At 55.5% G+C, this 40,892-nt stretch carries 32 protein-coding genes; 22 read left to right on the top strand and 10 right to left on the bottom strand.

What is annotated here, in order from left to right; translation table 11 throughout:
• From HY788_17400 to HY788_17310, 19 genes are all read left to right on the top strand, one after another.
• On the top strand, nucleotides 1-256 hold a 256-nt coding region (locus tag HY788_17400), incomplete at its 5' end, for an ATP-binding cassette domain-containing protein (protein ID MBI4775922.1).
• Between the two features lie 2 nt (nucleotides 257-258).
• Nucleotides 259-2,916, top strand: coding sequence for an outer membrane protein assembly factor BamA (bamA, locus tag HY788_17395; protein MBI4775921.1), 2,658 nt, complete (start codon nucleotides 259-261; stop codon nucleotides 2,914-2,916).
• A gap of 97 nt (nucleotides 2,917-3,013) precedes the next feature.
• A complete protein-coding gene (locus tag HY788_17390; protein ID MBI4775920.1) occupies nucleotides 3,014-3,556 on the top strand; it encodes an OmpH family outer membrane protein in 543 nt (180 codons plus the stop codon).
• Between the two features lie 13 nt (nucleotides 3,557-3,569).
• Complete coding sequence (lpxD, locus tag HY788_17385; GenBank protein ID MBI4775919.1) at nucleotides 3,570-4,607, top strand: UDP-3-O-(3-hydroxymyristoyl)glucosamine N-acyltransferase; 1,038 nt, start codon at nucleotides 3,570-3,572, stop codon at nucleotides 4,605-4,607.
• Nucleotides 4,608-4,609: 2 nt separating this feature from the next.
• Entirely contained in the window at nucleotides 4,610-5,062 is a 453-nt protein-coding gene (gene fabZ / locus HY788_17380; protein MBI4775918.1) for a 3-hydroxyacyl-ACP dehydratase FabZ, read from the top strand.
• A gap of 4 nt (nucleotides 5,063-5,066) precedes the next feature.
• Nucleotides 5,067-5,840, top strand: a complete 774-nt coding sequence (gene lpxA, locus HY788_17375; GenBank protein ID MBI4775917.1) for an acyl-ACP--UDP-N-acetylglucosamine O-acyltransferase — start codon at nucleotides 5,067-5,069, stop codon at nucleotides 5,838-5,840.
• Nucleotides 5,840-6,676, top strand: coding sequence for a UDP-2,3-diacylglucosamine diphosphatase LpxI (lpxI, locus tag HY788_17370; protein MBI4775916.1), 837 nt, complete (start codon nucleotides 5,840-5,842; stop codon nucleotides 6,674-6,676). Before lpxA ends, lpxI begins: the two co-directional genes overlap by 1 nt.
• On the top strand, nucleotides 6,646-7,677 hold the full coding sequence (locus HY788_17365) for a Gfo/Idh/MocA family oxidoreductase (GenBank protein ID MBI4775915.1): 1,032 nt from the start codon (nucleotides 6,646-6,648) through the stop codon (nucleotides 7,675-7,677). Before lpxI ends, HY788_17365 begins: the two co-directional genes overlap by 31 nt.
• Before the next feature lie 19 nt (nucleotides 7,678-7,696).
• On the top strand, nucleotides 7,697-8,845 hold the full coding sequence (gene lpxB, locus HY788_17360) for a lipid-A-disaccharide synthase (protein ID MBI4775914.1): 1,149 nt from the start codon (nucleotides 7,697-7,699) through the stop codon (nucleotides 8,843-8,845).
• A complete protein-coding gene (gene msbA, locus HY788_17355) occupies nucleotides 8,842-10,614 on the top strand; it encodes a lipid A export permease/ATP-binding protein MsbA (protein MBI4775913.1) in 1,773 nt (590 codons plus the stop codon). The genes lpxB and msbA overlap by 4 nt, the downstream gene beginning before the upstream one ends.
• Before the next feature lie 26 nt (nucleotides 10,615-10,640).
• Entirely contained in the window at nucleotides 10,641-11,924 is a 1,284-nt protein-coding gene (locus HY788_17350) for a 3-deoxy-D-manno-octulosonic acid transferase (GenBank protein MBI4775912.1), read from the top strand.
• A complete protein-coding gene (lpxK, locus tag HY788_17345) occupies nucleotides 11,921-13,009 on the top strand; it encodes a tetraacyldisaccharide 4'-kinase (protein MBI4775911.1) in 1,089 nt (362 codons plus the stop codon). The genes HY788_17350 and lpxK overlap by 4 nt, the downstream gene beginning before the upstream one ends.
• Entirely contained in the window at nucleotides 13,000-13,944 is a 945-nt protein-coding gene (locus HY788_17340; protein MBI4775910.1) for a lysophospholipid acyltransferase family protein, read from the top strand. The genes lpxK and HY788_17340 overlap by 10 nt, the downstream gene beginning before the upstream one ends.
• Nucleotides 13,884-14,993, top strand: a complete 1,110-nt coding sequence (gene waaF, locus HY788_17335; protein ID MBI4775909.1) for a lipopolysaccharide heptosyltransferase II — start codon at nucleotides 13,884-13,886, stop codon at nucleotides 14,991-14,993. The genes HY788_17340 and waaF (HY788_17335) overlap by 61 nt, the downstream gene beginning before the upstream one ends.
• A 23-nt stretch (nucleotides 14,994-15,016) precedes the next feature.
• Entirely contained in the window at nucleotides 15,017-16,039 is a 1,023-nt protein-coding gene (waaF, locus tag HY788_17330) for a lipopolysaccharide heptosyltransferase II (protein MBI4775908.1), read from the top strand.
• Entirely contained in the window at nucleotides 16,036-17,145 is a 1,110-nt protein-coding gene (locus HY788_17325) for a glycosyltransferase family 4 protein (protein ID MBI4775907.1), read from the top strand. The genes waaF (HY788_17330) and HY788_17325 overlap by 4 nt, the downstream gene beginning before the upstream one ends.
• Nucleotides 17,146-17,360: 215 nt before the next feature.
• Complete coding sequence (locus tag HY788_17320) at nucleotides 17,361-17,531, top strand: Trm112 family protein (protein ID MBI4775906.1); 171 nt, start codon at nucleotides 17,361-17,363, stop codon at nucleotides 17,529-17,531.
• Nucleotides 17,532-17,586: 55 nt separating this feature from the next.
• Nucleotides 17,587-20,010 carry a glycosyltransferase gene (locus tag HY788_17315; GenBank protein ID MBI4775905.1) on the top strand — a complete coding sequence of 808 codons (2,424 nt, stop codon included), beginning with the start codon at nucleotides 17,587-17,589 and terminating at the stop codon, nucleotides 20,008-20,010.
• A gap of 20 nt (nucleotides 20,011-20,030) precedes the next feature.
• Complete coding sequence (locus HY788_17310; protein MBI4775904.1) at nucleotides 20,031-21,287, top strand: glycosyltransferase family 4 protein; 1,257 nt, start codon at nucleotides 20,031-20,033, stop codon at nucleotides 21,285-21,287.
• Between the two features lie 6 nt (nucleotides 21,288-21,293).
• Here the strand turns inward: HY788_17310 and HY788_17305 are convergent, their stop codons facing one another.
• From HY788_17305 to HY788_17285, 5 genes are all read right to left on the bottom strand, one after another.
• Nucleotides 21,294-22,610, bottom strand: a complete 1,317-nt coding sequence (locus HY788_17305; GenBank protein ID MBI4775903.1) for a 2-oxoacid:acceptor oxidoreductase family protein — start codon at nucleotides 22,608-22,610, stop codon at nucleotides 21,294-21,296.
• The gene (locus tag HY788_17300) at nucleotides 22,603-23,724 is read right to left on the bottom strand and encodes a pyruvate flavodoxin/ferredoxin oxidoreductase (protein ID MBI4775902.1); all 1,122 of its coding nucleotides are present in this window, start codon (nucleotides 23,722-23,724) and stop codon (nucleotides 22,603-22,605) included. The genes HY788_17305 and HY788_17300 overlap by 8 nt, the downstream gene beginning before the upstream one ends.
• A gap of 4 nt (nucleotides 23,725-23,728) precedes the next feature.
• Nucleotides 23,729-25,258, bottom strand: coding sequence for an aldehyde dehydrogenase family protein (locus HY788_17295; GenBank protein MBI4775901.1), 1,530 nt, complete (start codon nucleotides 25,256-25,258; stop codon nucleotides 23,729-23,731).
• Nucleotides 25,259-25,287: 29 nt separating this feature from the next.
• The gene (locus HY788_17290) at nucleotides 25,288-26,616 is read right to left on the bottom strand and encodes an acetyl ornithine aminotransferase family protein (GenBank protein MBI4775900.1); all 1,329 of its coding nucleotides are present in this window, start codon (nucleotides 26,614-26,616) and stop codon (nucleotides 25,288-25,290) included.
• 213 nt (nucleotides 26,617-26,829) lie between these two features.
• Nucleotides 26,830-28,578, bottom strand: coding sequence for a hypothetical protein (locus tag HY788_17285; GenBank protein MBI4775899.1), 1,749 nt, complete (start codon nucleotides 28,576-28,578; stop codon nucleotides 26,830-26,832).
• Nucleotides 28,579-29,243: 665 nt separating this feature from the next.
• Between HY788_17285 and HY788_17280 the strand changes: the two genes are divergently transcribed.
• Nucleotides 29,244-29,537, top strand: coding sequence for a DUF1232 domain-containing protein (locus tag HY788_17280; protein ID MBI4775898.1), 294 nt, complete (start codon nucleotides 29,244-29,246; stop codon nucleotides 29,535-29,537).
• Between the two features lie 95 nt (nucleotides 29,538-29,632).
• Here HY788_17280 and HY788_17275 read toward each other — a convergent pair whose 3' ends face one another.
• Nucleotides 29,633-30,433 carry a hypothetical protein gene (locus tag HY788_17275; GenBank protein ID MBI4775897.1) on the bottom strand — a complete coding sequence of 267 codons (801 nt, stop codon included), beginning with the start codon at nucleotides 30,431-30,433 and terminating at the stop codon, nucleotides 29,633-29,635.
• Nucleotides 30,405-31,022 (bottom strand): hypothetical protein, encoded by a 618-nt coding sequence (locus tag HY788_17270; protein ID MBI4775896.1) that lies wholly within the window; start codon nucleotides 31,020-31,022, stop codon nucleotides 30,405-30,407. Before HY788_17270 ends, HY788_17275 begins: the two co-directional genes overlap by 29 nt.
• Nucleotides 31,023-31,327: 305 nt before the next feature.
• Here HY788_17270 and HY788_17265 point away from each other — a divergent pair, with 305 nt between their 5' ends.
• Both HY788_17265 and HY788_17260 read left to right on the top strand, forming a co-directional pair.
• Nucleotides 31,328-33,097, top strand: coding sequence for a chloride channel protein (locus tag HY788_17265; GenBank protein ID MBI4775895.1), 1,770 nt, complete (start codon nucleotides 31,328-31,330; stop codon nucleotides 33,095-33,097).
• A 78-nt stretch (nucleotides 33,098-33,175) separates the two neighbouring features.
• Nucleotides 33,176-33,745 carry a phosphoribosyltransferase gene (locus HY788_17260; GenBank protein MBI4775894.1) on the top strand — a complete coding sequence of 190 codons (570 nt, stop codon included), beginning with the start codon at nucleotides 33,176-33,178 and terminating at the stop codon, nucleotides 33,743-33,745.
• 158 nt (nucleotides 33,746-33,903) lie between these two features.
• Here the strand turns inward: HY788_17260 and HY788_17255 are convergent, their stop codons facing one another.
• From HY788_17255 to HY788_17245, 3 genes are all read right to left on the bottom strand, one after another.
• Nucleotides 33,904-37,704, bottom strand: a complete 3,801-nt coding sequence (locus tag HY788_17255; protein MBI4775893.1) for a hypothetical protein — start codon at nucleotides 37,702-37,704, stop codon at nucleotides 33,904-33,906.
• A 1,084-nt stretch (nucleotides 37,705-38,788) separates the two neighbouring features.
• A complete protein-coding gene (locus HY788_17250) occupies nucleotides 38,789-39,655 on the bottom strand; it encodes a FecR domain-containing protein (protein ID MBI4775892.1) in 867 nt (288 codons plus the stop codon).
• 192 nt (nucleotides 39,656-39,847) lie between these two features.
• The coding region (locus tag HY788_17245; protein MBI4775891.1) for a hypothetical protein at nucleotides 39,848-40,892 on the bottom strand (1,045 nt) is incomplete at its 5' end.

Raw genomic sequence — 40,892 nt, 5'->3', positions numbered from 1 at the left:
ACCCGGAGAACTCTCGGGAGGAGAACAACAGCGGGTCGCTCTGGCGCGAGCTTTAATGATGAAGCCGGAAATCCTTCTGGCGGACGAACCTACAGGAAACCTAGATGCTCGGACAGGAGAGCAGATGATCGATCTCCTGATCGCTTTGAATTCTGAAACGAACCTGACTACGGTGATTGTGACCCACAACGCTGCCATCGCCGAGAAGATGTTCCGTAAGGTGATGGTTGAAAACGGATTGGTAGAGGAAATATAGCGATGCCAGGCAGAATCTCGATCAGGATGGTGATGGCTGTGTCTCTTGTTTTGGTTCCCTTGTTATCCTTTGCCGCGGATGAGAATGTCCTGCTCATCCTGCCCTTCGATGTTCACAGCGAGGAGGACATGAGCCAATTCAAGCAGGGAATACCGGGCCAGTTTCAGGAACAGCTGCAGCGGGAAGGCATCAATGTGCTCGATTTGGCCTTAACTCAACGGGTGCTATCCTATTTATCCATAGAAACCATTGGAGAGGAGGAAGCGAAGCAAGCCGCGGAGTTTCTCGAAGCGCCGTATGGCATGTACGGTAGTCTTTCCTTCGTAGGAAACGTGGCCAGTCTCGATGCGACATTGGTTTCAACGAAGGAATCACGGCCTTCGATCCGGTTGTTCGCACAAGGTAAGGGCGTGGAGGACGTGCCGAAACTCGTCCGGGAGCTTTCTCCCAAGATCGTTATGTACGTATTCGGGAACAGGCGTGTGACCGAACTCGACGTCGAGGGCAACAAACGCATTGAAAAGGAGGCGATTCTCGCTGTTGTTGTAACGAAAAAGGGTTCCCTCTTTTCGCTGGAAAATACCAATAATGACATAAAAGCCATATATGAGATGGGCTATTTCGAAGACGTGCGGGTTCGAAAGGAACAGCTCGACGAAGGCCTCAAGCTCATCTTCGAGGTCAAGGAGAATCCCACCATCGTTGAAGTCAAATACGTAGGTTTGGATGAAATCAAGGAGTCCGATGCGGAAGACGCATTCAATGTGAAAGCCTACTCGATTCTGAACGAAAATAAGCTGAAGGCAGGCATGGAAAGTCTGAAGGAATTGTACCGAAAGGACGGTTACCTCAAGGCTGAGATCAGTTACAAAGTCGAGCCTGTCAAAGAGGGCGAAGTACTGGTTGTCGTTGATGTCAAGGAAGGGGAAAAGATCTACATTCGGAAAATTTCGTTCACCGGGAACAATGCTTTCGCCGCCGACGATCTGAAAGAGGTAATGGACACCTCCGAAAAAGGGATCCTCTACTGGCTGTTCAAAACCGGAAAGCTGGAAATGCCCAAGCTGGAAAACGATCTCGAAAACCTCTCGTCTTTTTACCAGAACCACGGTTATATCCGAGTCAAAGTGGGCCGTCCCGACATCAAGATTGAAGATGACGGGATTTATATCACCATACCCATTGAAGAAGGACCCCAGTACCGCTTCGGCCAAGTCAAGTTAGAGGGAGACTTCATAAAACCCGAGGAAGAATTGCGCGCCCTCCTGACCAGCAAGGAAGGGGAGGTTTACAGTCGAGAACAGGTCCGCGCCGACGTACTCGCACTTCGTGAAACATACAACAACGAAGGATATGCGTTTCCGGACGTAGATCCGATTCAGGACACGAATGACGAAAAGCTGCTGGTGAACATCAATTACCATATTAAGAAGAACAACATTATCCGGTTCGAGCGCATCAATGTGGGCGGCAACATCAAGACCAGGGACAAAGTCGTCCGTCGAGAGCTGGTCGTGTTTGAACAAGGTCTTTTCAGCGCAAAGGGATTGAGAAAGAGCTCTCAAAATCTTCAACGGCTGGATTTCTTTGAAAACGTGGATATCAACACATCCCAGGGCTCATCCGAGGACACGCTGATTCTCCAAGTGGACGTGACGGAAAAGAAGACAGGAAATCTGGCTGTTGGCGCGGGGTTCAGCTCCAATGAAGGCATAGTCACCAATTTCGAGATCCAGGAGAGGAACTTCATGGGATACGGGCAGCGTCTCGGACTGTCAGGTCAGATCGGTGGGAAATCCAGCCAGTTCTCTATAAAATTGACGGAGCCCTGGCTGTTCGACATCCCTCTGGAAACCACGGTGGGATTGTTTAAGCTTGAGCGGGAATACGACGATTTTACAAAAGACAGCTGGGGAGGCTCGCTCAGCGCAAAATACCCTTTGTACAGAGCTTGGGACGTGGACGTCTGGGGTACCTACCAGTTTGAGAGCGCCGACGTTACGGATGTGGATGAAGATGCATCCATCCTGATCCGGGACCAGGTAGGGCACCATACCACCAGCGCCGTAACCACGGGGCTGAGGCGAGACACTCGGAACCAGGTCTTTCTCACCACGGAAGGATCGGATAACTGGATTTCGGTAGAGTACGCAGGCGGTCCTCTGGGCGGAAGTTCGGGATTTGTCAAATACATCCTGAATTCGGGTTGGTACTTCCCGTTCGTGTGGGATACTTCTTTTTTCACCCGGGGCCGCATAGGATATATTCAAAGAAGCGAAGGAGAAGAACTGCTGTTGTATGAAAAGTTTTACCTCGGCGGACTTAACAATCTCCGGGGTTTTCAGGTTCGTAAGGTGAGTCCCCGGGACCCCATTACCGGAGACCGGATTGGCGGAGACAAGTTTGTCTTTTTCAACCTTGAATTCCGGTTTCCCATTATCAAGGAAGCGGCTATTTATGGCATAGGCTTTTTCGACGTGGGAAACGTCTACCCGGACGACGAGACTTACGATTTTACCAACCTCAGGCGTTCGGTGGGGGGAGGCATCCGCTGGTATTCACCGTTGGGTCCGCTCCGCTTGGAATGGGGATACAATCTCGCTCCCGAATCCGATGAAAGTACGAGCGTCTGGGACTTCACCATCGGGTACGGTTTCTGAACCGATTCCCCACACGGGTCCCGGCCATTTCGAACGCCGGGCCGATCGGAAGACAGCTAACGGCCGTCATGCTCACCATTGTAAGGGGGTTTTACGAATGAAAGCACACATGCACATCCCGATCATTATCTTATCTTTGATCTTTGGAACCGTCTTCTTGGCCGATATAGCCAAAGCCGCTGATTCGACAAAGATCGCCATAATCGATCTTCAGCAATGCCTGAACGAATCGATGGAAGGCAAGAGGGCTAAGAAGGTATTGGAAGCCAAGAACGCGAAACTCAAACTCCGCTTGGATGCGGCCCAGGGCGAATTGGACAAGCTGCAGAGCGAGATCGAGAAGCAGGGGATGGTGTTGAGCGCCGAGGTACTTCAGGAGAAAGAACGCGACCTTCGCAAGAAGCAGAGGGAGTTGAAGGACATGGTGCGAGACTTTAACGACGAAATGAAGGAAGAAGAGAACACCATGAAGCTGGAGATCTTCAAGGATCTCGATGCAGTCCTGCAAAAGGTGGCGAAAGACGGGGGCTGGGACATCATCCTCGAGAAGAGAACAGTGCTCTACTCCGTTCCGGGTAATGACATAACCGGCAAAGTGATCGAAGCCTATGACGCCCAAACCGCCAAAAAAGGCCAGTGATACGGAACCGAACATGGAAATAAGCTTGCAGCAGTTGGCTTCCATGGTGAACGGCCGGCTGGAAGGTCCTCCCGAGGCCATTGTGGTCGGCATCGCCGGAATCAAAGAGGCCAAAAGCGACCAGATAACGTTTCTGGCAAATCCGAAGTACGAAGCATTTATGGCCGATACCCAGGCGGGCGGCATTATCGTGGAAAGGCATTGGGCGGGAACCTGTTCCAGGCCATTGATCCGGGTCGATAATCCGTACCTGGCGTTTGCTCGCGCCTCCCAGTTTTTCCATAAGAAGACCTTGGCTCCTTTGGGAGTCAGCCCTCAGGCATGGGTGGACGACTCGGCGCGAATCGGGAATGATGTGTCCATCTACCCTTTTGCATACGTGGGGTCCGGGGCTCGGATCGGAGACCGAGCAGTCTTGCATCCTTTTTCATACGTCGGCTCGGAGGGGATCGTTGGGGAAGATACCCTATTGCATGCCAATGTGTCGGTTCTCGAACGGTGCTCGGTGGGATGTCGGGTGACGATCCACAGTGGGACGGTAGTGGGAAGCGACGGTTTTGGATACGCCAGGGACGGCGACGAGTATGTTAAAATACCGCAGGCGGGAATCGTTCAAATCGACGATGACGTTGAAATCGGGGCCAATTGCGCTATCGATCGGGCCACTACGGGCAAAACGTGGATACAAAAAGGAGTCAAGATCGACAATCTGGTTCAGGTGGCGCACAATGTGGTTGTGGGAATGAATACGATTCTGGTGGCACAATCGGGGATATCGGGCTCCACGGAGATCGGGAACAACGTTCAGATTGGCGGGCAGGTCGGCATAGTAGGACACGTTCGAATAGGTGACCGCGTAGGTATAGCCGCCCAGAGCGGCGTCACCCGATCGATCGAGGATGGTTCCATTGTCAGCGGAACACCCGCCCTTCCGCATCATAACTCCCTTCGTGCGGTGGCGCTGATCCCAAAACTGCCAAACCTTTTCAAGAGAATTCAGAATCTGGAAGCCCGGCTTAAGCAACTTGAAGATGGACCTTCGGGAGGTTGACCATGCAGTTACCGATGGGCATGAAGGAAATCTGGGAGGTGCTGCCCCATCGCCCCCCTTTTTTGTTGGTGGACAGAATCGTGGAATTGGAACCGAACAAGCGCGTGGTGGGAATTAAGAGCGTTACCATCAACGAGCCGTTTTTTGCGGGTCATTTTCCCGGCAACCCGATCATGCCCGGGGTACTGATCATCGAGGCCATGGCCCAGGTAGGCGGAGTTCTTGGGGCTGTTTCCATGGGCGAGGAGATGTACGGCCATGAAATGTTTTTTATGGGAATGGACAGGGTCCGTTTTCGAAAAGTCGTTATACCCGGCGATCAACTCCTATTTGAACTGACCATGCTCAGGGGTGGGCCCAAGCACCGGGCGTGGAAATTAGGAGGAAAGGCTTTCGTCAGCCAGGAATTGGTGGCGGAAGCCGAGCTGACGGCACTCATCGGAGGGAGTAAATAGATCTATGAGCATACATGCGACGGCCATCGTCCATCGAGACGCGGAACTCGCCTCCGATGTCAGTGTCGGACCTTACTCCATCATCGAGTCCGGAGTTCAAATCGGATCCGGAACGGAAATTGGTCCTCATGTTGTGATCAAGCCGTACACAACCATCGGGAGAGGCTGCAGAATCTACCAGTTTGCCTCCATCGGAGAGATCCCTCAAGACCTGAAGTTCAAAGGCGAAAAGTCCTATCTGGTGATCGGCGACAACAACCAGATTCGTGAGTACGTCACCATGAACCGTGGAACCGAGGGCGGAGGGGGCATCACCAGGATCGGCAACAACAATCTGTTCATGGCGTACGCTCATGTGGCGCACGATTGCAGCATAGGAAATCATGCCATCCTGGCCAATGCAGCAACTCTGGCCGGACATATCCAAGTGGCGGACTACGCGAGCATCGGCGGGCTCGTGGCCATCCATCAGTTCGTGCGTGTCGGAGAGCATGCGTTCATTGGGGGTAAGTCCGCCGTTACTTTGGACATTCCCCCGTTCATGCTCGCCTCCGGCGACCGCGCCACTTTGCATGGAGTGAACACAACAGGATTGAGCAGGAGAGGATTTTCGGACGAAATCGTTCAGGCGCTCAAGAAAGCGTATCGCATCCTCTTTCGGTCCGGGTTGAAGCTTGCGGAAGCCATGGACAAGGTGAGAGAAGAGCTGGGAGGCATACCGGAGATTGAACGTTTGCTGGACTTCCTGAATACTTCCGAGAGAGGAATAACGAGGTAGTGGCCGGGAAACCCATCGGATTGATCGCCGGAAATGGTCAGTTTCCCATCATGTTCGCCCAATCGGCTCAACAGCAGGGACGGTGCGTGGTGGCCGTGGCGCATGAAGGCGAAACGCTGCCGGAAATCGAGGAGGTCGCCGATCGCGTCACATGGGTTAAGCTGGGTCAGTTGGGTAAAACCATAAGGACGTTCAAGAACGCCGGGGTCGCGGAAGCGGTCATGTGCGGTGGAGTCACGAAAAGCAAGATGTTTACCCGCGTATGGCCGGATTTTCGTGGGGCCGCGTTTTGGTTCAAGTTGAAGCACCGGCACGACGACAGCATGTTGAGGGCCCTGGCCAGAGAATTTGAGGAAGAGGGAATTCAGATTCGGGAATCCACCTTGTACGTGCCGCACCTGTTTGCCAATCCCGGATGCTATACCCGCAGAAAACCGTCCAAACAGGAACAATTAGACGTGGATGCCGGCCTGCGCATCGCCAAACGGATCGGGGAACTGGACATTGGACAGGCCATCGTGGTGCGAGACGGAGCGGTGGTCGCTGTGGAAGCTATGGAAGGAACGGATGCCATGATCCAGAGAGCGGGCGTACTCGCGCGACGCAACGCGGTTGTGATCAAAGTCGCAAAGCCCGGACAGGATCTCCGCTTCGACGTCCCTTCCGTGGGTGTTGGAACCATAACGGCCATGGCCGACGCGGGCTGTTCCGTTCTCGCCGTGGAAGCAGGAAAAACGCTCATCTTCGAGCGAGAACGTATGGTGCGAGAAGCCGACAGTCGAAACATCTGTATATTGGGCTGCGAATGTCCGCCGGACATATTGAGCGACATATAGAGGACGATTTGGAGCGAAACAAAAACGGGAAAAAGCATGGCGACCACCCTCTCAAAGTGGGCGTGGTGGGTGTCGGCTATCTGGGCAAATATCATGCTGAAAAATACGCGGCCATGCCGGATGTGGAACTGGTGGGCCTGTCCGACATATCCGAAGAGAGGTGCGGCCCCCCCTCCCAAAAGTATGGCGCCGTCGCGTGCACCGATTACAGGGACCTCCTGGACAGGGTCGATGCAGTGAGCATTGCCGTTCCCACGATAGAGCACCACAGGGTGGCCCGTGATTTTCTCTTGCGCGGCAAAGACGTACTCATCGAAAAGCCCATTACTCGAACGCTCGAAGAAGCGGACGAACTCATTGCGCTTGCGAAAGAAACGGGAGCATTTATCCAAGTCGGCCATCTCGAGCAGTTCAATCCGGCCGTGGTGGCATTGCGGCAGGAACTCACCACTCCGATGTTCGTGGAGTCCCACAGGATAGGCCCGTTCAAGGAGCGTGGAACCGACGTGGACGTGGTGCTGGATCTTATGATCCACGATCTGGATATCATCCTGTGTTGTGTGAATTCCGAACTTACGGCCATGGACGCAGTGGGGGTGCCCGTCATCTCTCCTCAGGTGGACATTGCCAACGTTCGACTTAATTTTGCCAATGGATGTGTGGCCAATGTAACCGCAAGCCGCATCTCGTTCAAAATGCTTCGAAAAATCCGAATCTTCCAACCTAACGCGTACCTGACCGTTGATTATGCCCAACGCGAGCTTACGGTAATCCAAAAGAAGCCGGGCGGTAAGGAGTTCGACCTGTCGCAGATCTCCGGGAAGACGCTTCGGTTCGACGATGTGGACCCCCTGGAAGAAGAGCTGAAGGCCTTCGTGCAGTGCGTCAAGACGCGGACCATCCCTTTGGTCGACGGAACTAGAGCCCGTGAGGCGCTTCGTTTGAGCCTGGACATTACCCGCCTGATCTCCTCTAAACTTGAATCTCTGTCCTCGGTCTGAAAGGTTCCGGAGAATCCGTTTGAAAAATAGGATCTTGATTGTGGCCGGCGAAGCTTCCGGGGATAAGCACGGCGCCAAGCTTGTCCGAGAGATCAAGCTGTCGGCTCCCGAGACCCATCTCTACGGCATAGGTGGAACCGCCATGCGCGCGGAAGGTGTAGACACCTTTATCGACAGCGGAAATCTCGCAGTAATCGGGCTTTGGGAGGTCGTTCATAAGATAGGGATGGTCTGGAAAGCCTTCCAGCGAATTCGCCATGAGTTCCTGACTCATCCTCCCGATTTGGTGATTCTTATCGATTTCCCTGATTTCAATCTCAGAGTCGCCCACATGGCGAGTAAGCGCGGAATTCCAGTGGCGTATTATATAAGCCCTCAGGTTTGGGCCTGGCGAAAAGGCAGGGTAAAGCAAATCGCACGTTGGGTGCGTAAGATGTTGGTCATTTTCCCGTTTGAAGCGACGTTTTACAAGCGGCACGGGATCCGGGCCGAATACGTGGGGCATCCTCTGTTGGACGAACCAATGGAGCGCATGGAACGGGAAGAGGCTTTGCGTTTCCTGAACCTCGATCCGAATCACAGATACGTCGGATTGTTGCCCGGTAGCCGGCGCAGCGAGATCCGCCTTATGTTTCCGAATATCCTTCGAGCGGGAGCTCTGATTCACAGGAAGTTTCCGGACACCCGATTCATCGTACCGGTAGCCAGCACTCTGAAAGAGACGGACCTGGCCCCGTACCTGAAGCGATTCCCTATCCCGGTTTCCTTGGTCACCGGCCGATTTCAGGCAGCCATGCGCTCCATGGACGCAGCCATTGTCGCTTCAGGGTCGGCTACTCTCGAGACAGCCATGCTGGACGTCCCCATGTGTATTGTGTATCGTGTATCTCCCATAACGGCCCTGGTGGGAAGATTCGTTATTAACGTGGACTACATCGGCATTATCAACCTGATCGCAGGGAGACAGGTGGCTGTGGAACTGATCCAGAATAAAGCCACTCCCCAAAGAATGGCCCGGGAAATCGAGTTTCTCTTGAACGACCCCGAACGCTGCAATCGCATGAGAGCAGACTACCGCGAGATCCGTGTCAAACTCGGAGACAGCGGAGCTTCCCCCAAGGCGGCCCGACACATTTTGGAAATCCTGCAAGCAGGAGCAGCCGCGTGAGCAACCTTAGACGAATCTTCGCGTACATCAGGCCATATTGGGTTCGACTGCTATGGGCCATGCTTTGCATGTTGATGGTGGCAGGCCTCACTTCCCTGATGGCGTTTATGGTCAAGCCCGTTATGGACGAGATTTTCGTGAACAAACGGCTGGACATGTTGAAATGGCTTCCACCGGCCATTTTCTTAATATTCCTTGTTAAAGGCGCTTTTACGTTTGGAAGCACCTATTTGATGAACCATGTTGGTCAAAAAATCGTGGCCGACTTGAGGGAGTCTCTTTACGCGCATCTCCAAACGCTCTCTCTCGGCTTTTTTGATCGGAACCAATCGGGTGTGTTGATCAGCCGTATTACCAATGACGTCAATCTGATCCAGGGAGCCGTTTCCCAAGCGGTCACCGGAATGCTTAAGGAGGTTTTCACAATCATTTCGCTGGTCGGAGTCATCTTCTACCGCGATTGGAAATTGGCCAGCATCGCTATCATTGTCTTCCCCGTGGCCATCTATCCTCTGAGTAAGTTTGGGATACTTATCCGTCGCATCAGCCGTCTAACCCAAGCCACCATGGGCGCGATCACCTCACACCTCCAAGAGACCATATCCGGAAATCGAGTCGTCAAGGCATTCGCAACGGAAGGATATGAAACAAAGCGTTTCAACGCCAACAACCAGGAGCTGTTCAAGCTCATCGTCAGGGAAATCCGGGTTCGCGCCATCTCTTCGCCCATTATGGAGTCCTTGGGAGGACTTGGAATCGCATTTATCGTGGGTTGGGGTGGATATAACGTAATCAAAGGCTACTCGACGCCGGGCACTTTCTTTTCCTTTATCACGGCTCTCTTGATTCTTTACGATCCGATCAGAAGACTCAACGGCGTCAATGCAACCGTCCAGACCGGTCTGGCCGCCGCCGCCCGGGTCTTCGAAATACTGGATACGGTACCGGAGATACAAGATCGTGAAGGAGCCCGACATCTGGCCCCGTTCAGCCGCTCCATCGTGTTCGATAACGTATACTTCGGCTACGATGGAAATCCGGTGCTGAAAGGCATCGATCTCCAAGTGCACGCGGGAGAGGTGCTGGCTGTGGTTGGATCCAGCGGAGGAGGCAAAACTACTCTGGTCAACTTGATTCCCAGATTCTATGATGTGGTGAAAGGCCGTATCGAAATCGACGGAGTCGACATCCGGGATGTCACCGTATCGTCCCTGAGAAGTCAGATCGGCATTGTCAGTCAGCAGACCATCCTGTTTAACGATACGGTTTACAACAACATCATATACGGGAGCCCCGAAAAGAACGAAGCGGAAGTCATAAGGGCCGCAAAACAGGCTTACGCCTATGATTTCATTAAGCAACTTCCGAAGAAGTTTGACACGGTCATCGGCGATCAAGGCGTCCGGCTTTCGGGGGGAGAACGTCAGCGGCTTTCCATCGCGCGCGCTTTATTAAAAGACGCACCCATCCTTATTCTGGACGAAGCCACCTCCTCCCTGGACTCCGAAAGCGAGTCGGAGGTTCAGGAGGCTCTGGAAAACCTGATGAAAAGCCGTACGACACTCGTCATCGCGCATCGGCTTTCCACCGTTCGAAACGCGGATCGCATTATCGTGCTGGCCGGAGGGCGTATTGCGGAAGAAGGGCGGCATGATAAACTGATGGTCAACAAGGGGGAGTATTTTCGACTGTACCAACTTCAATTCCAGGGGAAAGTAACTCCGCTTCAAAATGGGGAACAGCGGACCTCGAAAAAGGCGGTGGTATAGCCGGGGAGCGAACCTGTCTGAATGTCATGTACCTGCTCTATGATGTCATTTTCACACTGTGCCTGCTCGTAAGTGGTCCCGTGCTCCTGGCGCGAATGGCCTTTAGACGAAAGTATCGGGAATCCTTCTTCGCCAAACTGGGCATCTGGCCGGGAAGGTTGCGAAGGCGGATTCGGCGCTTGGACAGACCGGTTTGGATCCACGCCCTCAGCGTCGGGGAACTGATTTCCGCTCTGCCGCTTGTTCGTCTTTTCCATTCTGAACATCCTGATATTCCTTTGGTGGTTTCCACCAGTACGGAGACCGGTCAAGCCCTGGCTCGATCGAGACTCGAGGGAGTGGCCGGCGGTGTTTTTTACGCCCCTCTGGACGTACGCCCCGTAGTTAGAAGTGTCGTTTGCAGAATACGACCAAGAATGTTCTTATTGGTTGAGACCGACCTCTGGCCATGCCTGCTGGACATACTGGAGAAGGAAAACGTACCTTCGGCTTTTGTAAACGTCCGGATATCGTCAAGATCCGCAAATCGGTATCAGCATATCCGCCCCTTGATGCGGAGGATCTTCCGTTGCTTTTCTTTCATTGGAGCGCAAACGGAAGGGGATGCGAGACGACTGGGACGCATCGGAGCTCCTCTGACCCGCGTTCAGGTGACCGGTAATCTGAAGTTCGATATCCGGCCGGAGCCGCTTTCGGATGGCGAACGACGCGCGTTCGCCAAAGATCTTGGGTGGGTTTACGGTAAGCAACCGATCATTGTGGCGGGTAGCACCCACGCCGGTGAAGAACGCCTGCTTTTTCGGGCCCTCGCCAGGCTCCGGAAATCATCCCCGAACCTGGTCATGCTCGTGGCGCCACGTGACCGAGAACGGTTCGATGCGGTACACGAATTGGCCGCTGGAATGGGTTTCGACCCTGTGGTGAGTTCTTCCAAGCCTAAAGACGCGCATGCGGTCGTGGTTTTGGACGTTTTCGGACAGTTGTCCCGCGCATATGCCATTGCCTCGGCGGCCTTTGTGGGAGGCAGTCTCGTTCCCCAGGGCGGCCATAATTTGCTCGAGCCCGCGGTCCACGGCATTCCGGTTCTTTTCGGTCCCCACACAGAGGATTTTCGAGATATGGCGGAAGAAATGGAGAACGAAAAAGCCGGATTAAGAGTCAGGGACGAAAACCATCTCGTAGATGTTCTCGAAAAACTGCTGAGAGATTCGACTCTGAGGAGCGAACTGGGGGAACGAGGAAGACGATTTTGCGTCCGCAATCGGGGCGCCGTCAAGAAGACTTTGGATCATATTGGAGCGTTGTCTTGATGCTCGAACGCGCCTGGTCGAATCAGAAACCGGCTTGGCATCTTGCTATTGTGCGTGCGATACTGTATTCCCTCAGTTGGCCGTACCGGTTGGGAACCCGGATCGACCGTTTTTTGTACGACTCCGGTTTTCGCAAAATCAGAAAACTACCGGTTCGAGTAGCCTGCGTAGGCAACATCAGTGTGGGCGGATCCGGCAAAACACCCTTCTGCGCTTTCCTGGCTCGAGGCCTGTCGGCGAGAGGCGAGAGAGTCGTGCTCATCAGCAGGGGTTACCGACGGCAAAACAGAGACAAGGTGCTCATCGTATGCCACGGAAGTGATGCCGGAGGCGATGTATGCCGAGCCGGCGACGAGCCCGCTCTTTTGGCGAGGAGGTCCGGCAGTCCCGTTGTGGTCGGGGCGGACCGGGTGGCTGCCGGCGAGCTGGCCCTCCAAAAATTTGATCCCGACTGGCTCGTTTTGGACGACGGATTCCAACATAGGCGGCTGGGCAGAGACGTGGATATCGTCCTTTTGGACGCCGGTCGCTGCATAGAAGAGGAGCATCTGCTTCCCCGGGGGCCTCTGCGAGAGTCGATCTCCGGATTGAAGAGGGCCCACATGATTGTCCTCACGCATTGGAGAGAAGACCGGGTCTGCCGGAGGAATTGGGATTTCTTGAAAAGCACGATGAACAAACCCATGTTCCGGGCTGTACATAAGCCCGCCGCGCTCCTGAACGGCAATGAGATCATGGACCCCTCAGTCCTTTCCGGAAAGAGAGTCCTGGCTTTTTGCGGTCTGGCCAATAACGAGTCCTTCCTGGAAACGATCGAGCACCTGGGAGCCCGGCCCGTCTGCTTTTTGGGATTCCGTGATCATCCCAGGTATTCTTCGAGGGACGTTCGACGAATTACGAGTCTCGCGGCAACGCATGGAGCCGAAGCCATAGTAACCACGGAAAAAGATCTTATGAATCTGCAACACCTTGTCCGGCCTGATTTCAGACCTCTTGTGCTTTGTATAGAAATGCGATTGATAGAAGATGAAGATGCGTTCTGGCTATCCTGGAATCAGATTGCAGAGGATGTGGTTTGGAAGTGAAATCGAAGGGCGTTCCCAGGGGACGTCAATCGCCTATTAAACGCGTCGACCATCCCATCAGGGCCGTGCTCAATGCACTGGGCAGGCTGGATGCTTCAAAATCGCGGACTCTCGGCAAGTGGTTCGGCCGGCTCTGGTTCGCGACCGCACCCCGCAGGTATGCCTTGGCCGTTCGAAACATACGATGTTCTTTTCCCGAAATGGGCAATAGCGGATTTGCTCGGCATATGGCGCGCCAGGCGTTTGAAAACATCGGCCAGACCATATTCGAGGTCTTCAGGCTGGGCGCCCTGGAACCGGAACGCCTCCTTGAATGGGTGAAGTTCGAGGGCATTGAACACTACGAGAAAGCCCTCGCCAGAGGTAAGGGAGTACTTTTACTCACCGCCCACCTCGGCAATTGGGAGCTTTTGGCCTTGACATTCCCCCTGGTGAAGGAACCGGGAATTGCCATCGCACGACCCTTGGACTTCAAGCCGGTAGATCGTTACATGGAAGCCTTGCGCAGCTCCACCGGCAATCAGGTGCTTTCCAAGGACGGCTCGATCAGATCCGTTCTCAACGCCCTGAAAGAAGGAAAAAACGTCGGCGTACTCCTGGATCAGAACACGTCGCACCGCGAAGGCGTATTCGTTCCCTTTTTCGGCCGACGAGCCTGCACCAATCGAAGCATTGCTTTTCTGGCCTTAGCCACCGATTGCGCGGTCGTTCCGGCATACGACAACCGACTACCGTCGGGCAGGCACGTGATCTCTATTTGGCCGGAGCTGGAATTACGCCGATCCGGAGACAAAACCAGAGACATCGAGGACAATACGGCGCTATTCACCCGAATCATCGAACAAATGATTCGAAAGAATCCCGGACAATGGTTATGGATGCACAATCGATGGGCTCAGAAGCCCTGGAGTCCATGGCCTCGACGATCGATATAGATGTGTTGAATCAAACCGAAGGCATAGAACGGGTTCTGGTTCGAGGTGCGAATTGGGTGGGGGATGCGGTGATGACCACACCCGCCCTGGCCCAAATACGCCGAAATCTTCCCCACGCTCGAATCGATCTTCTCGTCGTACCCTGGGTAAAGGATATTTTTCTTCACCACCCTGATGTGGACCGGGTAGTCATCTACGATCGGAATCAACGGCACAAGGGAATCAGAGGGAAGTTGGCGTTGTCCGCTCGACTGAAAGCCGAAAGGTATGATCTTGCCATTTTGTTTCAAAATGCATTCGAAGCGGCTCTCATCGCTTTCCTGGCGGGCATACCTCGGCGTGCGGGCTACGACACCGATGTTCGCGGCCCCCTGTTGACACACGCCGTCCACCTCAGATCCCAGGATAAACAGGTTCATCAGACAGATTATTACACGCGCATGCTCGATCGGTTGGGGTTCCGCACGGATAATCCGCCTCTTTCGATTCGGGTGGACCCGCCGGCTGAGAAGCGGGTGGCCGAAACCATCGCAGTTTCAAAACGGAGCCACACGGGCCCGATCGTTGTTATTGCGCCGGGAGCCACGTACGGATCGGCGAAAATGTGGCCTCCGGCCTATTATGGTCGGTTGGTCCAAAAGATTCGTGCTGAATGGAACGGATGGGTCATCCTGCTGGGCAGCGGAAGTGAAAAGGATATCTGTGGATATATAGCGGAATTTGGAGGCGACAACGTGCTGGACTTGAGTGGACGCGCCCCTCTTTCCGAAGCCGTCGGCTGGATCGACGCCTCCGATATGGTCATAAGTAACGACTCGGGTTTGATGCATGTGGCCGCCGCCCTGGGTAAACCTCAAATCGTCATGTTCGGCCCCACCAACGAGAGTACAACGGGTCCGGCCAACTCCAGGGCCCGAACGCTCAATCTTCACGCCGACTGCGCCCCCTGCATGAAGAAACGCTGTCCAACGGACCATCGATGCATGAAGGGCATCGGTCCGGAGGATGTGTTTCGGGAGGCGGAATCCCTGAGGGAGCGTCATTGCTAGTGCCAAATCCTCGGAACATCCTTTTGGTCAAACTGAGCGCGGTTGGCGATGTAGTCCACTGTCTGCCTGTCTTGGCCGCGTTAAAGAGGCATCTTCCGAATAGTCGAATAGAATGGTTGGTTGAAGAATCGGCAGCCGAATTGCTGCAAGGGCATCCGCTATTGGATCGCCTCTGGATCTCTCACAGAAAGTCTTGGCTTTCCGATATCGGAAAGGGGCGTCGAAAAGCCTTGCTGGAAGCATGGCGCTTCGCAACGAGGTTGCGCGAACAGCGGTTTGATCTTGTCTTGGACTTGCAGGGACTGTATAAAAGCGCGGTCTGGACCCGATGGGTAAGAGGTAAGCGAAAAATCGGATGGAGCGGCACGAAAGAACTCACCGGGTTTTCCCTTACGGAGACCATCGGGCCGGAAAACTTCCGTCTTCACGCGGTGGACAGGTATCTGGATTTTATTCGATACCTTGGATACGATCCGGGGAAGCCCGAATTTTCCATACCCATTCATCGTGAAGACGAAGAACGGGTGTCGATGATCGTTCAGGAAGCGAATCCCGGAAACAAAGATCTAATCTCCTTGAATCCTGTAGCCAAGTGGCATACTAAACTATGGAGCCAAACATCTTTCGCCCGCCTGGCGGACATTCTAATGGAGGAACTGGACGTCGTTTTGGCCTTCACGGGAGGTCTTGAAGATCGAACCTACGTGGATGCCATTCGCTCGGAGATGAAAAAGAACGCAATGAATCTGTGCGGACGGACCAATTTGAGGGAGTTGGCCTGCCTGTACGGCAGGAGTCGTCTAGTCCTGAGCACGGACACCGGTCCGATGCATGTGGCGGCGAGCGTCGGGACGCCTGTAGTAGCCTTGTTCGGGCCCACGGACCCTGATCGCACGGGGCCTTACGGAGCAGCGCATCGTGTCGTGTGCTCGGATGTGGAATGCCGTCCCTGCTTCAAGCGAACCTGCGATCACGGATCTTGCATGAACCTCATCACTCCCGAGCAGGTATTTCGGGCCGTCACGGAGACCTTGACATCCCAATGAAACCCATCGTGAAAATACTGCACACCGAATGGTCCCGTGGCTGGGGCGGCCAGGAAATACGCATTATCGCCGAGTGCCGAGCTTTCATCGATAAGGGCTACCGCATGGAAATAGCTTGCAAGTCCGGCAGTCGAATCATGAAAGCGGCAAAGGAGCACGGCATCACGGTTCATCCGTTCCCTTTTCTGTCCCCACTGGATGTACGCACTGTTCTTCTTCTAGCCCGCTTCCTGAAGAAGCATCATGTGGACCTGGTCCATACACACAGCTCGGTCGATAGTTGGAATGCGTCCTTGGCCGGCAGACTGGCCGGCGTTCCGGTCGTGCGTAGCCGGCATCTTTCCGCGCCCATAAGCAAGAGCGTATTCTCGAGACTGCTGTACATGGGATTGGCGGACCGCGTAATTACCAGCGGCCAGGTCATTAAGGATCGGATGATCCGGAAAAATCGGTTCAATCCGGCGCGCATTGTCTCCGTACCTGCCGGAGTGGATGAACGTCGGTTTCGTCCGGTTTCGGATGCGGAGCCGGTGCGAAGAGAGTTTGGCCTTTCGCCCGATGATTTTGTATTGGGAATCGTTGCCATCCTCAGAAGCTGGAAAGGTCATGAAATTCTTTTGGAGGCCTCCAAGCAACTCCTCGGGCGGATTCCCAACTTGAAAGTCATGATCGTCGGTGACGGCCCATACAGGGAAACACTGGTGAACCGGACTCGTGACCTTGGACTCGAGTCCAGGGTCATATTCACCGGTTTCAGGAAAGATGTGCCCGAACTCCTGGGAGCCATGAACGTGTTCGCTCTTCCTTCCACCCAGAACGAGGCCACTTCGCAGGTGATCCCGCAGGCCATGCTTGCAGGCGTGCCGGCGATCGCTTCCTCGGCCGGGGGGCTGGCCGAAGTTATTGACCAAGGGCGCACCGGATTTCTGGTCCCGCCCAATGATCCGAAATCCCTGGCGGAAGCAGTGTATTCTGTTTTCAGTCGTCCGGAAGAGGCCGCCGGGATGGCCAAGGCCGCCCGCGAAGCAGCGCTGGAAAAATGGACCTTCAGCGGCATGATCGGGAAGACGGAAGCGGTGTATCAGAGCATTTTAGATCATCGTTGAACGTTGTCTGATGTTGAATACGGTTTTGGGGCGCCTGTCCGAGCCATGGGACGCCATCGGGATGCTTCATCCGGATTCGAGACTTAATCCCCCCCATGCCGATGCCGGATAAAACAGACGCACGCGTGCGGCTTCTTACGCCCTGAACTTTTCGCAACCTACAGGCATAACGGACCACGGATTCGACCATATCAACGCATGATAAGGAACACGTCATGGCTATCCGTAAGGAATTGCTTGAAATCCTCGCGTGCCCCAAGTGCAAGGGACCGCTGACTTTGACGGAATCGGGAAACGGGCTGCTTTGCCCGACGTGTAAGCTCCTGTATGAAATCAAAGACGACATCCCGATCATGCTCATTGACCAAGCCAAGCCTGTCTCCTAGCGGGTCCGCTTCAGGCACGAAGAAACCCGTCGCAACATTCTCGGGGAGAGTTCCCTTGAGCACAGATGTATCCGGCCGTTTGGCCGGTTTAAATCCGGTCCTGTCCGTTGGAAGGGTGGTTTTCGCTTCCACGTTGATGGTGACGCTACTGATCGACATGACGTTCTTGCGAGACCTGTGTCTTGGAGGACTTGCAGTCCTGTTGATTATAGAATCCGTGAAAAGACGCACCCTGTCGCTTCGCTCGACGCCACTCGATCTTCCTCTATTGCTTTACACACTGGCGGCTCTGCTCTCGCTGCTGTCCGCTACGGATCCCGCCTATTCCTTCGTGGAAATTCGTGGCGAAATCTTTCGAAACGTTTTGCTTTTCTATCTCCTTGTGAACAGCCTCCGTTCTGAACGGGAGGTGATTCCCGTATGCTGCGCCTTGTTAGGTATAGGAATCGTAGTGATGGCGTACGGGATATTCGACTTCTTCGGGCACGACGGGTCCCTCGTCAGTGTGGTGCCTTATCGGGCCGAATCGTTCTTTCATGATTTCCAGTACTACGGCACCATGCTCATCATGATTTCGCCTTTCTTCCTGATGTTGTCCCTAATAAAGAGGAAATGGTACACGATTCTGCCTTCGCTGCTGGGCGCGGGAGCTCTCGGCTTCTCCGTTTACATTACGCACGTGCGATGGGTCGGGATTGTCTTTTTATTGCAGTTGATCCTCATCGCATTTGTGATGTTCCCTCGAAAACGAGTCCTGCTGCTGATCAGCCTGGGCGTTATCGCTCTAACGTTGGCCGTGCCAAAGCAATTCTGGCGCCACGATTTGAGTATGTCCACGGTGAAAAGCTCCACCCATGCACGTGTGATTCTGTACACGTTTTCCCTGGAAAAAATCGCAAAGCATCCGTTCAAGGGAATCGGCTTCGGGAGGCACTCGTTCGGGAAAGCGTATCCGGAGTTCGTGGATAAGTATCTGGTAACCATGTGGCATGCACACAATCTTTATCTGAATGCTCCCTTGCAGATGGGCATCCTAGGCCTCGTGGCTTTGCTTTTTCTGTTCTATCGGATCCTCCGGACATGGTGGCCGAAGCCGGCTGCCGAAGAAAGAAGCGTATTCGCAAGGTACTTTCATTACGCCGTGTTCGTAATGGCTGTGAGCTTTTTTTTCAGGCATCTTGCCGACGACCTGTTTGTGGATATCCCACTAAACCTGTTCTGGGTTTTCTTGGGTGTGTCCTATTGTCTTCTGCCGACTAGCTCTCTTCCCGCCGAGGCGCCCGACGTACATTGGAATGAACCATCGTTCCCCCACGAGCCGGATCGTATCCGGGTCATGTACGTGTTCGCCGCCTTGCCGGTAGGAGGCGCGGAAAAGCTGCTGTATTCCGAACTGCAGGGGATGGATACCCGTCGATTCCAGCCCATGGTTTGTTGCCTCAGCAAGAAGGGGCCCATGGGCGAGCAGATTGAAGCTTCGGGAGTTCCCGTGGTGGCCTTGAATCGCATGAAACACAAGCGATTCGATCTGCAAATGATTCGTATTCTAAAAGACCTCATGCTGCGGGAGCGGATTCAGGTCGTCCACACACACCTTTACGACGGAGGCAGATACGGGCGTCTGGCCGCCTGGCGTTGCGGAGTACCGTGTGTGGTGGCCACGTTTCATAACGTATATGTACGTCGCCGTCCGAGAATTCATCTGATCAATCGCATGCTGGGGCACATTACCGACAGGATCATTGCCGTGTCCAGTTCGGTGAAAAACGATTTGATACGATTCGACCGGCTGCCTCCGGAGAAGATACAGGTGTTACACAACACCATCGACCTCAAGGCGTTTCAAGAACCATACGACCGGCAAGCCGTTCGGCGAGCATACGGCATCAATGATACGGACATCGTCGTGGGGTGGGTGGCCCGATTGGCAAAGCAAAAAGGCCATGGGTTTTTATTCGAAGCCATCCAATTGATGTCCGAATCTTACCCCAACCTTCGGCTCTTGCTCGTGGGAGACGGCCCCCTGAAACAGTGGTTGGTGGAAAAGGCCCGGGATCTGGCAATCGAAGAACGCGTTGTTTTCACCGGCACCAGCCATCAGGTTCCTGAACTGATGAGCGCCATGGATGTGTTCGTCTTGCCGTCTCTCTGGGAAGGCTTGCCCCTGGTGATTGGGGAGGCTATGGCCGCCGGTGTTCCCGTGGTCGGAACGGACGTGGGCGGCGTGGGCGAGTTGGTCATTGACGGCGAGACGGGCTATCTGATCCCGCCGGGGCAGCCTCAAGCGATTCGTGAAGCCGTGGAATCGGTATTGGAGCAACCGGATCGCACACGAGTCATGGTGGAAAATGCCAGAAAACACGTAGAGAAGCTCTTTTCAACCTCTGATCATACGAGTCGCCTCCACGATCTGTATATGGAGATTCTCTGTTCAAAAGGCTTTCACCGTCCCGATGCGGAATGCACAGACGGACCCTAAACGATACGCCTTCAACGCCTATGAACCTCAGTTATATCACCCGGGATTTCTGGGCCGGCGCCGAAGAAACGAATGTACCAAGGGCCTTAGCGGAGGCGTTTGTCCAAAGGGGCCATCATGTGACCGTATTTTCTCCAAAGCCTGATCTTCGGCATGGTGTCCATTTCGGTTCGGAAAACGGGATCCATACCTACGGAATACCACTGGAAAGGCGTTTCCCTGCCTTATACCTTTTGGACAAGGCGCTCAAGCCTCACGCCGAAGAAAGAAAATTCGCCTCCGATCTATGGTCGCTGTCTCGTTTTCTGCGCTCTCATCAAGATGTGGACGTGCATTTGGTGGACGATCCTTACCCGTATGGAATCCTGATGTCGCTGGCGGCCCGGCGATATCCCTCCAAGTGGATGCTGTCTCTTCATTCTCATTGGGGATTGGATACTGTCGAGTATCCGTATAAAAGACAGCGGTCTCGTTTCGTTCTCGGATGCATACGAAAAGCGTTCCGAAGCGCCACGATCATACGAGCCAATTCCTTCCTGGCCGCCGACCGGATCTTGAAGCAGTCGACCAAAGTCGCCGGGATAGTAGTCGTGCCCGTAAATTTGGGGTACACGCCGTCGTTTTCAGAGAACGAGATTCTTCAACGGAAACAGAGGCTGCAGTCCGAACTGAGGAAGCGGTTTTTCTTTTCGGAAGACAGATTGATCGTGTCCGCCTGCCGCCTGGATCCGGTGAAGGGTCTCGACGTGTTCATCAGGGCGGCCGCCCGTGTTCGACAGGAGTATGGAGAAGACGTACGATTCATCATTGCGGGCAAATCCCGTCACATTTCCGGATTGGGGGAGTACGGAGACTATCTTCAGCGTTTGACGACGGATCTCGGTATGGCCGACAAAATCACCTTCACCGGTCACTTCCCCAATCAAGACATGCAAACGTTGCTCGCCGGCGCCAACATCAACGTGGTCGCGTCCTACATCGACATGCTGAACATGGTCGTTCCCGAGGCCGGATGCGTGCTTACTCCCAGCGTGGTTACCCGTAACTCGGGTATCTCCCACTGGGTCGAGAAATACCGATCCGGCATCGTAGTCCCGACAAATGCTCCGGAAGATCTGGCCCGTGCCGTCATGGAAATACTCAGCGATCCGGCAAAAGAACGGGCCATGGGCCGGGCGGCTCTTTTGCTGGCCGAAAACTTCACACCCGACGCCGTAGCCCAGAAGATCGAGCAACTGCTTCGGCAAACGCTGGAAGTCCGACGGCAACACCCATAATCGATTTCACGATAGCTGCAACGGAATGTCGGAGGTTCGATTCCGAAGGTCTTTAGCACTCTCGAGTCGGGCTCCGCTATACTCCTCCGAGAGCGCCATATCGAGCATCTCGTTCGTTACCATGTCTCCCAACCGGGCCATCAGAAACAACGCCGATAAAGCCTTTTCTTCTTTCTTTATGCCATAGGCTTTGAAGTTCACGTCCAGAACGTGAGCCTGTTCCCCGGGCAGGTTCATCTCCACACTCGAGTCCCTGATCACCCGGCACGGCGGGGAGATCTTTTCGATGACATCTTTTCTTCGCCCCAAACCTTCCTCGGCCAGCACCACCACGACATCGGGACACTCTATCCCAGTGTAATCGATGGCTTCCGTGGAAAGGATCACTTCCGAAACGGATGGCCCGCGCAAGACCGTAATGTTGTACTCGTTTTTCTGGGCTGCATGAAGACCCGCGTGCATGGCCGCGGAGGCCAGTAATGATCCGGCGGATTGAATACGATCGCCCGCCGCGCCTAGAAACACGAATTCGCGGCGGCCCGAAAACGGACGGACGGCTCTCGGCTCAATCCCCCGAGTGTCCAAAGTAAACTCGGCTGAACCGCAATATTCGCGGTACCGGCGTCCGTATTCCTGCCTGGAATTTTTGGACACCGGGCCATCGAGCGGCGGGAGTTCCTTCAACCGGGCTTCGAGATGTTCGGGTGAAGCGGGATTCCGCTTCATGTATCGTCCGGGACAGCCGCCCCATATATCCACCAGAGAGAACCCTTCAAACTCTATTGCCGCTTGTATCTTAGCGGCCAGATCTTTCTCGTGCACCGAACATCTCGTAACGTAAGGCGCGCCCGCCGCCACGGCAACGGAACCGACATCCATGGGGCGCTCGACACAGTTCAAGAAACCCGGCCCAACGCCGGCTTCCGGAGGCGTGGTGCACGAAAATTGGCCGCCGGTCATACCGAAATTAAAATTGTTCAACACCAGGAGAGTCAGATCCAGGTTCCGGCGGCAGGCCGCCAACAGGTGGGCGCCTCCGATGCCCAATCCTCCGTCTCCCATGGTGACCACTACCTTCAGACCGGGTTGAGCAAGCTTGATGCCCGCAGCATAGGTCAGAGCTCTTCCGTGCAGTCCGTGAAACGCATGGGTGCTGAAAAACACGTCAAAAAGGCCCGAACACCCTATGTCGGACACGATAGCCACGTCAGCAGGTCCCACCTGAAGATTTCCCAGGGCCCTGTCCAGAGCCCGCACGCTCCGGTCGTGGGAGCAACCCGGACAGAACATGGGCGGTCGGCTTTGATTGATCAGACTATTCATCCAATAGTTCCCACATAATCTCGTCCGGAGAAATCAACCGGCCGCACATTCTTCCAAGAAAGTCCACCTTCCTGTCGCACACTATCCTTTGGATTTCAGAAACGTACTGACCCAGATTCATTTCCACGACGAGGATTCGACCTTCGTTTTCCTTCGCTACTCGGGCGATCAACCGTTCCGGTACGGGCCAGAGCGTCTTAAGTACGAGGAGCGAAACGGGAATGCCTCGATCGTCCAGACGCCTGCAAGCCGCGCGAACAGCCCGACTCGTTGCTCCATAGGTGATGACCAGAGTCTTCGAGCGTTCCCGCTGCTCCAGATCGAAGAACGTGAAGGCATCCACCTGGGACTCCACTTTCTTCTTGAGTCGCTCCATGGAGGCCTGAATCTCTTCCGGATCCACCGTTATGTAGCCGTCTTTCCCGTGAGTCGAGGATGTCTGACGGACCGGTACGGCGCCCCCTATAGGGAGGAAATCCGGTACATCTCGGCCGGAATGAACCGCGAACGGAACGAAGTCGCCGGACGTGTGCCGGGTTCTATTCAGCACTTCGGGTCTTTCCAGACGCTCCATTTGAACCGTTTCCCGGGTCAGACCGATTTCCTTGTTGGACGCCAGAAACACCGGACATCGAAATCGTTCCGCAAGGTTAAACGCGTGAACGGTCAGAGTGAAACAATCGTGCGCATCCGCGGGAGCCAGGACAATGACGGGCAGACCGCCGCTTTGTCCCCAGCGCATAAATTGAATATCGCCGTCCGCAGCCCTGGTTGCCGATCCGGTGGATGGTCCTTGTCGCATCACGTTAACAATCACAATGGGAATTTCGCTGCCTATGGCAAACGAGATGTTTTCGCTGTACAAACTGATGCCTGGACCCGACGTGGCCGTCATGGCCTTCATGCCCGCCATCGAGGCTCCCAGACAGTATCCGATGGAAGCGATCTCGTCTTCCCCCTGGACGGCAATGCCTCCCAAAGGTGGTAGCGCCTCGACCATGCCTTCGAGTATCGAGCTCGCCGGAGTGATGGGATACCCGGCAAAGAACCGACACCCCGCATACAAAGCGCCCAGAACAACGGCCTCGTTCCCGTCTATGAACCTGAGTCCCATTACGTCATGAAACCTCGAATCGTATACCCTGAGCCAGAGGCAATTCCCCGGACCAGTTGATCGTGTTGGTTTGACGGCGCATGTAGGCTTTCCAGGCGTCGGAGCCCGATTCCCGTCCCCCACCGGTATCTTTCTCCCCACCGAAGGCCCCGCCGATTTCAGCGCCGGAAGTACCGACGTTCACGTTGGCGATACCGCAGTCGCTTCCAAGGTGGCTCAGGAACCGTTCGGATTCCCTGAGATCATTGGTGAAAATGGCCGAAGACAGGCCCTGGGGCACGTTGTTATGAATGTGAATGGCCTCTTCCAAGGTTTCGTACGGTATGAGGTACAAAATCGGAGCGAATACCTCTTCCTTCAGGATCGGGAGATCCGGTCCGGCCTCGCAAATGCAGGGTGTGACATAGGCTCCACCCTTATAGGCGTCGCCGCTCAATTCCTCTCCCCCATACAGCACCCGTCCCCCCTGACGTTCGATCGTCTCGAGGGCGTTTTGCATGGCAACCAGGGCTTCACGCTCGATCAACGGCCCCATGAGGATGCCTTCGTCCAGCGGATTTCCGATAGGCACCTGCCGATAGGCATGTTCGAGGGCTTTCGAGAACGCTTCGAACACATCCTTGTGCACGATGGCCCTTCGTGTGGTGGTGCACCTCTGTCCGGCCGTACCCACTGCTCCGAACAGCACCGCACGCACGGCCAAGTCCAGGTCCGCGCTCGGAGTCACGATAACCGCGTTGTTTCCTCCGAGTTCGAGTATGGTTTTTCCCAGGCGGGAAGCCACGGTGCTCGCAATGCGCCGGCCCATTGGAACGCTTCCCGTGGCTGAAATCAGGGGGATGCGCCGGTCCGATATCAGACGTTCTCCTATGGTATCTCGAGGGCCGACGATCAGGTTCAGAATGCCGTCCGGCAATCCATTCTTCTTGAATACCTCGGAAGTAATGTTCATTAACGCTACCGCGCATAAGGGCGCTTTACTGGAAGGCTTCCAGATGACCGTGTTCCCGGCGGCCAGGGCGATCATTGCATTCCAGGCCCATACGGCCACCGGAAAATTGAAGGCCGTAATAACTCCAACGGGCCCCAGCGGATGCCATTGTTCATACATGCGATGGCCGGGACGTTCGCTATGCATGGTGAACCCATACAACATCCTCGATTGTCCCACGGAGAAGTCGCATATATCGATCATTTCCTGGACTTCCCCATTGCCTTCCGCCCGGATTTTACCCACCTCCAGACTGACGAGCGCCCCCAGATCGGACTTTCGACTTCTGACTCTCTCGCCGATCTGCCGTATGATGTCGCCGCGCTTGGGCGCGGGCAGGTTTTTCCAGTATTCGAACGCTTCGCGAGCCGCTTTTACCACGCTCTCGTATTCCTCTTCGGATGCCTGCCGCACCAGGCCCATGGGCTGGCCGTCGATCGGACAGACGGATTGAACTGCGGGACCGCACCCCTGCAGCCAGGTTCCGGTGCCCACTCCGGAGACTGATTCGGACAAACCCAGTCTGTCAAACAATCCTTTCATGATGTTTCCCCTGATGGTTTGTGCCGTTTTTACCCAACCACTTCCTTAAGCGCCTCTTCAAAAATAGTCAGACACACGTCGATCTCTTCCGAATTGACCGTGAGAGCCGGACAAAAGCGGATGGTGTTCTCTCCGCAGCCCAAAAGAAGCAACCCTTTTCGAAAGGCCGTCTGAATCACGCCGTTGCGCCACTCGACCGCCCGTTCCTTGCGAACACGATCCTTCACGAGTTCTACGCCGACCATAAGTCCCATGCCCCGGACGTCACCCGCACACTCAACGGATTTCTGGATTTCCCGTAAACCGTTCATAAGTCGCTCTCCCATGGCCGTAGCATTAGCCATGAGACCGGCTTCGAGTAACCGGATGGTTGCCAGAGCGGCTGCGCAGGAAACCGGATTCCCGCCAAACGTGGACGCATGAGACCCCGCCGCCCAGTCCATGATGTCCGACCCGGCCAGCATGGCTCCCAGAGGCATTCCGGAGGCCACACCCTTGGCTATGGCGATCATGTCCGGAATCACTCCGAAATGCTCCATGGCGAACATCTTTCCGGTGCGTCCCATCCCGGACTGCACCTCGTCGGTCACATAGAGAATATCGTAGTTCCGGGCCACCCGCTGCAGCTTCCCGTGGAACTCGAGCGGAGGAACGATGTACCCTCCCTCGCCCTGTATCGGCTCCACGAAGATGGCCGCCACCTCCTCCGGCGGAAGAATGGTCTTGAACAGCGTGTCCTCGAGCCAGGTTACGCAGGCGATTTCGCATGCCGGATACGCCAGATGATATGGACACCTGTAACAGTAGGGATACGGGATATGGGTAATGCCCGGCACCAAAGGGTAGTAATGCTTTCGCTGGACGGCTTTGCTGGCGGTCAGCGAAAGAGCCCCCATGGTCCTTCCATGGAACGCACCGAAAAAAGCGATATTCAGCTCGCGACGCGTGTGCCAGCGTGCAAGCTTGAAAGCCGCCTCGACAGCCTCTGCTCCCGAATTCCCGAAGTAGACTTTGCAGCCTCGGCCCGGCCAGGGGGCTAATCGGTCGAAGGTCTCGGCCAATCGGATCTGAGGCGGATAATAGAAATCCGTACCGGACATGTGCAGCAGCCGGTCCGCCTGATTCTTTATGGCTTGAACCACTTCCGGATGGCAGTGTCCGGTCGAGCAAACGGCTATTCCCGCCGTGAAATCGAGGAACGTATTGCCGTCCACGTCCCTCACCCATAGGCCCTCGCCCTGTTCCACAACCAAAGGATACGTGCGTGTATAAGAAGGGGAAACAACTCTTCGATCCGTGTCGATCAGGGCCGCAGCCCGCGGCCCGGGTAACATCGTCTTTATGTCGGGATACCTCATAAGCGACACCTCACATCGTCAGCGTCCGTGCCCATGGCATACCCGCAAGCTGAAAACAGTCCCAACGAAGAGAGGTTCGCTTTCAACGTGCTTCGAACTTGCGGGAAATGGATCATTCCTCATAACGGTTTCAGGGGGAAGGCCCCCCTTCGAGAATGCAAATAATACCGAGACAGTCCTCTGAACGCCGGGTTCAGATTCCCTTGCTCCGGATTATTTCTTTCTTCTCAACAGCTGGGCGGCAACGCCGCCGAACAGAAGGAACAGCGCCGCTCCACCCCAGGCGCCGGTGGTGGGAACGGGTTGAATTTCGTTCAGCGCAGCGGATTCCCTGAACGTCTGAACGCGGAAAGCCCCTATGCGCGTTTGCCAATTGTTGGAGGAGGACTCGGCGTAGTACTCATTCGTATACCAGAACGTACCGTCGTCGGACGGATCGACGTTCATCGAGCTGTAATCGCCCCACCGACTGAACCCGGACAGCTGCGCTCCGCCGCCGGTGATCAGTTCCACCTCTTCTCTAAGCGTTCCGGGAGGGTCGCCCGCCACTCGATAAGCGAATCGAATGGAAGGAAAAACCGTCTCCCCCGTAACGCTGTATCCCAATGCTATAGCACCCGAGCCGTCCATGGCAATACTTCCCATCCAACGATGATCGGCATCGGGCGCATGGAGACCCTCCTGGTGGATGCGCCAGGTTCCTCCACCGGCCTTGCGGAGTTCGAACCATTTGATGCCCGCGTGGTTCGTACCATCCACATCCACTGTGAAGTTGCCGACCAGCACTTCATAGGATCCGAAATTCCGATACTGGCAACGCCACATGGGCCATTCCGACACAGCGTCGACGGACTCTCCGCCGCCCGGCTGGGGAACGCAGGAGAGGTCGAAAAAGCCGCAAACCGTGTAGTCGAACGGTTCCGTAGGCAAGGAGGCCGTTTGAACGAACGCCGAATTGCCGGGGTTGTCGAAGTCCACGCGGTATTCCCAAACCTCCAGCCGATCCACTCCCGGGAATCCCATGGACGGCCAAAACGAATCGTCCATAAACGTGTAGAAGTAGTTCGGGGAACCCACGGGAGGAGGAGTCGGACCATCCAGATCGCCGGGCAGCATAAAATTGCGGTCCACCACGAACTTCTGAAATGTAGCGGGCTGTCCGGCAAGCATTCCGGCCCGGTCGAACGCGTACGCTCCGACTTGCGGGATGCCGTCGTTGGTGCTCATATAGTAGGCGTCCCGCCAGACGCCGAACTTGGGGTAATCCGGAAACGCATCCGTAATCTCGAAGCAGTACAGGAAGTACTCACCCGTTGGATCCGGCGTCCGGGATACAGCCACGCTCATATGCCAGGGTGGAGCGAACGGAACTGCGCCGAGAGACAGTTCGGCCAACAACCAGCGATCCGCCAGAGGATCATACAAAACAATGGGATCCCCGTCCCCGTAGAGCTCGCAGTCATTCCCCTGCCCCGTCCACAGCTCTTTGATCTCGGTGGGACCGGCCAGCAGGTTTCCCCCTTTGTCAAAAATGGAGAAGGCCGTATTGACCATCTGGACATAGTGGTTGGGCCCCACTTCGCCCACGGGGTCCGGAGGTACATATCCTGTGAAGGAATTGCCCTCGAAGTTGAGAATCACGCTCGCCCGTATGGACTGCGCCAAAGTGGAATCCAGGCCTTCGGGCGGCTTCATGCCTCGAACGGATACGGATTCAGCTTCACCCGGGGCCGGCGTGATTTCATCCGTTCCACGCCGCGTGAGTATTTCACGGACAGGGGTTCCGGGTTGCCACGGATCCTTTTTGGGCAGCATTCGGACGGAGCGACTTATGCCGGGCGCTACGGGATCGCTGCAAAACGGTCCTTCCGCTTCGGAAGATGCCGCATACATCCAGGATGGAAACACCAGAAACCATGCGAACGTCATGAAAATGGAACAAATTCCGATAAGACGTTTCATCGGGCTACCTCTCGTCATACATAGGAACTATTCAATAGGGCTGAGACGGCGCTCAATTCCGACATCCCGAAATTGAAGACGGTTTCACGAGGCCTTGCATCCTGCCAGGTGTGGAAGCCGATTCGGTTCGGAAAGAGGGGTCCAAACAGACTTGGCTCCGCATCAGGGAAAGTCCGTTTCGGTTTACGACCTCCAACCGAACAATAGACAAAGCCGGGGGACATTGAAAGGTTATTTATGCTACCGGAGATTTTGATGTTCTTGCCGGTCCGGCCTCCATTTCCTGAAAGCGGACCCTTCACTTGATGAAACTGAGTGAATCTCAGAAGTTCAGAATCACCCGAGGAAGCCGGTTCAATCCATGGGCTCCGGTTTGTCCGGAACTTCAATTCCCTGCTCGAACCGGAATTTGTACGAGCCCTCGTGTAACAGTCCGGACGCATTTATGAAGAGGACTTCCCCACACACTTTCCGAAGCTGACCGCACCCTTCCGGGATTTCTCCCACAATACGGTCACCGGCTTTTCAACATTGCATTTTGCCTGCGGCCGTGACATCATGAGATCCGTATCGAAACAGCCGGAAAAGGCTGGATCCGCCTCACGCGAGCCTTGGCGGACCGGCGTATCGTTACGCAAAGACCTTCCCCGGAGGAAGACCCACTGGTGAGCCTCAAATTCAACCCTCTTTTATTGCTCAGAGTATTGTCTCCGGTCTATTTGAAACTGACCTACCGCTTGATCAAGGATCGGCGGGTGCCCTTTCTGATCAAACTCATTCCTGCTTTCGCGATACTCTACGTGATCGTTCCCACGGATCTGTTGCCGGATTTTTTCAGACCGCTGATTTCCCAGATCGACGACTTCTTTGTCCTGGTCCTGGGACTCAACTTGTTCCTGAGAATGGCTCCTCTTCAGGTGGTCCAGGAACATCTGTATCAGATCTACAACGGACGCTGACGCCGGGGGATGAACGAAGTCCTTGCCTCCGGCCGGCGTCGGCTATGTATCTTCCCTTCCGAATCCGTAAGGATGTCAATGCCGGGCGAATACGCTCAGGGCGAGGCCGCAAGAAAGTGAAAACCGTAGGGTCCGAGCTTCACATAGAGCCCTCGGGTTTCCAGTTCTCCTCTCTCACGCACGTACAGAGCCTCCGGCTCGCTCAGACGATCCAGCAGGCGTATTTCCGACCGATCCCGCCAGTATCCCTCAGGAAACAGAAGATAACCGGAGGCATCCACGGAGCCCTGATTCACCGCGATCACCGCTCTGGCGCTCTTCCAACTATAGGCAAACGCCACGATGGGACGATAACCTTCGTCCCCTTCGAAGGCCGCACTCACCGGGAGGGCCCTCCACTCCCCTTGACGGAACACAGATTCTCCGGTTAGTTTCAGCAGCCCCTGATAAAAGGTGCGGAAGGGCCCGTCCACGGGTTCATCGGGTTGTCGCCCCAACTGGACCGGCGCCTTCTTCCGCAGACCTTCCAGTTGGCCGTGATGAAACAGCTTCATCCCCGGCGAAGTCGCGTGGATCACGGCGGCGCTTCTCCTCCCCTCCAAAGGAAACGCCGTAGCCATACGTTCTTCGTCATGGTTTTCCAGGAAACGAACCATGCGGGCGCATCGTACGCCCTCGTTTGAAAGGTCCTGTTTGAAGGCCATCATATCCGACCTGCGAAGGTGATCGTAGCCCGCTTTGTCGTAAGCATAATCGAAGCCCAGATCCAGCAGATCCGATTCCATACCCCAATACGCCTCAGCTATGAGAATGAACCCCGGATACCTATCCTTCAAAGGGCTCAACACTTCTTTCCAGAATTCCGCTTCAGGTGCGGGTTTCCTCGCCTGTTTCATCCAGGCGCCCCATGTCCGTGAAAAGACCTCGTTCAGAGGGAGCATCGCCATGTCGCAGCGGAGTCCATCGCAATAACGGGCGAGGCGCAATAACTCTGCGGACAGCGTATTTCTCGCTTCCGGACAAATGGCGCTCCCACCAAACGTATCGCTCCGGATGGCCGGCCACCCAAGGATGATCGAGGGCCGTATGATTGGGGACAAAATCCAGGATCAATCCCAGGCCCTCGCGTTCCAACTTCTTCCGCAGACGGATTAAATCCTCGTCCGTTCCCAGCAAAGGATTAAGTGAATAACCCGCCACGGCGTAGGGTGAGCCCACTACGTCGTCGGGCGTCCAATCGGGCAGCGCTTCCGAGTAGCTCAGTTTCAGCTCCGGAAGGGCTCGTGCGATCGCAACACTTCCCGGGCTTGGAAGCCACACGCCCATGAGCCAGACCAGGTCCATGCCCAACGCTTTCAGGTTTTTCCAATACTCTTGAGGAACCGATGATAGTGTCGTTCTTCCGCCGAGACTATTTGACAATGCGTTGATCCAGCTACGGGTGTTGATCTCATAGATCTTCGGATGTTTCGGAAATGGCTCCATGGTTCAACTCCTCCCTCCAACGGGTCTTCTTTACGCCGCGCAAAATGAAACTACCTGCAATTCCACTCGAGAAGCGATCTCTTTGTGGGGCCTTATCCGGACAGGAGGTGAGCCGTTCGACCTCATGGTGTCCGGTTTCATCAACGGGACCTATCCGGTTTCAAGTTCTCTGGAATTAACGTTTGACGATCCCCGAAAAAAATGGCTAGGTTGTGCCCAAACCGTTGGGGCTTCATACCCTGACCCGGCTTTCAAGCGACGCCTGCACACCAGTATACAGCGAACAAAACTTAAGGACGAGCGGAGTGGCGGCTTTTTCAGGCAGAATTTGGGGGCGGATTAGCAGCTATCGCCACATAAACGAACATATCATAACCTCCCTTTTAGCCATCATTATCGGTATCTTGGGTGGATATGGCGCCGTATTGTTCAGGCACCTGATCCGCGGGGTTCAATTTCTATTTTATCAGAACGGCTCCGATTTTCTCCAGTTTGCAGCCGAAGTCCCTTTCTATATCAAGATTGCAATGCCGGCTCTTGCCGGAGCCATCGTCGGCCCTCTCGTTCATTTCTGGGCGCGCGAGGCCAAAGGCCACGGGGTGCCCGAAGTAATGGAAGCCGTGGCGCTGAAAGGCGGCGTGATACGCAGACGGGTGGCTTTTGCTGAAATCCTGGCCTCCGCCATTTCCATCGGAGGCGGCGGATCCGTAGGCAGGGAAGGTCCCATTGCCATGATCGGTTCATCGGTGGGATCGAGCGTCGGTCAGATCCTCCGAGTGTCGCGGGACCGCCAGCGCACCTTTGTAGGATGCGGCGCGGCGGCCGGAATAGCCGCCACGTTCAACGCTCCCCTCGGGGGAGTACTGTTCGCCCTCGAGATTCTTCTGGGGGATTTTGGGGTTTCAACGTTCAGTCCAATCGTCCTGTCTTCCGTAACGGCAACGATCATTTCCAGGTACCATTTCGGCAATTTTCCCGCATTTGCCGTACCGCACTATGAAGTGGTCAGTTACTATGAATACCCCCTCTATTTCGCACTGGGAATCGTGGCCGCTCTCGTAGCTATTTTGTTCGTTACAATCCTGTATAAAAGCGAGGACCTCTTTGATGAGGTTCCCATCCCGGAATACCTGAAACCTATTCTCGGGGGAGCGATTGTGGGGTGCATGCTGATCGTGTTCCCTCAGGTCTTCGGCGTGGGATATGGAGCCATTGACCTTTCCCTGACCAACAAGCTTGCTGCAACGATTCTGTTTACACTCATTTTTGTAAAGATTGCGGCTACATCCATCACCATCGGGAGCGGCATGTCCGGAGGTGTTTTTGCGCCGTCGCTTATGATAGGAGCCATGGCCGGCGGGTGGTTCGGCCAGGTAGTGCATTCCTTATTCCCCGATCTCACGGCGACCGGCGGCGCATATGCGCTGGTAGCCATGGGAGCCGTTGTCGCTGCAACCACGCATGCTCCGATCACGGCCATCCTTATTTTATTCGAACTCACCTCCCAGTATCAGATCATTCTCCCCCTCATGATCTCCTGCATCACCGCCGCCCTTTTGGCCGGCGCACTGAAAAAAGGGAATATCTACAACATCAAGCTCCTGAGGAGAGGCGTTGAGCTGCACATGGGCCGTGAACGCAGCATCCTCAGGCAACTCAGGGTTCAGGACGTTATACTGACCCATCCGCACGCCGTTCCTGAAAGCATGTATCTTGTCGATATCATTGAAACATTCAAAAGAACCAATGCTTCTTACCTGCAGGTGATTGACGATCAAGACGAACTTGCCGGAATTATTTCCTTTCGGGACGTACGCGCCGTGCTGCAGGAGGAGGAACTGGGGCACCTCATCATCGCACGGGATGTGGCGACCAGAAACGTGATCACCGTCACTCCTAACGACACCCTGGAAGATGTACTCAAAAAGATGGGCATCAAAGGCATATCCCAGTTGCCTGTGGTTAAAGTCGAAGATCCGAAAAAAGTCATCGGCGTACTCGAAGAGAACGCGATCATCGCTACATACAACCGGGAAGTAATGGCTCGGGAACTCAGTAGACCGGCCGGCGGCTAGCGCTCGTGCCCGGAAACTTCTTTCCCCGGATTGGGATCACCCTTTGAGGCGTATCGAACCCTCGAGGAGGAAAGCGTTTTGGACTTACCCGGATATAAGGACCGAGCGCACGCAGGCCACGTTCTGGCGGAACTCCTGAAGCCCCGGATCGATTCCGACTCCATAATTCTGGCCATCCCGAACGGAGGCGTTGCAGTAGCCGTTCCCATCGCAAAAGAATTGATGCTTCCGCTTTCTCTCCTCATCGTTCGAAAAATACAGATTCCATGGAATACGGAAGCGGGCTTCGGGGCCGTTGGATCGGACGGATCGGTATTGTTGAACGATCCATTGGTACGCCAGTTAGGGTTAACCGAAGACCAGGTGCGAACCCAGACGGAAAAGGCGCTCCACAGTGTTCGGGAACGCCTTCGGGTCTATGGACCGGACGCCGCCCCTCCCGATTTGAAAGGGCGCACCGTTATTCTGGTGGATGACGGCTTGGCATCCGGGGTGACCATGAACACGGCCCTCCGCCTGGTGGAACGCCGGCAGCCCGACAAGACGATCGTTGCCGTGCCCACGTGTTCCCGATCCGCTTATCACCGAATAGAACCTCTCACGGACGAAGAAACCCGGAAATTGCTCGATACACTGAAGCCCTCCTGAATCACACCCGACGGGGTACGACCTCCTTCCCGGAATCGGGATATGTACAGGGGTGCGGAACTGCGCATCGACAGAGCCTGCTTCCCCAAGAAAGAACAGCCCCGGCAAAGATGCCGGGGCTGTTCCTCTTGTGGGGTTCGGTATTCAGATCCGTGCGATCACGGGTAGTTCACCGTGGGAGAAGACACGATCGTCCCGATGTTGTTGAAGTTCGTCGGACTTCCCCCGTCGCCCGGAACAATGAGGGCGGAGTAGACAAAAGGAGCGATCTCCGTCATCACGAGGGTGTGACCGTGGTTCCCCAGATCATTGGTGACAGCGATGCCGTCCTGCCAGTCTTCGTCCAGAAAGGCGTAGAACGTGGTCAGATCCGGGGAGAAAATAAGGATCGCGGAATGCTGGCTATAGGTTTGGGCGTAAACGGCGATGAGCGGCGCCTGCTTGAGCAGGCCGTCGAGCGTGCTGCCCGAGTCCGGAGCCTCAAAGTGCTTATAGAACGTGTAGCTCTGCGGCGAGCCGCCAATGGTGAGAACGGCGCCGGCCTGATCGTTGGACTCGTTTGTCCACGTCAAGGTAGCTCCGGACCCGGTCATGTCCGCCTGGTTGTTAATACCGTCTGCATACGTATCGTCGCCGAACACGTAGAATGTGTTCGCGTCCGGCGTCATCACCACTAGCGCCCTTCCATCCTTATACGTCTGGAAGTACGCGTTCATGCCGGCCGCCTGAGCGGTCATGCCGTTGGGCGGTGTGTCTTTGTAAATGCCGTCCATCTGCGTGAGGGCGTAGTTGCCGGTGGGCAACACCCGCACGGCGAGACCATCCTGGCCGCTGGCTGCCAAAGGATCCCTTACCGTCAGCAAGACGGGAAGAATGATGCCGTCCGCAGGCGATCCCTCCGGAACGGACGGTGCAGTGAACCATGCCACGGCGGTATCGGAGTTGTTAATCGTTATTCCGTCTCCACCGTCCAGGATCTGCCACTGGTATGTGAGGCTGTCTCCGTCGGGATCCGAGGAAAAGGAACCATCCAGGATAACGGCGCCTCCCTCGAGTACCGCCTGATCCGCGCCGGCCACGGCGACCGGCGGCTCATTGGCCGGCGGAGGAGGAGTAACCGGAAGCACGGTAATGCCCAGTCCATCCTTGCCGATAGCTCCTTTAGTGTCGGCTACGGTCAGCTCGAAGAGAATGGTCGCGCCCGGAGCCGGTACGTTCGGGGCCGTGAAGGTGGTTATGGCCGCGCTCCCGTTGGACAGTGTAACCACCGGACCGCCCACGAGCCCCCAATGGTAAGCCAGGGCATCGCCGTCGGGATCCGATGAGCCGCTCCCGTTCAGAGTGACGAGCTGACCCACGGATACCGTCTGATCCGGTCCCGCAACCGCGGTCGGGGGATTGTTGGTCTGCGTACCCGCGGCAAGAACGCCCACGAACGTTCCATCCGTCCCGGATGCCCCCTTGCTGTCGGTAACCCGCAGTTGAATCGTGGCCGAGGCGTTCGCAGTGACCACGGGGGCGTTATACGTGGCGGCGGCCTGAGTGCTGTTGGTAATGGACCCTCCCCCGGACACAATGCTCCAGAGATACGTGATCGAATCGCCATCCGGATCGGAGCCGGACCCGTTCAGGGTCACCGTGCCGCCGGAGGCCACCGTCAGGTCCGGTCCCGCATTGGCCGTGGGCGGATTGTTCGCCGGCGGCGGCGGTGGAGGCGTTACGGACTGAATGGCGATGCTCACCGTAACGGGTGAACTGAGGGCGCCCATATTGTCCGTTACAATTAAGCGTATGCCGACAGTGCCCCCGTTGGCGGGAGCGGTGAAAGTCGTCGTCACACCGGTGTTGCTGCTGAGGGACACCGGAATTCCGGTGGTATTGGACGCTACGGACCAGGCATACGTAAGAGGACCGCTTTCCGGATCGCTGGAATTGGCGCCGCTGAGGGTAACAAGCGTACCCTGCGCCACGGACGGGGACGGGGAGACCGAAATCACCGCCGTGGGAGGCAAATTCGCCGAGCCCGGAATGTTGGCCGTAGCCTTGGCCTTGGCGGCGGAGCAGGGGTTCAATGCCAGAAGATAGTATTCCGTCGTGGTTAGCGGAAAATCCGATTTGGTTCCCGTAAGTCCCAGCATGGGTGACTGGTCCACGCCGTCGGGGTTGGGATTCAGGAATACCGCCGTATCCGTGTCCGAAGGGGAAGGAGCCGCGTCCGGAGCATTGGAATCCACGGTCCACGCCAACACGACCTCGTCTCCCGGATCCACCGTTACGGAGGCGGCATCGTTGGCCGTGAACTCACTGATGATGGGGGCTCTGCCCAGAGAGCCGTTCTTCCAGCATAAGGCCTCGAGGTCAGTGGTGACCGCATCGGCCAGCAGACTCAGTTCGAGCGTATCGCAGCAGCAATCATCTACGTCGAAAACCAGCTGCAACAAGGTGGCCGAGGAATCGGCGAGTATGGTGGGGCCTTTGAGGACGCCCGTACCCGTATTCGCCAGTATGCGGATGGGACTTGTGCCTGGTCCGCCGGGTTCCGTGACGGCGACGTTCAGCCAGTTTTCCAAGGCCAGGCCGGTCGTGTCGAAGTGATTATAGGTCAGGCAATTCGTCGGATAGGACACATCGAGAGCGACCTTGCCCACGTTGTGGGGCACTTTGACGACTTCCACCTCGAAGATCACCGACGTGGACACCGCCGTACATTCCTCGTCTGAAAGTTGGACGTGCAAGTTCTGACAGTTCAAAATGCCCTGATCCACCGGAATCTCCGAGAATGCACCGGAATGGAGAGCCGAAAAGGGGAGCTGGTTCACACTGTTGGATCCCCAGGTGTAGACGGCGCCTCTCGAACAAGTGCTTTGCTCGGCAACAGCGATCGAATGAGCCGTTCCGGCCGCGATCTTTTTCGCAGGCGCTAATGCACCCGCCACTACTTGAACCGGGAGGGTCTCGAATATTCCGGGTCCCCACGCGTTGTTTCCGAGCTGTCCGAACTCGTTATTTCCCCAGGAGAAGATCTCTCCGTCATCATACAAGGCCATGGCATGGAATCCGCCGGCCGCCAGCTGGACCACCTCGGCGCCCGGGTTAGCCAGAGCCAGGCCGGTCACGGTTTGGGCGAAGGACGTATTGGTGGTGTTTCCTAAGCCCAGCTGCCCGAGATCGTTCCGGCCCACGGATTTCACCGTGCCGTCGTTCATCAGGTAGAGAGTAAACCCGTACCCCAGCGCCACGTCCTTGACTTCCGTTGCCAAAAGCCTGGGAAACAGGTTATCCGCGAGCGTGCCGTCGCCCAGCTGTCCGAAGCTGTTGTCGCCCCAGACCCAGAGGCCGCCGCTCGTATCGATGGCCGCGGCATGCTCCCATCCGGCGGCAACGTACTTCACGCCGGTCTTGATCAGAACCGGGACGGCCGACGATACGCGATTGCTCTGACCCAATTCCCCGTTCGTGTTGATTCCAAAGCCGTACAGAGAGCCATCCGACGTAAGGAAGAGGGAAAAGAATCTGCCCGCGGCGATGGCGGTCACTTCGGTGATAAACGTCAGTGGAACCGCTTTCAAATACTGTGCCTGGCCGCCGCTTTGAGTCGGGAAAATGGTTCCGGTAACCCAAACGACCCCGTTTCGATCGAGCATCAACGTGTGGCGTTCTCCAGCAGCCACGGCCACGATGGATTCAATGGGCGCCGCCGGAGTGCCCGTCTGAATTGCCCCAAAGGCCGCCGCGTTGGTAGTGGTGGTATTACCGACCTGCCCGTACGTATTGGCGCCCGCCGCCTGAACCTGCCCGAAGGATGGAGGAGCGACGGCCGCCGCTTCACAGTCGATAACCACCACGGTATGGTCCCATGCCGAGATGTCCGGAACGGAAACCGACGCCTGGACCGCCGCAGAGATGAGACAAAACATCGCCATGGTGATGAAAACCCGTAGTACGTACCTTGACCTCATAACCCTACTCCTGTTGGTGAGTTTGATCACCCCGCAGGGCATCTCCTGCGCGCTTTGTCTTGGAAATTGAATCACGTACCCAACATACGGGCATCAACAGCCGCCCGTATAGCCTTTTCCGGCCATCGGGTCATTCCCGATGGCCGTTCAACGCCGTCTCGGGAGCCCTTCTCTTCGTGGATCGCGTCCCTTCGGCTCACCTTTTTTCGAGGCTAGCCTCGCGACGTCACAAGCCGGCGGGTGAAGGTCGGATGGATGTAATGCATTGCGAAATTAATTTTACCGAAAAACTCGGGCAATATCAAGCCCTTTCTCATTACTGTTACGCCGCGACGGAATTTAAAGTTATACGCGGGTATTCCGGTAAAACCTTTCTTTCTCGATTGTATCACCCTCGCAAGGGCAATGACCCGCTTTATTTCAGCGCCACCAAAACGCTTGCATGCAAGGATTGTGATTTGCATGAAAGGTATTCTCTATTGTCGATAGACGATTTCGCCGGAGGCTCTCTGTGAAGTTCCTTATTCATCATCCATCAACATATTCAATCGAAATACCTTATGGCTTTGTACGTTATAGTCGCCGAAAAGCTTAATGAGGTACGGGAGTCGATCTGCCTTCCACGGACCCCAAACGGTTCCTCCATACGTCCGAAATCAGGGAAAGCGAATCTGATCCGATATCTTCTACATCAATCATCAGCTCGATTTTCGGAAGTATCTTCATGCGTCTCCGGCAGGTAGGACAGGATTGAGCTTCGAATCTCAATGCACTATTTGAAGATGACTATAATCGACGCCGGCCCGAACGGCTTACAGGGTGGGTTTAGGCTGTGAAGGTGGGGGAGAGGGTCTCCGCCCCATCGCGGTGTTTCAAAACATTGCGTGATCCGGCTTGGCGCGCTGCAGGCCGGACGTCACAGGTATTCACGCTTTTCGCCGGATGATACGGAGGCCTCCCCTTGGAGAAGGAGCAATCCGCGGTCCCATCTCAAGACGGGGACGGGAAGGCCCTGGGATGAGCATGCGTTGCCTGCAGACGGAAGTTCAACGTAATCGGAACTCTCGATAGTCCGGCCCGTTCGCTACCTGTCCGCCAGCCGGTCCCGTTCCTGATTCCACAATACCCAATCGTTCTTGTCCTCCGCCTCTGTAAAGGTACGGGGCCTCGTGGGCCGGCCGTCCGGTGTGATGGTGATCTGCTGCATGGCGCGAACCAGATACACCCATTCCATCATACTTACTTCACCCGGACCCGCGACCGCTCCAGGGCCTCCGACCGTACCGGGCTTGGATACGCTTTCCGGGCCTGCGACTTCCCGAGGCGCTCCCGCCGGTTTCGGAGCGGCCACCTGACCCGGTGCGCCGCTCGCTATTCCGGGCGCGCCCACCTGCCCCGGGCCGCCGACTTCCCGGGGTGCGGACCAAACCTTGATCTCCCCTTCATACACACGGACCAGCGTCCCTTGGCTCGGATCTTCGTTTATCCGATAAGTCGTGCCCCGAATCCCGGCCACAGCCGACGCGGTGTACATCTCGAAATTGTTCTTCGCTCCTGTGAACGATTTTACTTTGGCCCACGTCTTACCCGCGAGAAGTTTGAGTTTAATGTCCCGCTCCTCTGCTTTCGTGTCCACCTCCAGGCTTTGAATGCGAAAACTGGTCTCTTCGTCAAAACGAGTGAAGCTTCCGTCTGCGAGCAACAGCTCGATACGAGAGCCGGAATGCGTCTTTACGGTATCCCCGTGTGATACCACGTCACCCTCGCTCAGTGGATTCGAGATCTCCTCTTTCGCCCGCTGCACGTCCGCCTTCCCCTGCAGCAGGTTCACTTTGGCCTCAACGCCCTCGATCTCCAGGTCGAACGGTTCATCTCCCGCAAAGGCGAATCCGTTCACTAGCAGGACAAGCAGAACCATTTGTATGAGCCAACCCTTTTTCGACCTTTTCATGATCATCGTCCTCGCAGCCTCGTAGCGTTCATTCACAGGATATCCGGGAAAACCCCTCCTGACGGAATCCGGGAGGTCTTTCCCATTCGATGGAGCACGCGTTTCCGTGGTTCCCGTTTTTTCCGGCGCGCCCGGATTGGGGGAACCGGCAAAAATGTACCGGAGGCGTCTGGTCGACGCCTCCGGGAAGCCCTAGATCTTGAGCACGTTTTTCAGTTTTCGTATAACGAGCAGCGCGTCGGCGCCGTCAATGGATCCCAACGGATTGAACTCGCCCGTGGCCAGGCTTTCCGCCTCCATAACGCCTCGGGAGGTTACGACCATCACTGCGTTGAAATAGGGCAAGTCGCTCCGCAGATCCGGAAAAGGAGACTTACTGCCCACAAACTCGGTGGCAAGGCTATCGTCTCCGGTCAACTTAATGAGGATATCCTCAATCATGATGGCGTATTCCGCGCGGTTGATGAGTTCGTTGGGATGCCACGTGTGGTCCGGATAGGCTTCCAGTCCCCGCACGCCGATCTTCATCACTTCGTCGATATCCGTCTTCAGCGGATGGTCCTGAATATCGGTGGCTTCATCCATCTTTACAATGGTTTCAGTAACAAACTTCTTTTCCGGAGACTTATAAGAGGTATCAAAGTCCTTTCGACCTCTGCTCTTGTACAACTCCGCCAGTTTAAGCTCCTGAATAAACAAGGCCGCCACGTCCGCCCTCGTCATTTTGTCTATCAGGGCGATTTTCTTGCCGATGATCGTACCCGGAGCCGCACGTTGGATCTTCTGCACGAGCTTCCATTCGTCGTTCGCCTCGGTCACGTAAGGGCCGTTCAGCTCGATGACTTTGGTGAACATGTCCGCGGCCTTTCCGAATTCGTAGGCCTTTCGGTAGGCCAGACCCGTAAAGTAGTAGGCAGGCGCATAATTCTCGTCCACCTTTGTCGCTTTCTTGAATTGACTCTCGACCTTGTCCACCCAGTCCTCACCCCGCTCGGCGGACAAAATCCGTATCATACCCACATGATAGTCCAGCTTTTCCTGGTTTTCCTTCATGTAGTCTTCCGCTTTTTCCATCTGCGCATACGCCGTCTTGAAGTCTCCCTTCATGGCATGTACGATCCCCAGCCCCGAGTAGGCCATCGAGAACTTGGGATCCAACTCGATGGCGAGATTGAACTCCCGCTGCGCATCATCGAATCTTTCCTGCTCGAGCAACCTTAATCCCGTAAGCACATGA

The sequence above is a fragment of the Deltaproteobacteria bacterium genome (genome assembly GCA_016208165.1).
GTDB lineage: Bacteria > Desulfobacterota > Desulfarculia > JACQYL01 > JACQYL01 > JACQYL01.
The sequence above is the reverse complement of the archived record's forward strand: the minus strand, read 5'-3'. Positions and strand labels throughout refer to the sequence as shown.

Excerpts from the sequence above, each read along its gene's own strand:
- bamA (MBI4775921.1), top strand. The coding sequence starts at position 259 with ATGCCAGGCAGAATCTCGATCAGGATGGTGATGGCTGTGTCTCTTGTT.
- HY788_17390 (MBI4775920.1), top strand. The coding sequence starts at position 3,014 with ATGAAAGCACACATGCACATCCCGATCATTATCTTATCTTTGATCTTT.
- lpxD (MBI4775919.1), top strand. The coding sequence starts at position 3,570 with ATGGAAATAAGCTTGCAGCAGTTGGCTTCCATGGTGAACGGCCGGCTG.
- fabZ (MBI4775918.1), top strand. The coding sequence starts at position 4,610 with ATGCAGTTACCGATGGGCATGAAGGAAATCTGGGAGGTGCTGCCCCAT.
- lpxA (MBI4775917.1), top strand. The coding sequence starts at position 5,067 with ATGAGCATACATGCGACGGCCATCGTCCATCGAGACGCGGAACTCGCC.
- HY788_17365 (MBI4775915.1), top strand. The coding sequence starts at position 6,646 with ATGTCCGCCGGACATATTGAGCGACATATAGAGGACGATTTGGAGCGA.
- HY788_17350 (MBI4775912.1), top strand. The coding sequence starts at position 10,641 with ATGTACCTGCTCTATGATGTCATTTTCACACTGTGCCTGCTCGTAAGT.
- waaF (MBI4775909.1), top strand. The coding sequence starts at position 13,884 with ATGGATGCACAATCGATGGGCTCAGAAGCCCTGGAGTCCATGGCCTCG.
- HY788_17325 (MBI4775907.1), top strand. The coding sequence starts at position 16,036 with ATGAAACCCATCGTGAAAATACTGCACACCGAATGGTCCCGTGGCTGG.
- HY788_17320 (MBI4775906.1), top strand. The coding sequence starts at position 17,361 with ATGGCTATCCGTAAGGAATTGCTTGAAATCCTCGCGTGCCCCAAGTGC.
- HY788_17310 (MBI4775904.1), top strand. The coding sequence starts at position 20,031 with ATGAACCTCAGTTATATCACCCGGGATTTCTGGGCCGGCGCCGAAGAA.
- HY788_17305 (MBI4775903.1), bottom strand. The coding sequence starts at position 22,610 with ATGAATAGTCTGATCAATCAAAGCCGACCGCCCATGTTCTGTCCGGGT.
- HY788_17300 (MBI4775902.1), bottom strand. The coding sequence starts at position 23,724 with ATGGGACTCAGGTTCATAGACGGGAACGAGGCCGTTGTTCTGGGCGCT.
- HY788_17295 (MBI4775901.1), bottom strand. The coding sequence starts at position 25,258 with ATGAAAGGATTGTTTGACAGACTGGGTTTGTCCGAATCAGTCTCCGGA.
- HY788_17290 (MBI4775900.1), bottom strand. The coding sequence starts at position 26,616 with ATGAGGTATCCCGACATAAAGACGATGTTACCCGGGCCGCGGGCTGCG.
- HY788_17285 (MBI4775899.1), bottom strand. The coding sequence starts at position 28,578 with ATGAAACGTCTTATCGGAATTTGTTCCATTTTCATGACGTTCGCATGG.
- HY788_17275 (MBI4775897.1), bottom strand. The coding sequence starts at position 30,433 with ATGAAACAGGCGAGGAAACCCGCACCTGAAGCGGAATTCTGGAAAGAA.
- HY788_17270 (MBI4775896.1), bottom strand. The coding sequence starts at position 31,022 with ATGGAGCCATTTCCGAAACATCCGAAGATCTATGAGATCAACACCCGT.
- HY788_17255 (MBI4775893.1), bottom strand. The coding sequence starts at position 37,704 with ATGAGGTCAAGGTACGTACTACGGGTTTTCATCACCATGGCGATGTTT.
- HY788_17250 (MBI4775892.1), bottom strand. The coding sequence starts at position 39,655 with ATGAAAAGGTCGAAAAAGGGTTGGCTCATACAAATGGTTCTGCTTGTC.